Raw genomic sequence first — 54343 nt, 5'->3', positions numbered from 1 at the left:
GCCAGCCGGCGCCGTAGGGGTCATCGTTGATCAAGGCCGGGTCGGCCACGGCGTCACCGTTGACTTCGATGACCTCACCGGTCACCGGGGAGTAGAGGTCCGAAACGGACTTGGTGGACTCGATTTCACCGCAGGTCTCACCGGCCGTCACGACGGTACCGACCTCCGGGAGATCCACGTACACGATGTCGCCCAGCGCCTCGGTTGCCACGGCAGAAACGCCAATTTTGGACGGGCCGGAACCGTCGGCGGCCACCCACTCGTGCTCCGCGGAGTATCGTAGTGCGGCGTTGACTTTGCTCACTGTGATGCCTTTCTTAAACACGCTTTTTGTTGAGGAGATGAGAGAAGGTCGAGGTCGACTCGGTCCCTGCAGTGCACCCGTTCCGTCTGCCTTGGAGCTTCGTGGGCGGAAGCACGTGCGGACGGTGATCGTGGCTTCGGTGAAGCGGTGGATGGCGGCCGGATCCCCGGGCTCCTTGGCTCGAGGCTTAGGGCGCCGGGCACCGGGAACGACGGGCGGGGATCACGGTGGGGCCAGGGCCGGCGACCAAGTCTTTGAGCGATGGCTGCGGAGGACGCGCCGCTGCAGGTCAGAAGTCATGAGGAACTCCAAGATTGGGCCGGCCCGAGGGCTCGGCTGGGATTGGGTTCCTCCCCGCTCTGTATTTGACCTGAGAGATTCCGCGGAGTGTGTTCCGCTTGCACCGTCGGTGAGCCAGGCTGCTGCCGGGCTGCTTTCCAGAGTTGCCTCGCCGCGGCGGTACATGGGCCTGAGAGATTCCTGGGGAGGATTTGCTCCTACGGCGCCTGCCCGGATGGTGTGCGGAGAGGTCTCTCCCGCCACGGTTCGAAAGGCATTCAGTTGTGGGTGATTCGCCTCACACCCTACACACAGTGCCGGTAGGATCCCAAATTCCCGCCGCCAAACATCCGGAGGCGTCGCCAACTGGGGTCACTTTCGGCCGCCACTTCAAGGTCCCGCCCCGCCGGCCGTACTCTCCGGTCCCGCCGGCGCCGGTCCAAGTCCGCGTCCGCCGCTGCGCGTGCGGGCGGACGCCGGCGCCTACACAATAAATGGATTCATCAGTATGCTTTGCGTTGATGTCGTCGAGAGGAAGGCTGATGACCGAGGCACCGGTACCGCCGGGCCGTTGACAAGAATCGACAGGTTTCGACAACGGGTTGGAACGAATGGCGCTTTGCGCCGGAAACGGAGATTTTGATGAGCAACGACATAGGACGCACGCCGCTATCGCCGGAGGAACTCGAATCCCAGTCCGGGACCGCGCTGCCGGACAAGGAAGTCGCGTCCATCCTGGATCTGAATGCCGATCTCGACCTGGCCATCGATGCGGCCGCGCCGATCGACCTGGCCGTCGCGGCTAACGCCAACGTGGCGGCCCCCATCGATGCCGCCGCCTCGGCGAACCTCCTCTCGTCCGGCTCCACGGCGCAGGCCCTGTCCGACCAGGGCGTCATCATCAATCAGGGCATCACGGCCGACGCGACCGCCGAGTCGACCCAGGACAGCACCATCGACCAGGGCAATGACACCGTAGAGGACGCCGGGGCAACGGCCGGTTCCGCTGCCGGGACGGGCGCCGCCGTCGGCGCTTCCGGCCTTGCCCAGGAGGGCGCCGCCGGGCAGGAGGAAACTGCTCCGGCGCTGCTGCCCGACGGTACCCTTCCCGATGGCACCCTGCCCGACGGCACGTTGCCGGACGGGACCCTGCCCGACACCGGATCCGTCACGGACGGCCTCGGGTCGACCCTCGACGGGAACCTGCTCAACGTCAACGTCGATCTGGCCGCGGACGCCGATATTGCCGCCCCGATCAACGGCGCCGTGGCAGCCAACGCCAACGTTGCCGCGCCGATCGACGCCGCGGTGGCGGCGAATATCGGCTCGATCGACAGCAACGCCGTCGCGGTGGCGCAGCAGGACGCCATCATCAACCAGCAGATTGACGGCAGCGCCGAGGCCAGCGCCGGCCAGCAGTCCGATCTCGAACAATAGCCCCTGAATGAGCATCAGTCCGAGCCGGCCGCCGGCCACGAGTGACCCGTTGCCCGGCGGCCGGTCGGCTGCCCCTTTGATTGACGTCCCGGCGCTGGCCGACGGCGTGCAGCTCCTCGGACCGGCACAGGGATCCGGCTACCGGGAGCCGCCCGCGCTGGTCCGGCGCGCGGACGGCCAGACGCTCCAGCTGACCCCGCTCCTGTACGCGGTCCTGGAAGGCATCGACGGCGTCCGGGGCCTCGACCAGATAGCCGAACACGCCGGCGAGACGTCCGGCCGGCTGATCACTGCCGGAAACGTGCAGACCCTGATGGAAAAGCAGCTGCTGCCGCTGGGCCTGCTGCGGCTCGCGAACGGCTCTCAGCCCGACGTCAAAAAGGCCAGCCCGCTGCTGGGCATGCGGTTCCGCTACACGGTCACGGATCCCGCGCTGACCCGGAAGCTGACCGCTCCGTTCGCCGTCCTGTTCCATCCGCTGATCGCCCTGCCCGTGACCTTGGCCTTCCTGGCGGCGTGCTGGTGGGTGCTCATGGTCAAGGGCCTCGGCTCGGCAACGCATCAAGCCTTCGCCAACCCCGGGCTGCTGCTCCTGGTGTTCGCCATCACCATTCTCTCGGCCGGCTTCCACGAGTTCGGCCATGCCGCCGGGGCCCGCCGCGGGGGCGCAACCCCGGGCGCCATGGGCGTGGGCCTGTACCTGATCTGGCCCGCCTTCTACACCGATGTCACCGATTCCTACCGGCTGGGACGCGGCGGCCGGCTCCGCACGGATCTGGGCGGCCTGTACTTCAACGCCATCGTCGTGGTGGGCACCATAGGCGCCTGGTGGCTCACCGGCTTCGACGCGCTGCTGCTGGTGGTGGTGACCCAGATACTGCAGATGGTGCGCCAACTGCTGCCCCTGGTCCGCTTCGACGGTTACCACATCCTCGCCGACGCCACCGGGGTCCCCGACCTGTTCCAACGGATCAAGCCCACCCTGCTGGGGCTGCTGCCCTGGCGGTGGTCCGATCCCGAACCCAAGCTGCTCAAGCCCTGGGCCAGGGCCGTCGTGACCGCCTGGGTCCTGGTCACGGTTCCGCTGCTCCTGTTCTGCCTCTTCATGATGGTGGTCTCGCTTCCCCGGGTCCTGGGGACGGCCTGGGCCAGCATTTTGGACCAACAAAGGCTGCTGGTGGCTGCCGGTTCGGACGGCGACGTCGCCGGCATGGCCGTGCGTGTCCTGGCGATCACCGCCGTCGCGCTTCCCATTCTCGGGATTGCCTACATCCTGCTGCGGATGGCCCGCCAGCTTGGCACGGCGGTCTGGGCGAAAACCCGTGGCCGGCCGCTCCGGCGGGTGACCGCCATGGCCGCCGCCGCGGCCGTTCTCGCCGGCTTGGCCTGGGCCTGGTGGCCCGACGACGGCGCCTATCGCCCGGTGCAGCCCTACGAACGCGGAACCCTGTTCGATGCGGCGGCTTCCGTCGCCCCGATATCACCGGCGGGGCTGGCCGAAGGCCGCTCAGGGCAAACGGTGGCGGCGTGGCCCTCCGGTACTGATCTGCCGACGGCGGAGGATCCGCAACTGGCGATGGTCCTCGTTCCCCGCGACCTGCAGGCCGGGCAGCAGGAGACCGCTACGGCGGCCACCGGCGAGGATTTACTGCACGACGGCGGTTCCGGCGCCACCGGTACTGACGCGGGCGCCGGCACACCCCCGGCCTGGGTCTTCCCGTTCGACCGGCCGCTGGCCCCCGAGGAGGACGGAAACCAGGCCCTTGCCGTCAACGTTGAGGACGGCTCCGTGGTCTACGACGTCGCCTTCGCCCTGGTGTGGGCCGAAGACGGGCCGGTAGACGCCACGAACGAGGCCTACGCCTTCGCGTCCTGCCGGGGCTGCACGGCAGTAGCCGTCGGCTTCCAGGTTGTCCTGATCCTCGGCCAGGCCGACGTCGTGGTCCCCCAAAACCTTTCCGCGGCGGCCAACTACAACTGCGTCGAGTGCCTTACCTACGCGCTCGCCAGCCAGTTGGTCCTCACCCTCGACGGCCCGCTCAGCGACGCCGGCATGGAGAAACTGGCAACCCTGTGGGAAGAGATCGCCGCCTACGGCCGGTCGCTCGAAGACGTCCCCCTGGACGAAATCCAGGTCCGGCTGAACGACTACAAGATGCGCATCCTCGGCATCATCGAACAGGACGCCGCCGTCGGTGACGGCAGCGCCGGCGCAGGCAACGACGCGGCGTCCGAAACAGACGAGACCGCCGACACGGGCTCGTCTCCGGAGGCAACACCTCCGGCGGACACCGGCGGCGACCAGCCGCCGGCCCCGGCAGAGGCGCCCGCCGGAGAACCCGACCCCGGAACGGCAACGACGTCCCCGACACCGATACCCACCGGCACGCCCCAGCCCGAACCCGCGCCCGCCCAGGAGCCTGCCCCCGCACCCACTCCCGCCGACGAACCCGCCCCGGCGCCGAGCGGGTGATGCCCGGCCGCTGCCGGGCATCACGTGGCGAGCGGCTACGGCCGGGGCCCCACAGCGCCTGGGTACCGCCGGCGCCCCGCTGCGCCTGGGTAGCCCTGGGGCAGCAGGGTCACCGGGTGGCGCCGGCGGGTTCGTCCTCGAGGTCCTCGGGCGCCCGGAGGTCCATCTCGAGCAGCGGCACCATCGTGGACTTGGTGATGAGGCGGTGGGCCAGCCACAGGGCGATGAAGACCGGCAGCCCGATGTAGGAGGAAAGCACTTCCATGCCCCGCCCGGCTAGCACGGCCTCGTAGTTCTGTCCGGCGATGACCAGGACCAGCATGGCGAAGGCCAGCAGCGGGCCGATGGGGAACAGGGAGGCCTTGTACGGCAGGTCGCTGACCTTGTTGCCCTGGGCCAGGAAGCCGCGCCTGAAGCGGTAGTGGGAGATGGCGATTCCCGCCCAGACGATGAAGCCGCACAGGCCGGACATGTTCAGCAGCCAGGAGTAGGCCGCGCCCTGACCGACGATCGCGGAGAGGAACCCGAAAAGTCCCACGGCCGCGGTGGCCAGGAGCGCCGGAATCGGCACGCCGCGCGCATTAGTACGTCGGAAGATTTTCGGGGCCTTGCCGTCATGAGCCATGGCGTAAAGCATGCGTGTGGAGGCATACAGTCCGGAGTTGCCCGCTGAGAGGATGGCGGTCAGGATCACCGCGTTCATCAGAGCCGCCGCGAAGGCAATCCCGGCGCGCGAGAAGACGAGCGTGAACGGGGATACTGCGACATCGGCCTCGCCGGAGGCCAGCAGACTCGGATCGGTGAACGGGATCAGGCAGCCGATGATGAAGATGGCGCCAATGTAGAAGAGCATGATGCGCCAGAAGACGGTGCGGATGGCCTTCGGCACTTCGCGGCGCGGGTTCTTGGCTTCGCCCGCGGCCACGCCCACCAGTTCGGTGCCCTGGAAGGAGAACCCGGCAATCATGAAGACCGAGATGATCGAGACCCAACCGCCGTGGAACACATCATCGCGGTTCTCCCAGTTGCTCAGGCCCGGGGAGTTGTCCCCAAGGATGCCGACGATCATCAGCACACCGGCGATCAGGAAGAGCACCACCGCGGCGACCTTGATCAGCGAGAGCCAGAACTCCGACTCCCCGAAGGACTTGGCGGAGAGGGCGTTGAGCCCGGTCAAGACGAGCAGGAAGATCCCGGCCCACACCCAGCCCGGGACTCCCGGGAACCAGAAGTCCATGATGATTCCGGCGGCGACCAGCTCGGCGGCCACCGTGATGGCCCAGTTGAACCAGTAGTTCCAGCCGATCGCGAACCCGAAGGACGGCGAGACAAAGCGGGTCGCAAAGGTCTGGAAGGAACCGGCCACCGGAATCTTGGCCGACATTTCCCCCAGCGACTGCATCAGCAGGAACACCATCAGTCCGACCAACGCATAGGCGGCCAAGGCTCCGCCGGGACCCGCCTGGGAAATCGTGCCGCCCGAGGCCACGAACAGCCCCGTGCCGATCGCACCGCCGATGGCGATCATCTGCAGGTGCCGGCTGCTCAGCCCGCGCTTGAGTTCGTTGCCGGCCTCGCCGGAGGTGCGGCCCGCCCCTGTCCCTGGCAAGGATCCGCGTCGTGTTTCTGCAGCTGGTGTGGGCGCCACAGCACTGTCGTCTGTATGCGTGGGGGAGCTGAGTCCCATTGTGCCTCCGGAAGGTAGCAGCGGTGGTTCAGCTTTCCGGGCGGGCCGCCGGAAAGGACGGTGATCAAGCTAACACGCGCAGAAAATGAGTCGTTAAGCAGGGCGGATGTTGCTGACAAGAACTTCAAAATCTTACGAGTACCGGCGTCCCCGCACGAAAAGCAGCAGAGTTGCTAATCCGGTCGCGCTTTTGGGTAGATGTCTCTTGTTCATCTGGTAGGGGCCGTGCTGGATGCCCGGTGGCTGACATGCAGGTTCAGCGGCGTCCTTGGAAGGCTTGCCATGTCAGCTCGGCCAGTGCGGCCTGGCCGGCGGGGCCGGGGTGGAAATAGTCCAGTGTGCTGATCTCGTGGGCGGAGAACTTGTAGGCGTACACGGCGCCCCGGTCCCAGTGGCAGTTCCCGTACCGTGCACACGTCTCCGCGAGGATCTCATTGAAGGCCCGCTCGCGGGCAACCACTTCCTGCCGCTGGTTCTCGGTGAGCTCGGCGCCAAGCACGGAGGGGCAGGTTCCATTGGCCGCCCAGACCCGTCTGGCCTCCTGATCGGTGCGCAAAACGGACCAGAGGCGATGAAGGTCGGGAATGCTGCTGACGTAGATGCGGGCCCGCGGCAGCCCGCGGTGCAGCGAATCGAGGGCAGCCGCGACGTGCCTGGCGAAATCGGCGGTGGACGTCATCGCTGATGCCGACGAGGCGCACAGGTCGTTGGCTCCGATGAGCAGGGTGATGTAGTCCGCCTTCTGGGCCACGGCCATGGACGCCTGTCCAGGAAGATCTGCCGCCTTGGCGCCGCTTGCCGAGTCGTTGAAGTTGTTGTTGTTGATCTGGGGGTGCAGCGCCGCCAGCCGCTCGTAGTGGCTGCGGATGTCGTCGGACCGCCCGTCGCCGGTTGACCAGGACTTGGCCGGGTAGTTGCCGGGCCGGCAACAGGTGTTTGCGGCTTGGGTAATGGAATCTCCGAGTCCCGCAATGGCACTTGGATACGATCGCGGGGCGACGGATCCAGGCAGAGCAAGCAGCGCCAACAGCATCAGCGGCAGGATCAGGAACCGGACGGTGCTGCCCACGGAACCCCTTCCATGTCGAAGACTCTAACCACCGGCAGCGACTGTCGCCATAGAACCGGGACGGTAGATGAACATCCCGAGCGTGACCGAAGCTGAGCAGGCCGGCACCAAGCGGCAGATGGCGCGTGTCTTGGCACCGGGAGCGGCCTGTCCACGTAGGGTCGAGTCATGGATGGGCACCAAGCGACCGAACTGGAAGGGCAGACGACGATCAACGAGTTGCTTGACGAGCCGGTCGGCGTTGCACCGATCCAAATGACACTGCCGATCTATGTCCAGCTTGCGGCGGGAGATTTCCGCCGCCTTTCCTGAATTCCTCACGCCGTCTGAGTGCTATCGACATCGGTCAGGCCCAGCGCGAAGCCGCCGGCCGGCGCCGCCAAGCACTGATCAAAAGCCAGATACTCCAGACGAGGCTCGCCGCGATGCCAACCAGGGTCGGCAGGGCGTTGTTCGGCGAAAATCCTTCGGCACCAATGACCCAGCCCTGCACCAGGTAAGCCAAACCGGTCAGCCCCAGCAAGGAGCCCACGAACCTTGATACCCGGCCGCTCCAGATAATAGCGACGGCAAACAGCACAAACGAGAGCCCCAGCAACAGACATTGGTAACTGCGGGCGCCCCATTCCAGCCAACGAATCCCTTCCGCGACATCGAAGCGGGCGGCCTTCTCCGCCTCCGGCGCGGCTGCCCAGGCATCCACCGCCTGCTTCAGGGCAACGCCGTCAACGGCTTGAAGGACCGCATAAAGCGGCAGCGCCGCTGCCGCGGCGACGCCGGCAAACCGTGACACCCAGGAAGCCGCGCCGCGGTGGATGTCCAGGGCTGCGAACAGGACCAGCAGCCCGGCAATCAGGATTGTCATTCCCACGAACTGGCCCACATGAATCCCGGTCCAGGCAGCACTGTTCGCGTACTCGGAGAAGGCTGCTGCATGATCATTGGCGTTGGCGGCGCCAGGGTGGAATATTCCGACCAGCAAGGAGACCAGCACCCCGGCAAAGAGCAGAGTTGCGGCCAGCCGCAACCGCGAGCGGGTGGGCACTGGTGAATCCTGCTCATCTGCGCGAGTGGGCCGGACGACGCCGTCTTGATCCATGATCCGCCTCCCGACGGCGGCCCGGCTGCGTCTGCTGTCTTGAGGGGTCAGCCTTGGGCCGCCACTATGCAACGGGGTAAAGCCCTCGTATTGCCAACAGTGTGCTCCGGACTTCGGCACTTGTCGAGACGGCGGGAGCGGCCGCGGTAGGGTGCCCGCAAGGGACGTTCAGAGGGCCACAGGGCAAGCCGGGTCGGCATCCGCTGCTCTCCACTCGGGGCCGCTACACTGGCGCCATCGACGGTTGCCGGCGGGTCTTTGGTGCCGACGGCGGCGCCCGGACGTCGCCGGACGAGCAGGGCACCGCCGTCGCGATGGCATTGACGAAGTGAGGCGGACGGCGCGATGGCGATGGACAAAACGGCACTGGTAACCGGAGCGTCTTCCGGCATTGGGGAACACACCTGCCGGGAACTGGCACGCGGCGGCTTCACCGTCTACGCCGCCGCGCGCCGCGTGGAGCGGATGCGCCCGCTGGAAGCGCACGGGATCCGCGTCCTCGAGATGGACCTGACCGACGACGCGTCGATGGTGCGCGGGGTGGAGCAGATCCTGTCGGAGCAGGGACGGCTGGACGTGCTGGTCAACAATGCCGGGTACGCCTCCTACGGCGCCATCGAGAACGTGCCGCTGGAGGACGCCCGGCAGCAGTTCGAGGTGAACCTGTTCGGGCTGGGGCGGCTTATCCAACTGGCGGCCCCGGCCATGCGGGCCCAGGGCAGCGGGCGGATCATCAACGTCTCCTCGATCGGCGGCGTGTTCTACGAACCCCTCGGCGGCTGGTACCACGCGGCGAAGTTCGCGGTCGAAGGTTTGTCGGACTGCCTTCGCGTGGAGCTCAAGCCCTTCGGCATCGACGTGGTGATCGTCGAGCCCGGGCCGATCCTAACCGAGTGGGACGCCATCGCGGTGGAGAGTCTGCAGCGGAGTTCCGAAGGCACGGCGTATGCGCAGCAGGCGGAGAGCGTGGCGCGGGCGATTGGCGGGGCCTACACGGAACGCACGGGAACGCGGCCGGAGGTCGTTGGCCGCCGCATTGCCCGGGTGGCGGGCGCGCGGCGCACGCGCAGCCGGTACCCGGTCGGGAGGGGCGCGCGGGCGATCGTGGGCGCCCGCCGGCTGCTGCCCGACCGGGTCTTCGACGCCGTGCTCGCCAGAATCTACCAGCGCTGAGCCTGCGCCTCGCAGCCTTGGGTGGGGGATGCGGACCGTTACTGCTCTGCGGGGAGCATGCTGCCCGTCTCCACGAAGCGCTGGTGCCACGACAAGGCCTCCCCGAGCAGGTGCGGGGTGTGCTTGCCGAAGCTGTCCCGGCAGGCGCGGTCGAAGTAGTCCTGCAGCATCGGGCGGTAGTCCGGGTGCGCGCAGGTCTCGATGATCTTGCGCGCCCGCTGCTTCGGCGCGAGGCCGCGCAGGTCGGCCAGCCCTTGCTCGGTGATCACGATCATCGTGTCGTGCTCGGTGTGGTCGACGTGGCTGGCCATCGGCACGATGCTGGAGACCTTCCCGCCCTTGGCCATGCTGGGGGACATGAAGACGGACAGGTAGCTGTTCCGGGCGAAGTCGCCGGAGCCGCCGATGCCGTTCATAACCTTGGTGCCGGCCACGTGCGTGGAGTTGATGTTGCCGTAGATGTCCGCCTCGATCATCCCGTTGAGCGAGATGCAGCCCAGTCGGCGGACCAGCTCGGGGTGGTTGGAAATCTCCTGGGTGCGCAGGATGATGCGCTCGCGGTAGTAGTCGACGTTGGCGTTGAACTCCTCCAGGCCCGTGCGGCTGAGCGAGAAGGACGTGGCGGAGGCCATGCGCAGCACACCCTCCTTGAGCAGCTGCAGCATGCCGTCCTGGATGACCTCAGTGTAGGCGGTCAGGCCGCGGTAGCCGCCGGCCGCCAGGCCCTCCAGCACGGCGTTGGGGATATTGCCGACGCCGGACTGCAGCGGGAGCAGCTGCTCGGTCAGGCGCCCGCGCCGGACCTCGTGGTCCAGGAAGTCCAGCAGGTGGCCCGCGATCTGCTGCGACGCGTCGTCGGGCGGGTTGAAGGGGGAGTTCCGGTCGGGCGCGTCGGTGTGCACGACGGCCACGATCTTGTCCGGATCCACCTGCAGGTAGGGTTCACCGATCCGGTCATCGGGATGCTCGAGCGGGATCGGCCTGCGCTCCGGCGGCAGGGCGGTGCCGTAGTAGACGTCGTGCATGCCCTCGAGACCCACCGGCTGGGCGTTGTTGATCTCCACGATGACCTGGCTGGCCTGCCGGAGCCAGGTCATGTTGTTGCCCACCGAGGTGGACGGGATGAGCCGTCCGTCCTCGAGGATGCCCACCGCCTCGACCACGGCCAGGTCGACGTCGCCGAAAAACCCGAACCAGGTGTGCTGGGCGACGTGGCTGAGGTGCATGTCGATGTAGTCCAGCTCGCCGGCATTGATCCGTTCGCGCAGCGCCGGGTCCGACTGGTAGGGCAGGCGCAGCTGCATCCCGTCGACCCTGGCGAGGGCGCCGTCCAGCTCGGGGGCCGTCGAAGCGCCGGTGAGCACGCGGATTTTGAACTGCTCCCCGGCCGCGTGCGCGGTTTCCATCCGTGCCGCGAGCGCCTGCGGCACCGCCTTCGGGTAACCGGCGCCGGTGAAGCCGCTCATGGCCACGGTCATTCCGGGTTTAATCAGTTCAGCCGCCTGCTCCGCGCTCATCACGCGCTCGAGCAGGCGGGCGTTGCGAATGCGGTCTTGCATCGTGCCCCTTCGTCTGGATCTCCCCCTCCACTGTAGGTGCCGGGCACCGGTGCCGGGGCTCGGGGCCGAGAGAACGGCACCCTTGGCGGCGGGCGAAGGCGCCGCGCGCCGCGGGATTTCCGGGCGGGGCTAGTGCTGCCGCAGCTGTTCCCGGGCGGTCTGCCGAACGCAGGCAGTCAGTTCGTCCAGGACCGGCGAGCTGATTTTCCAGCGCTGCCAGTACAACGGCACGTCCACCGGCAGGTCGGGTGCCAGTTCGTGCAGCGTCCCGTCGTGGACGTCCGCCAGGCACTGTTGCTCCGGCAGCAGGGCCCAGCCAAGGCCCAGCCGGACCGCAGCGGCAAACTCCGCCGACGCGGGCAGATAATGCCGCGGCGCCCCCAGCGTAACGCCGGTCAGTTCCCGGTAGAAGCGCTCCTGCAGGTCGTCCTTGCGGTCAAAATCCAGCACCGGTGCGGCCGCAAGCCACGCCAGGTCGGCGTGCGCGGTCCCGGCGGGCCGCCAGTGCTCCAGGTAGGCCGGGCTGGCCACCGCCCGGTAGCGCAGCGCGCCGAGGGCCTCCACCGAGCAGCCCTGGACCGGTTCCGGCGTCGCCGTCACCGCGGCCGTCACCCGTCCGGCCCGCAGCAACGAGGTCGAATGCTGCTCGTCTTCGCGGTGCACTTCGAAAAACACCCCGCCGTCGCGCGGCATGCGGGCCAGCGCGCCCAGGAACCAGGTGGCCAGCGAATCGGCGTTCACCACCAGCGGCAGGGCCACACCGTCACCGTCACCGCCGAGTTCGCGCTGCGCGTCGGCCTGCAGGACCCGCACCTGCCGCGCCAGCCGCAGGACCACGTCTCCGGCCGCAGTGGTTCGCACCGGGGCGGTGCGCTGCAGCAGGACCTGCCCGGCCGCCTGCTCCATCGCCTTGATCCGTTGGGACACGGCCGAGGGCGTCACGTGGAGGGCGCGGGAGGCGGCATCGAAGCTGCCCTCCTGAACGACGACGGCGAAGGTCGCCAGGTGGTCGAACTGGAACGGCTGCATAAGGCAAGCTTACGTAACGCAAGTTTCTTTAGCTGTACTGATGCACGCGTTGTCAGTAGCGTCGACTGTTGTGACCACCGCTATTGCTCCCACCGTTTTGTTGGGCCTGGGAACCGGGCTGGCCCTGATCGTCGCCATCGGGGCGCAAAACGCCTTCGTGCTGCGCCAGGGCATCCGCGGCGAGCACATCGGCGTCGTCGTTCTCATCTGCGCGGTGTCCGATGCAGTGCTGATCACCGCCGGCATTGCCGGCATCGGTGCCGTGATCCAGGCCGCTCCGGCGGTTGTGGACGTCATCCGCCTGGGCGGCGCGGCGTTCCTGCTGGCCTACGCGGTGTTCGCCGCCAAACGGGCAATCAGGCCGGGAGTGCTGACCGCCTCGGCCAATCGCTCCGGCGGGGGACTGGCCGCAACGGCTGCCACGGCGCTGGCCCTGACCTGGCTGAACCCGCACGTGTATCTGGACACGGTGCTCTTGCTTGGTTCCATCGCCAACACCCAGGGGCCGGAACTGCGCTGGTATTTCGGCGCCGGCGCCGTGGCGGGCAGCCTCATCTGGTTCGGCGCCCTCGGCTTCGGCGCCCGGCTGCTGCGGCCCTTCTTCGCCCGGCCCGGCTCCTGGCGACTGCTCGACGGGCTGATCGCCGTCGTCATGCTGGCGCTCGGGCTGCGGATGGCCTTCGGCCTCTGACCCGATATGCGAGGATGCCGGTATGGCCACCTCATTGCTGCTGCTGGCGGACACCCACGTGCCGAAGCGGGCGCGGCACCTCCCGGACCAGGTGTGGGACGCGGTGGAGGCGGCCGACGTCGTCTTCCACGCCGGCGACTGGGTCACCGCGGGGCTGCTCAACGACCTGGAAGAGCGGAGCCGGCGGCTGGTCGGGGTGTACGGCAACAACGACGGCGATGACCTGCGCGCGCGGCTGCCCGAGATTGCCCGGGCGACGATCGCCGGGGTCCGGTTCGCCATGGTGCACCAAACCGGGGCGGCAAAGGGGCGCGAACAGCGCTGCCAAGCTCGCTTCCCCGATGCCGACGTGCTGGTGTTTGGCCACAGCCACATCCCCTGGGACACCACGACGCCCGGCGGCCTGCGGCTGCTGAACCCGGGTTCGCCCACGGACCGCCGCCGCCAGCCGGTCTGCACGTACATGACCGCGACGGCCGACGGCGGCCGCCTCTTCGACGTCGAGGTGGTGCCGGTGGACAGGGCTGCCGGCCGAGGGCGCTAGTTGCCGGCTACCGCTTTGCTGACCTCGGCCGGGCTTTCGTACTGCTTGTCGGGGAGATTCTTGAGCGCCGAGAGGACGTCGTCCCCGGCTCCGGATTGTTCCGCCTTCTTCACCAGGTCGGCGGCGGATGCCGGGTAGTCCACGCCGCCCAGCGCCTTCTGGATGTCAATGGGACTGGGATTCTCTGCCATGGGAAAACCTTCCGATCGAATAGGAATCCCCACGCTACGTGCTGGGCCGGGCAGTGGGAAGGGCCCATAGGGGCGCGGGCCCGCCTAGCCGTAATTCGAGCCGCCGCGCGCACCGACACGCTGGTGGCAGATCACGGTTTTGCAACGTTGGTTACTTTACGGTAACGTGCAGTTCGTGCGCGGGCGAGATGACCGTGCCAGGGGATGCCGGAACTTCCGGCATGAACTACCCATGGAATGCCCGGACGCTGCCCACGCCTTTCGCCGTCAGAATGGCAGACGTCCACATGACCTCGATTATGCGAGTGGCTGACGGCGGTGCGGAGACGTTCGGGGACGGACTGAGCACGAGGCGGCCTCAACGGAGCATTGTGAATCCAAACAAAAACCTGAACCTCAGCCGTGCCCTGCGTGGCGGCCTCGCCGCCGTCGCCCTGACAGGAGCCAGCGTTGCGCTGGTCGGACCGGCCGCGAACGCCGCCGATGGGGCAACCTGGGACGCACTGGCCCAGTGCGAATCCGGCGGCGACTGGAACATCAACACCGGCAACGGCTACTCCGGCGGCCTGCAGTTCGCCCCGGGGACGTGGGCGGCTAACGGCGGCAGCGGTTCTGCCGCTGATGCAAGCCGCGCCGAGCAAATTGCCGTGGCCGAGAACGTCCTGGACAGCCAGGGCTGGGGCGCCTGGCCCGCCTGCTCGTCCAAGCTGGGCCTGGCCGGCGGCGGCGGAGGGTCGCAGGTGAGCAGCCAGTCGGCCCAGATCCAGCAGGCACCCGTCCAGCAGGCACCGGTCGCCCAGGCGCCGGTCCAGCAGGCACCGGTCGCCCAGGCTCCGGCCCCGGCACCGGCCGCACCCGCGGTCCAGGCACCGGCGGTCAGCGGCGAAACCTACACCGTGCAGCCCGGCGACACCCTGGGCAAGATCGCCCAGTCCCTCGGCCTCCAGGGCGGATGGCAGGAGTTGTTCGCCGCCAACGCGGACACCGTTTCCGATCCGAACCTGATCTTCGTGGACCAGGTTCTGCAGCTGCCCGCGCAGTAATCCGGCATGCATCGCAGCGCCCCGTTCTCCGTGAGGAGGGCGGGGCGCTGCTGGTTGGGCCCAAAAGACGCGCCCTAGACTGGTAGCAACCGAGTGAGAGGACGTGTCGCTGCTGTGTCCACCGTTGAGAATCGCCCGTGGCTGCAGAACTACCAGCCAGGCGTGCCGGCCGAGATCGATGTACCGACCGAATCCCTGTCGCACATGCTGGAAGACTCGGTCCGCCGGTTCCGGAGGAAGACGGCCCTCGACTTTTTCGGCGCCACGACCAGCTATCGCGAGCTGGGCCGCCAGATCGACCGGGCGGCGGAAGGCCTTCGCCGGCTTGGCGTAGGCCCGGGCAGCCGCGTGGCCTTGATCCTGCCGAACTGCCCCCAGCACGTGGTGGCCTTCTACGCCGTGCTGCGCCTGGGCGCCGTCGTCGTCGAACATAATCCGCTGTACACCGAGCGCGAACTCCGCCACCAGTTCGAGGATCACGGGGCGACGGTTGCCATTGTCTGGAACAACGTGGTGGCCAAGGTGCAGGCGTTTCCGCCGGACATCGAGGTCAGTGCGATCGTGTCAGTGGACCTCGCCCGTGCGATGCCCCGGGCCAAGCGCCTGGCCCTGCGGCTGCCCGTCCCGGCGGCCAGGACCGCGCGGAAGGCGCTGACCACCCGGGTTAAGGGAACTGTGACGTGGGAGAGGCTGCTGCAGGCCAGGCCGCTGAAGAAGTCGCACCCCCGGCCGGCGGTGACCGACCTGGCGGCCATCCAGTACACCTCCGGCACCACCGGCAAACCCAAGGGCGCCATGCTCACGCACCGGAACCTGCGGGCCAACGCGGAGCAGGGCCGCGCGTGGATGCACGGCGTGTCCGAGGGCAAGGAGGTCATGTACGCGATCCTGCCGATGTTCCACGCCTTCGGGATGACCCTGCACCTGACGTTCGGGGTGCTCATCGGCTCCCGGGTGGTCCTGTTTCCCAAGTTTGACGTGGACCTGGTGCTGGCAGCGGCGAAGAAGACCCCGCCCACCATCTTCTGCGCGGTGCCGCCCATCTACGAGCGCACCGCCCGGGAGGCCAGGAAGCGCCGGGTGGATTTGGGGTCCGTGCGGTTCGCCATCTCGGGTGCCATGAACCTGCCGCAGGCCACCGTGGACCTGTGGGAGGAGACCGCCGGCGGCCTGCTGGTGGAGGGTTACGGGATGACGGAGACCTCGCCGGTGGCCCTGGGCAACCCGTTCGCGCCGACGCGGCAGAACGGCACGATCGGTGTCCCGTTCCCCAGCACGGAGATGCGGGTGGTTGACCCGGAGGACCCGGCGCGCGACGTCGCGCGGGGACAGCCGGGCGAACTCCTGATCCGCGGCCCGCAGGTCTTCCAGGGGTATTGGGGCAAGCCGGAGGAAACGGCGGAGGTCCTGCTCGACGGCGGCTGGGTGCGCACCGGCGACATCGTCACCGTGGACGCGCAGCACAACGTCCGCATCGTCGACCGGGTGAAGGAACTGATCATCACCGGCGGCTTCAACGTCTCGCCGTCCGAAGTCGAAGACGCCCTCCGCTCACACCCCGACGTCGTGGAGGCCGCGGCGGTCGGCCTTCCGCGCCCGGAGGGCGGCGAGGAGGTGGCGGCCGTCGTCGTGCTTCGCCCCGGAGGCGCCGTCCGGCTGGACGAACAGGGGTTGCGGGACTACTGCCGCGGCCGGTTGGCCGCGTACAAGGTCCCGCGCCAAATCGTCGCGGTTCAGGAACTGCCCAAGTCAATCCTGGGCAAGGTGCTGCGCAAGCAGGTCAAGGAGCAACTCGCCGCCCGGTGAGGGCGAGTGCTGGCGGGCCCGCCCACAAGGGGGCGACGACGAGCAGAGTGGGTGGCGCGAACCAGCGGGGGCGGGGGTGACGCGAACAAGGGGTGACGCCAACAAGTGGGTGACGCGTCACATTTCGTGCGCGCGGCAGGCGTGCGGTGTGAGCCGTGACATAGTGGTCCCCGGTGGCAGCGCAATGACCGCGCTCTCCGGTTGGGGGAGATCCGCGGGCACTGTCACTTGATTTTTTCGAACTGAGGAAGTGACATGAAGCGAACATTCCTGACGCTGCTGGCCGGTGTCTCCGCGCTTGGCCTGGCGGCTTGTGGATCCGGATCGCCCAGCGGCGGCGGAGGCAACGAGGCCGGGGGGAACGAATCCGCCGGCGCCGGCGACCTGACCAAGGTGACCGTTGGCGTGATCCCGATTGTGGACACCGCCCCGCTGTGGCTCGGTGACTCGAAGGGTTTCTTCGAAGAAGAGGGCCTGGACCTGGACATCCAGAACGTCGCCGGCGGCGCGGCGGCCATCCCCGCCGTGGTCAGCGGCGGGTTCGACTTCGCCTTCGGCAACGTCGTCTCGGTCATGGTTGCCAACGACAAGGGCCTGGATATCCAGCTGGTGGCCAACGGCAACTCCACCTCGGGAGACACCTCGCATGACTTCGGCGGGGTGGTGGTGAAGGGCGATTCGGACATCAAGTCGCCCAAGGACCTGGCCGGCAAGACCGTGTCCGTGAATACCCTCTCCAACATCGGCGACACCACGATCCGCAGCGTGATCGAGGCCGACGGCGGCGACCCCGAGAGCGTGAAGTTCGTCGAGATCGGTTTCCCCGACGCCCCGGCCGCGCTGGCCAACGGTCAGGTTGACGCCGCGTGGATCCTGGATCCGTTCCTGTCCCAGTCCGTCGAGGACGGCGGCCGCGTGGTCTCCTACAACTTCGCCGACTTCGACAAGAACCTGGACATTTCCGGCTACTTCGCCACCGGCGAGACGGTCTCCGGCGATCCGGAGCTGGTCAAGAAGTTCCAGGCCGCGATGAACCGCTCGCTGGAGTACGCGCAGGAGAACCCGGACGAGGTCCGCGAGATCGTGGGCACCTACACCAAGATCGACGAAGACGCCCGCGCGGAGATGGCCCTGCCCACGTTCCGCAAGGACTTCAACATGGAGGCGGCGCAGAAACTCGCCGACGCCGCCCTGAAGTACGGCACGCTGCAGAAGCCGGCGGAACTGGACAAGTTCTTCCCGTAAGCTTCAACGCCTCACCCCGGTACGACGGCGGGACCTCCCGGCCGTCTGCTGCCCACGACAGCGCCTCTCCCGGACGGGAGGGGCGCTGTCTGCATTCCGCTGAGGCCGCTAGATGCGGCTGCGCTCGCCGGGGTCCCGCCACTTGCGCACCGGCGGCGTCCAGTCCTCGATGGCGTCCAGCAGTTCGGCGGCGGAGCCTGCCACTATGACCGCATCCCGGTAGTCCTGCTTGAGGAAGCCGCCTGCGACCAGGCCGTCGATGGTCGCCAGCAGCTGGTCCCAGAAACCGTTGATGTTCAGGAAGGCCACCGGCTTCTCGTGGATCCCGAGCTGAAGCCACGTCCAGGCCTCGAAGATTTCCTCCAGCGTTCCGATGCCGCCCGGAAGCGCCACGAAGGCGTCGGCCAGGTCCGCCATCATTTGTTTGCGCTCGTGCATGGAGTCCACCACGTGCAGGGTGCTCAGCCCGACGTGCCCCACTTCGGTCTTGTCCAACGATTCGGGGATCACGCCCACCACGTCGCCGCCGGCTGCCACGGCACTGTCCGCGACGACGCCCATCAGGCCTACCTGCCCGCCGCCGTACACGATACCGATGCCGCGCGAGGCCAGTTCCGTGGCGAACCGCTCCGCCTCCCGCGCGTAGACGTCGTCCCTGCCGCTGGCCGATCCCGTGAAAACTGCAAGTCGCATGCGGCCATTATTCCAGTGCCGCTAGACTCGCTGACCATGAGCGACGTGGACGAGCAAGGCCGCACCGACCCTCCGCTGGCGGCGGGGGAGGCGGAGACCCTGCTGGGTTTCCTGGAGTTCCACCGCGCCACCTTCGAATGGAAGTGCGCCGGCCTGGGTGCCGAGGAGTTGGCGGCGCGGCTGGCTCCGTCGACCATGACGTTGGGCGGGATGCTCAAGCATCTGGCGTTCGTCGAAGACTACTGGTTCTCCGTGCGGTTGTACGGGCAGGAACCGCAGCCACCCTGGGACACTGTGGACTGGGAGGCCAGCCCGGACTGGGACTGGCAGTCCGCGGCCGAAGACACACCGGAACAGCTCCGCCGCATGTGGAAAGCCGCCGTGGCACGCTCCCGCTCCCTGACCGCTGAAGCCCTGGCCGACGGGGGCCTCGACGGGGCCGGCTCGGCGGCCGGGTCCACTGCCGGGGTTCCCGGCCTGCGGTGGATCCTGGTCCACATGATCGAGGAGTACTCGCGGCACAACGGGCATGCCGACCTGCTGCGCGAGGCAGTGGACGGACTGGTCGGGGAGTAGCGGGCGGCGCGCCTTGGCCGCTCAGGGCCGATTCGGGTAACCGCTGCTACTCGGCTTCCCCGCGCGGATACTCGTCGTCCTCGTCGGACTTGACCAGTTCCAGCTGCTCCTGCAGGTCCGCCTCGTTCGCCTCCCAGGTGGAGGTTATCTCCGGGGATGCTTCGTGTTCCAGGTCGTCACTGCGGACTGGAAGGGCCTGTTCCTGCACGTCCGCCTCGTTGGCTTCCGTGATGTCTGCTTCGTGCTGGCTGTTACTGGTCATCGGGTCCCTCCTCCAAGTTGCGGCGGCTATTGGTACACCATTGTCGGCTTAATCGTCGATCCTATCCACCGGCGACGGACTGGATAATCAGCAGTTCCTGGCCAGGTTCCACGAGCGTCGCCGGTCCCTGCAGCGTGCGGATGTCCTCGCCGTCGAGATACAGATTGACGTAGCGGCGGATGGCACCGGTTTCGTTGCGGACCCGGCGGTTGAAGACCGGGTAATCGCCGGCCAAGGCGTCCAGGATCTCCGCCACTGACCGCGGGCCGGATGCCGGCACGGTCAGCTCCCGCTGCTCGCCGGTCACCTTGGCCAGCAGGCTGGGCACGACGACGGTGACCGCTTTTTCTGCCACACCCACCACGGCATTCCTCCTTACAGGGTGGCCGCGCGGACGCACAGGACGTCCGGCAGCCCCGAGGCCACTTCCACGAAGACTTCGCCCTCGTCGGCACTGGCGTACACCGAGCCGCCGCGGGTGCCGAAGTAGACGCCGGCCGGATCGCCGGTGTCCACGGCGGCCGCGTCGCGCAGCACCACGTTGTAATCCTGGTCCGGCAGCCCGGTGGCGAAACGCGCCCAGGTGGCGCCGCCGTCGTCGGTCCGGTGCACGGCGAGATGCCCGTCCGGCGGAATCCGCTCGCCGTCGGCCTTGATCGGGACCACCCATGCGGTCCGGGACCTGCGCGGATGGGTGAGCATGACGAAACCGAAATCGGTGGGCAGCCCGTCGGCAATGGACTGCCAGTTGTCGCCGGAATCGTCCGAGCGGTAGACGCCGTGGTGGTTCTGCGCGAAGAGCGTGGACGGATCAGCGGCATCCCGGGCGATCTTGTGGACGCACTGGCCCACCTCGGGATTCGGATCGGGCATGAAGTAGGCGCTGATGCCGTGGTTGCGTGCCTGCCAGCTGGCGCCGCCGTCGGTGGTCCGGTACACGCCCCCGGTGCTCATCGCCACGTGCACGGTGTCCGGATCCTTGGGGCTCGGCAGGACCGAATGGACCGCCGCTCCGCCGTAACCGGCCCCCCACTGGTCCTTGTCCGGATGGTCCCACAGGCTGCGGTTGAGCTCGAAGTGCTCGCCGCCGTCGGTGGACTTCCAGACCGAAATCGGTTCGCAGCCGGCCCAGACAACGCCCGGCCGGTCCGCGGCGTCCGGCTGGATCTGCCAGATCCGCTCCACCGCGGCGCCGTCGTTGTCGCCGAAGCGGATGGCGCCGTTCTCCGGTTCGGTCCAGGTCTCGCCGAGGTCCTCCGAGCGGAAGATTGTGGGCCCCCAGTGTTCGGAGCGGGCTCCCACCAGCAGGCGGGTCGGGCCGCCGCGCTGGTCGATCCCGATGCTGGGGATCTCGCTCATCAAAAAGTGCGGGCCGGACAGGGACCAATTGGTCCGGTCGCGGCTGGTAGCCAGCCACAGCCCTTTCTTGGTCCCGATCGCCAGGACCGTCTCCCCAGTAGCCATGCCACCCATTCGACCACCGGGGCACCGGCTGCGCAACGGTTTTGCGACGAACGGCCGGGCGCGGGGCAGAATGGGGAGGCCGGCCGTACTTCAGGAACGAGGACATGAGCACGCATCCGCCGAACCAGCCCGGCTCCCGCCTCTGGCTTTGGGTCCTGATGGCGGCCGCCGTGCTGACCCAGACGTCCCTGAACGTGTCGCGGCCGGTGGTTTCGTACAAGCTGCTGGCCCTGGGCGGAGACGCGGCAGTCATCGGCGTGGTGACCGCCGTCTACGCCGTGCTGCCGGTGGTGGCGGCGCTGTGGCTGGGGCGGGTGAGCGACCGGATTCCGTCGCTCAAGGGCATGGTCGCGTTGGGTGCGGCCCTGCTGGCGGTGGCTACGCTGGGGCTGGCCTTGGCACAGGGGTTCGCGGTCATCGCGATCTCGATTGCCCTGCTCGGGGTGGGACACCTCGTGTTCACCATTGCCGGCCAGTCCGCCATCGGGCGCTATGCGCCGCTGAACCAGATGGACAGCGGTTTCGGCTGGTTCACCGCAGCGTTTTCGCTGGGCCAGTTGGTCGGCCCGCTGTTGGCCGGGCTGCTGCTGGGCAGCGAGACAGCGGGAGTGGGGCCGAGCTGGCTTGGCGCCATCGACCTGACCCTGCTGCTGGCGGCCGGCATTGCCGCAGCCGGGGCGCCCGTGATGCTGATCGGCGCGCATCCCGGCGCCGCGGCCCGGCGGCTCCGCCGCGGCAAGAACGACGGCGGCGCCGCGCGGGAGCCGGTGGTGAAGGAGCCGGTGAGCCAGATCCTGCGGCGGCCCGGCGTGGCCTGGAACATGCTCGCGTCCATGGCGCTGCTCTCGGTGATCGACATCCTGGTGGCGTTCCTGCCGCTGGTCGGCGAGGAACTCGGGGTGCCGCCGCTCTGGGTGGGCGTCCTGCTGGCCGTGCGGGCGGGCGCGTCGATCATCTCGCGGATCCTGCTGCCCTGGCTGGTGCACCGGTGGACCCGGATCCAGTTGCTGGTGGTTAGCCTGCTGGGCTCCGGCGCGGCGATCGCGGTGACGCCGTTCGTCCTGGAACCCTTCTGGGTGGCCGCGGCGGCGCTGTTCGTGGGCGGCTTCCTCCTGGGCCTGGGCCAGCCGCTGACCATGACGCTGATCAGCCACGCGGTGCGGCCGGAGTCCCGGGGGTCGGCGCTGGCGCTGCGGCTGCTGGGCAACCGGGTGGGGCAGGTCGTGCTGCCGCTGGCGGCGGGTCTGGTGGCCGCCCCACTAGGCCCGGGCGGCGCCATCTGGTTCTCCTGCGCGGTGCTGGGGGCCGCGGCCGCGGCACGGTTGACGGTGCGCACCGGCGGTGGCGGCGGCCGGAAGCCGGTCGACTGAAGCCGGCCTGACGGCTCCGGTTCGGGCGCACGCTCCGGTTCGGGCGCCTGCTCCGGTTGTTTAGCGGAGCAGGCGCCCGAAACGGAGCGACGACGGCGCCAGCCAAGCACCGCCGTCGTGCTTGGAGTGTTGGGAAGTCCCCGGGACTAGACCCCGAGCGTTTCCCGCAGGCGGGCGACGTGGCCCTTGGCGTCCACGTCGTACTCGGCGTGCTTGATGGTTCCGTCGGGACCGATCACGAAGGTGCTGCGCAGCGTCCCGGTGAAGACCTTGTCGCCGAAGGCCTTGTCGCCGTAGGACCCGTACGCCTTGGCCACGGCGAAGTCGGGGTCGGACAGCAGCGGGAACGTCAGGCCCTCGGCGTCGCTGAACGCTTGGATGGCCTCGGGGCCGTCCGGCGAGATGCCGATGACGTCGTAGTTGGCGGCCTGCAGGGAGTTGAGGCTGTCGCGGAAGTCGCAGGCCTCGGTGGTGCAGCCAGGGGTGGCGGCCTTGGGGTAGAAGTAGACCACCACGTTCCCGCCGGCGTAGTCGGACAGCGAGACCTTCTTGCCGTCGGCGTCGGAGAGGGTGAACTCGGGGGCGGACATGCCGGGCTGGAGCTGGGACAAGAAGATCCTCTTTCGTGGGAGGTAACAGTGGAAACCGTGCTTTCGTCACCGAGTCTAATGGCGAGGCCGGCCGGAGCATGCCGCTGCCCCATCAATGCGTGAGGCATCGAGCGCTCCGGATATGGTCAAGTGTTGGACGCCGGCCAGGGCGGGGCGGAAGCTCGGGGCCGGCTCAGATATCCAATACCAAGCGCCCGCCCTTGCAGCGCGAGACGCAGATCATCATGGTGTCCCCGGCCGCGCGCTCCTCGTCCGAGAGCAGGCTGTCCCGGTGGTCGGGTTCGCCGGATATGACCGGGGTCTCGCAGGTGCCGCAGATGCCCTCGCGGCAGGAGTTCAGCACGGGAATGCCAATGTCCATCAAAGCCTGCAGGATGGTGGTGCCGGCGGGGACGGTGACCTCGGTGCCGTCAGCGGTCTCGACCACAAATTCGCTGTCTGCTTCCGCCGCGGCCGGGACGGGGGCGGGACCGGCAGCAAAGCGCTCAAAGTGGTACCTGGCCGGATCCGCCCAGTCCGCGGTCAGTTGTTCGAGCGCGCCCAGCAGCGGAGCGGGTCCGCACGCATAGACGTGGGCGTCGGCGTCGAGTTCGGCCAGCAGCGGTTCGAGCGGGAAGAGGCCGGACTCGTCGTCGGCGTGGAAGCGGACGCGCTCGCCGTAAGCGGCCAGTTCGTCCTGGAAGGCCATCGAGGTGCGGCTGCGGCCTAGGTAAACCAACGTCCAGTCCGCGCCGGCGGCCTCGGCCTGCCGAACCATCGCCAGGATCGGGGTGATGCCGATGCCGCCGGCGATGAACAGGTAGCTGCCGGCCGGTTCCAGGGCGAAGTTGTTCCGCGGGCCGCGCACCTGCAGCTTGGTGCCGGGCCGCAGCTCATCATGAATCCAGGCCGAGCCTCCGCGTCCGGCCGGTTCCCGCAGCACGCCCAAGCGCCAGAAGTCGTCCTCCGGCCGGGAGCAGAGCGAGTACTGCCGCAGCAGCCCGTTGGGCAGCAGCACATCCACGTGCGCACCGGCCTGCCAGGGAGGCAATGCCTCGCCGCGGGGATGCTGTAGCCGCAGTGCCACCACCGAGTCGGAGGCGGGCTCGATCCGGGTGACCTCGACGTCGAAGAAGCCGTCGTGCGGTGCGGTTTCCATGCAGGTGTCTCCTTGTATTGTGCCCGGCGAACGCCCGTGGCAGGGGGCTAGCGGGCGCTTCCTGTGTTCCGAAAAGGCCGGCTCCGGCGGCCTATTCCCACCGCCGGGCCGAACGGCTTCCCAACTTAGGCCGAGCCGGATAGCACCTCATTGACCGCAGTGACGACGGCGCCGCCGTGGACGAGTTCCCGGGCGGTGCGGACGCGCGGGTACATCACCACGTCCCTGTTGATGTGGTCCACCGCCCGGCCGTCGGCCGACCTGGACGAACGGACCATCTCCAGCACTGCCCGGCTGGCCGGTGCCAGCGTGGCGGACGCGGTCTCCGGCTTGGCCAACCGCAGTTCCAGGGCCTGGCAGGCCATGAGAAGTTCGATCCCCACCACGGTCTCGATGTTCGCCACGACCTGCCGGGCGTGCCTGCCGGCGTTGTTGGCCATGGAGACATGGTCCTCCTGGTTGGCGCAGGTGGGGATCGAATCCACACTGTCCGGATGCGAGAGGGTCTTCGAGTCTGAGACGAGAGCAGCGGCCAGGTACTGCGGAAGCATGTAGCCGCAGTCCATGCCGGTCTGCTCGCTGTCGATCAGCATGTCCGGCAGCCCGCGGTTGAGGGTGCCGTCGTCAAGCCGGAAGAGCCGGCGCTCGGTGATGTTCCCGATCTCGGTGACCACAATGGAGATAAAGTCCGCGGCGAAGGCCACGTATTCGGCGTGGAAGTTGCCGCCGGAGACTGCCTTGAGGGAGCGACTGGCCGGCAGCGCCGGGAAGATCAGCGGATTGTCGGTGGCGGCGTTGATTTCGTTGCCGATGATCCCGGCAGCGAACTCCAAAGTGTCCTTGACCGGGCCGAAGACCTGCGGCACGCAGCGCAGCGAGTACGCGTCCTGGGGCGGCTGGCGCACAGGGTCGGCCTCGGCGCTGCCATCGACCAGGGAACTGCCGGCCAGCAGTTCCCGGATTCGGGCGGCCACCTCGATCTGGCCCTTTTGGCCGCGGGCTTCATGCAGTTCGGCGATGAAGGCGTCGCCGAAGCCCATCAGCGCCTCGATGGTCATGGCGGCCGTAATCTGCGCGGTTTCCAGCAGGTTCTGCGCGTCGAACAGGGCAAGAGCCGCCTGGGCGCAGGAGAAGGAGGTGCCGTTGAGCAGTGCCAGGCCGTCCTTGGCGCCCAGCGGCAGCCGGTCCAGACCGGCGGCGGCCATCGCGTACTTGCCGCTGGTTATGGCGCCGTCCAGGAAAGCCTCGCCGGAGTCCAGTTCCTCGTCTTCGCCGGCGTGCGGGCGGGTCATCACAATGGCCACGTGCGCCAGCGGAATAAGGTCCCCCGACGCGCCCAGCGAGCCGTACTCGGGGATGGCAGGGCAGACACCGCGGTTGAGCATTTCCGCCAAGGTGGTGACGATCTCCGCTCGGATGCCGGAGTGGCCCTGGACCAGGCTCACGATCCGGATGAACATGGTCGCCCGCACCACTTCCTCGTCCACGTAGCGGCCGACGCCGGCGGCGTTTGACAGGACCAGCCGGCGGGACAGCTCCGCAGTGTCGGAAGCCTCGTCGAAGGCCCTGCGTCCGGCGAGGGAACCGAAACCGGTATTGATGCTGTAGATCGGCGCGGTAGGGTGGCCAGCTTCCATCTGCTCCACCACCGATCCGAGCCAAGCCCGGCTCGGTTCCATCCGGGCCAGCGCCTCGTCGGAGATCTCCACCGGCCGGCGGAACCGCGCCACCTGGATCATATCCTCGAGCGTAGTGCGGCTAATCCCCACTACGACGGGGGTTTCAGTGACGGTCTGGGTATTCATCGGCGATCTCCCTGGTTGATTGGAAACTGGTCGTGGACTCGAGCGATTCGGTGAGGTTCCGGGCGGCGCAGCCCAAGGCGTTGAGCGCGGAATTGATCCAGGCTGTGGTGCCGCAACGGCTTTCGGGGCCGGCGACGTTGAGCGAACAAACCACCTCGCCGCGGCAGAAGACCGGCACTGCGACGGATACCGAGCCCGAATCGAGCTCGCCGCGTGAGACGGCGCGGCCCGCGGCGCGGATCTGCGGCAAGGCCGCCTGAACCTGCTCGGCCGTCGGAGTGTGGTCCGTGAACCGCGGCAGCTGGCGGTCCAGCACTTGGCGGACGACGTCCTGCGGTGCCCAGGCCAACAGGATCCGCTGCCCGGCCCCGGCATGCAGCGGCAGCATTTCGTTAATGGCGAAGGTGTATTTGAGCGACTTATCCGGCTCCACCCGTCGCAGGCACATGGCCTGGGTGCCTACCCGGATGATCAAGACGGCCGTCTCGCCAACCGCATCAACCACATCTTTGAGCACTGCCGTGCCCACCTCTGCGAGGTGGGACTGAACGTGGTGCCGGCCGGTGAGTTCCAGCAGGGCCCGACCGGGCCGGTAGCGCCCCCCGTCTTCCTGGACGAAGCCGCGGTCCTTGAGCGTTTTGAAGTACCGGTAGGCGGTGCTTTGCGGGATGCCCAGCTTGCTGGCCACCGCGTCGATGGTGGCATCGCCGTCGGCAGCGACCTCGGCCAAAATGGCCAGTCCGCGCTCGAATGATGTCAACCCAACCTCCTCACAGACCTTCCGGCATCCAGGGCACTCCAGCGATGCTCCACCGAGGCTGGCCCCACCGGCAATTGCCATTCTCACATTATGAGAATGGAATTCCGCTTCAGTCTCAAAACACCGCTACCTTGAGGCCATTCCCTGCCGCAACCTGAGTGAGGCCTCCAATGACAACCGACTTGCCGGTGGCAGCAGCCCCCGCCATTTCCGACGATCCGTATTCCGACGCGAACCTGACCGACCCGTATCCGCTGTTCGAGCGGATGCGCCAAGCCGGACCTGGGGTGTGGCTGGACAAGTACGGTGTGCCGGCGTTCACCCGTTTCGGTGCGTGTAAGGACATCCTGGACGACCACGCCACCTTTATTTCCGGTGCCGGCGCGGGGCCGAAAAACCTGCACCACGAACCGTCATGGCGTCCGCAGGGCATCATGGAGTCCGACCCGCCCCTCCACACCGCCATGCGCCAGGCGATGGCCGGCGTGATCTCCCCCAAGGGGACCCGGGCGCTGCGCGGGCAGTTCCAGGAATTCGCCGACGAGCTGGTGGAGCAGGTGCTGCAGCTACGCGAGTTCGACGCCGTGACCGACTTCGCTCAGGTCTTCCCGCTGCGCGTATTTGGCGACGCGGTGGGAATTCCCCGCGCGGGGCGGGCCGAGAACCTGCTCGCGCTCGGTGCGATGAACTTCAGCACTTTCGGCCCGGACGACGAGCGGTCCAAGGAGTTCTTCCGCCTGGGCGCCGGCACTAATGACTGGGCCATGGCCAATACAGCCCGGGAGCGACTGGCGGAGGGAAGCTTGGGGGCACAGATCTGGGACTACGCCGACCGCGGCGAGATCACCGAAGCCCAGGCCGCGCTGCTCGTGCGGGCCATGCTCTCGGCGGGGCTGGACACCACCATCTTCTCGATCGGCAACACGCTGGCTGCGCTGGCACAGCATCCGGGGGAGTGGGCCAAGGTCCACGAGAATCCCCGGCTGACCAAATTCGCCATCGACGAGGCCTTCCGGTACGAGTCACCCTTCCAGTCCTTCTTCCGCACCACCAGCCGCGATACTGTCTTGCACGGTCTCGAGCTGGCGGCCGATACCAAGGTGGCGGTCTTCGTCGGCGCGGCCAACCGCGATCCGGAGCACTGGGGACCCGACGCCCACGAGTACCGGATTGACCGGCAGGCCGGCGGTCATTTGGGATTCGGCATGGGAATCCACCAATGCGTCGGCCAGCCTATCTCGCGGCTGGAAATGGACGTGCTGCTGACCACCCTGGCCAAACGTGTGAAGACCATCGAGTTCACCGCCGAACCCGTGCCCTTCCTGCACAACACGCTGCGAGGCTGGCAATCCATTCCCGTGCGCATCATTCCGGCCTAAGGGGGCGGACTGCAACCTCGGGAGGGGACCGTACAACTCCTGCCGGCGGTGGCCTCCGGCATAGCATCGAAGGCGTGAGTAGCGCGGAACAGCCCTGGGCAGGCCACCCGAAAGGCAGCCCGGGCTACCGCAACATGCTCCTGGCGCTGCTCTTCGGCGGCTTCGCCACGTTCGCCCAACTGTATTCGGTGCAGGCGGTGCTGCCCGGCATCGCCCGAACCTTCCAGGTCAGCGCGGCCGACGCCGCGCTCAGTCTTTCCGCCGCCACCATCGGCCTGGCCCTGGCCGTCATGCCCTGGTCCGCGGTGGCGGACCGGGCCGGCCGCAAGCGCACCATGACGTGGGCGATCGGCGCCGCCGTGATCCTGGGCCTGGCGCTGCCGATGGCGCCGAATTTTCCCGCCCTGCTGGCGCTGCGCTTCCTGGAGGGCGGCGCGCTGGGCGGCATCCCCGCCGTCGCACTGGTCTACCTGAACGAGGAGGTGCAGCGGCTGCACGCGGCGGTCGCGGCCGGCACCTACGTGGCGGGCACCACCGTGGGCGGCCTGGCCGGCCGCCTCATCGCCGGGCCGATGGGGGAGTGGGCCGATTGGCGCGCCGGCGTGCTGGCGGTCAGCGCCGCCGCCGCGCTCGCCGCCGTGTTGTTCGTGCGGCTGGCACCGGCCCCGCGCGGTTTCCGGCCGATCGTGCGCGGGCAGGGGCCCGGGCTGGGGCAGCGGATCCTGGCGAACCTGCGCTCGGCGCCGCTGCTGGCGCTCTATGCCCAGGGATTCCTGCTGATGGGCGGATTCGTCGCCGTCTACAACTATCTGGGCTTCCGGTTGGAGGCGCCGCCGTTTTCCCTGCCCGCGTCGCTGGCCTCCCTGCTGTTCCTGGCCTATCTGGCCGGCACCGTGAGTTCCCGGGTGGCCGGCGGCCTGACGGCGCGGACCGGCCGGTTGCCCGTGCTGCTGGGCGGGATCGTGGTCAGCATTGCCGGGCTGGCGGTCACCCTCGCCGATTCGCTCGCGCTGATCCTGCTGGGGCTGGTGGTATTCACGGCCGGATTCTTCGCCGCGCATTCGGTCGCGTCGGGCTGGACGCCGCGGCTGGCGACGGTCGGCGCGGCCCAGGCGTCCAGCCTCTACAACCTCTTCTACTACGCCGGGTCCAGCCTGCTCGGCTGGGCCGGCGGCCTCTTCTTCGGTCGGTTCGGCTGGACCGGCGTCGTCGCGTTTACCGCCGCGCTCGCCGTCATCGCCGGTACGACGGCGGTGCTCGCCCTGCGTGCGCGAGGCGCCGGATAACGGGAGCGCCAGGAAGCCTTGTACAAGTGCATGCATAATGCATGCACGGTGGCTAAAAGCTCCAGGGCCGCGCTGCCGGTTCGTCACGCCGGAATTCGGGCTGCAAGGCGCCTAAGCTGGTGGGCGTGAACCCGGAGAAGACCGCCGAGCAGCGGCAGGGACGGAGCCTGAACCGTCAAATCCTTGCACTCGCCATCCCCGCCTTCGGCGCCTTGATCGCCGAGCCGCTGTTCCTGGCGGCCGATTCGGCCATCGTGGGACACCTCGGGGTGGCGGAACTGGCCGGAATGGGGCTGGCCGCCACCGTGGTGCAGACCGTCGTCGGACTGATGATCTTCCTCGCCTACTCCACCACGCCGGCGGTGGCGCGGCTGCTGGGCGCCGGCCGGATGGCGGATGCATACGGCGTCGGGCGGGACGGCATCTGGCTGGCGCTGGTCGTCGGCGTGGTGCTGGCCGCCGCGGGCTGGGCTTTCGCCCCGGACCTGACCGCGGCCATGGGGGCCAGCGGGCAGGTGCAGGGGTTCGCGGTGGACTACCTGCGCTGGTCGATGCCCGGCCTGCCGGGCATGCTGATCGTGCTGGCGGCCACCGGGGTGTTGCGCGGCTTGCAGGACACCAAGACCCCGCTGCTGGTCGCCGGCATCGGCTTCCTGGCCAACATCGGCCTAAACTTCCTGTTGGTCTATGGGATGGGGCTCTCGGTGGCCGGGTCCGCCATGGGCACCAGCCTGGTCCAGTGGGCCATGGCGGCGGTCTACCTCGTCATCGTCTACCGCGGAGCCGTCAGGCACAGCGTGCGGCTGCGGCCCACCTGGGTCGGCCTGAAGGCCACCACGCACGTGGGCTCCTGGCTGATGCTCCGGACCCTGAGCATGCGGATTGCCTTGCTCGCGACGGTCTTTGTGGCCACCTCGCAGGGACCGGTGAGCCTGGCCGGCCACCAGTTGGTGATGACGATGTACAGTTTCCTGGCCTTCGCGCTGGACGCCATCGCCATCGCCGCGCAGGCCCTGATCGGGAAGGAACTCGGGGCCTCGAACAAGGCGCTGGCACACTCGCTGACCCGCCGGATGATCGTTTGGGGAGTGGGATTCGGCGTGGTGACCGGCCTGCTGCTGGCGGCGGTGGCGCCGGTGCTCGGCTGGGTCTTCACCTCCGACCCGGCCGTCCACCAGGCGTTTACGGCCGCGATCTGGCTGCTGGCCCTGAGCCAGCCGATCTGCGGCCTCGTCTTCGTCCTCGACGGCGTGCTGATCGGCGCCGGCGACGCGCGCTACCTGGCCATTGCCGGCGTGGTGAATCTGCTGGCGTACGCGCCGCTGCTGGTGTGGGTGGCCACGGCCGGGCTGACCGGCACGGCGGGACTCGTCTGGCTGTGGGCGGCCTTCGGGCTCGGCTACACCGCGGCCCGCGCGGTCACGCTCGGCTGGCGGGTCCGCAACGATGCGTGGATGGTCACCGGGGCACACTAGGCTTGAACCGTGACGATCCCGAGTACTACCCAAGCGGCCGTATTCTGGCAGCCGGTCCTGATCCGCGCCCTGGTGGCCGCCGCCTTTGGCGCCACCACTATCTTCTGGCAGGAACCCGACCGCACCGTGATGGCACTGGCCGGCGGGCTGTTCCTGCTGCTCAGCGGCGGGGCGGTCTGGCTGCTGGCGCGCAAGCCGGCCGCTGCGGCCCACCGCCAGCTGCTGCTCCTGCAGGCCGCCGTACTCGCGGTGGCCGGCATCCTGGCCTGCGCCCTGCAGACGGTGCCGATGTTCACCGTGCTGGCCACCGCGGCGCTGCTGGTCTCCGGCGGGGCCGAGCTGATGCTCTGGTGGAGCAACCGCCCGACCGGCGGCCGCGAGGTTCCCGGGAACCCGGCGGCTGCCCCGCCCGCGACGGGTGAGGCCGGGTCCGTGCTGGCCCGCGACTGGCTGATCACCGGTGCCGTGTCCGTGGGCTTCGGCGTCGCGCTGCCCTTCTTCGCACACTTGGGCCCGCATGCGCTGCTGGGGGTGCTGGGCGGGGCGGCGATCATCATCGCCGTCGTCCTGCTGATCGCCGCCCTCAGCCTGCGCCACGACGCCAGGCAGCCTACGGCCGGCTGAATACAGCCCGCGGGTGTGGCCGGCGCCACCGGCGCCTGCGCGGCAACTTCTACGGCCGGTAGACTGGATGCAGGCTTTATCCGTCAGCAGGAGGAAATCATCGTGGGCAAGAACGCGTCTGGCCGTCCGGACGAAGGACGGATGTCCGTCAAGGGCCCGCTGATCTTCTCGGCGGTACTGGCCGTGATAGCGGGCGCGCTGACCATGGTCTTCGCCACCGGCGGGTCCGGAAACCTGCTGCGCTGGGACCTCGGCGTGACGGCGGCCGGCATCGCCTTCATCGCCTCGTTGCTGATTGTTGCGGTGCTGACCATGTCCACCAAGGAGAACCCGAGCCACCTCAGCGAGGGCTCCGGGATCCATCGGGTCTCCTCGAAGATCCCCGGCGGCGCCGGCACTGTTCCCGCCCCCGGCACGCCGCAGAGCCGGGCCCAGGTGGAAGAACAGCAGGCGGCGGAGGCCGCCGCGAACCCCGAGGCCACCAACCGCCTCTCGGGGAACGACGACGACGGCGACGCGCGCCGCTGATGCCTGGCGCCGGCCCGGCCGGACCTGACGAGCATGGCAGCATGACTTCCGGCCAGCCTTCCCCGCACCTGCCCGTCCCGGCAGATCCCGGCGACACCGCGGCGACCGGCGGCGGACAACCGCCCGAGGCCAAGACCACGGTGGCCGCGGAGCTGTGGTACCGGTCGGAACCCCTGCTCTTCAGCGAGGAACTCCAGGCGCGGTTGGCGGAGGAATTCCCCGGCGCCTCCTTTTCCGACGGCGTAGCCCTGCTGCCGCACGCCGCGCACTCCTTCGACATCAACGGCGTCTCCGGCGTGAAAACGATCCGGCTGAGCACCGGAGTGGCCGTTCCCCGCGGGCCGCTGTCCGCGGTCGAGGCGCTGGCGGCAACCCCCGCGGACCAAAGCTGGTCCTGGCCCGACGCCGAGCAGCAGGTTCCCGGCTGCACGCACCGCATCCTGGTCACGGAGGTGGTGGCCAGCGGCTTCGAACCCAAGCCGCGGGTCGAGTCTTTCCAGCGGGTGCTGCGCCTGCTGGCCGCCGAGACGCGGCCGGCGGCGGTCCGGTGGCTGCACAACTCGCACTGGCGGGACCCCCTGGAGCTTGAGGCGGCCCACCCGCTGGCGGGCCCGGTGAACATGCGGTTCTTCCTGGTCAGCAACGACGAGGGCGCCATGGTGGTGGACAGCCTGGGCATGTACCAGCTGGGCCTGCCGGACGTGCAGGTGCACTTCCGCGACAAGGATCCGAACCAGATGGTGGAACTGGCCTTCAACGTGGCAGCGTACCTTTACGAACACGGGCCGGTCATCGAATCCAACAGCCGGCTGAACGGCCCGGACGACCTGGTGTTCACCGCCAGCTGGGAAGATTCGCTGCTGCCGCCGCTGCGGACGGTCATCGACCTCGATCCCGGCCCGCCCTACTCCGCCGGCAGCCGCTAGTACCGTCCTCCGGTCAACCGTTGGCGGCCGACTTGCGGGCCCGATAGGCGGCCACGTGTGTGCGGTTGGCGCAGTTGCCGGTATCGCAAAAACGCTTCGACCGGTTCTTCGACAGGTCCACCAGCACCGCGGTGCAGTCGTCCGCGGCGCAGGTCCGCAGGCGGTCCAGCTGCTTCTCGCGGATCACGTCCACCAGCGCCATCGCCGCCTCCACGGCCATACGGACCTCCAGCGGCGCGTCCGGGCTGGTGGCATGCAGGTGGTAGTCCCACTGGTCGTGTTTGACCAGCTGCGGGATGGCGCCGGCGTCGGCCAGGATCGTATTGACAACGACGACGGCGCGGTCCTCCGTCGCGGACCAGACCTCCTTGAGCACGGGGCGCAGGGCGCGGACCGCCTCCAGCTCCGCCGTCGTATGCGTGCGCGAGCCGGTGAAGCCGAAGTCCGCCACGAGGGCATCGAGATCCGCTACGCTGGCGAGGGTGTCCGGGAAGACCTCGGCCGTATTGATCAGCCGGGCCGCATCCACCAGCGAGTGCTCGGTGTCATGAGCAAAGACCATATTGACCCCTGACAGTGGCGGCGATATTGTCAGTAGTATACCGCTCATGACTCCTGACAGACCTGTTCTGCGCCGGGAGCGAACCCGCACTTCCCCAAGGATCCGTCATGGCCTCCACCGCCGCCGAACAGCGTACCCAGACAGCCCCGCCGCGCCCCGGCTCCGCAGTGGCCGGCGTCGGCATCGCCCTGGCCTCTTCGGCGATCTTCGGACTCTCGGGACCCTTCGCCAAGTCGCTTCTTGAGGCCGGCTGGACGCCGGGCTCGGCGGTGGCGGTGCGCATGGTGGCCGCGGCGCTGGTGCTGTCCCTGCCCGCCGCGTTCATGCTGCGCGGCCGGTGGGACCAACTGCGGCAAAACTGGAAGACCATCGGGCTGTTCGGGCTGATCGGCGTGGCCGGCTGCCAGCTTTTCTACTTCAATGCCGTTGCCAGCCTCTCAGTGGGGGTGGCGCTGCTGCTGGAGTTCCTGGCGCCCGTGCTGATTGTGCTGTGGCTCTGGCTGACCAGCCGCCGACTGCCGCGGCCCGCGACCATCGCCGGTACCGTGCTTGCGGTGGCCGGCCTCATGCTCGTCCTCGACGTCTTTGGGCCGGTCAAGCTGGACGTTGCCGGCGTACTGTGGGGGCTGGGCGCCGCCGTCTGCCTGGTGGTCTACTTCTTCATCACCGCCAAGCAAAACGACTCGCTGCCGCCGCTGGTGCTGGCCGCCGGCGGCCTGCTGGTGGGCGGTGTGGCCATCGTCGTCCTGGGCGCGGTGCAGATCCTGCCGATGTCCTTCAGCACGGCCGGCGTCGAGCTGGCCGGTTGGCAGACCCAGTGGTGGGTGCCGCTGGTCGGGCTGGTGCTGCTGTCCACGGTGTTGTCCTATGTCACCGGCATCATGGCCGCCCGGGCGCTCGGTACCAAGGTGGCTTCCTTCGTCTCGCTGACCGAGGTGCTCTTCGCCGTCATCTGGGCCTGGCTGCTGCTGGGCGAGCTGCCCGCGGCCATCCAGTTGGTCGGCGGCGCTCTGATCGTGGCGGGCGTGGTGCTGGTCCGGGCGGATGAGCTGCGCGGCCCTAAACCGGCGGTGAACCGGAAGTATCTCCAGCGGGCTAGCGAACGATCTTGAAGTTGAAGCGGGGCGTGCCGAGCGCGCTCCAGAGGCGGAGCCAGGCCGGCAGGAGCATTTCGGCGCCGCGGGCGGTAGTGATGTCGCCGAGGTCGATCACGTCCTGATGTCCGAAGGCCTTCAGGAGCTCGGTGACCGTATTCTTGGCGTCGGCGTCGTTGCCGGACACGAAGACCGTTCCGGGGTCGGAGATCAGCCCGGGGCGGGCCTGGAGGTCGGCGGTGAGCGTGTTGAGGGACTTCACGACGCGCGCGGCCGGGAAGGCGCGCTGAATCTGTTCGCCGAGGGAGTCAGTGTCCTTGACGAAGAGGGTCGGGGGCATCCCGGTGCTGGGGTCCAAGGGGTTGGCGATGTCGAGCACGACTTTGCCGTCGAGGTTCTCGGCCCCGGCCTGGGTCAGCACGTCCAGGGAGGCGCTGCCGTTGGTGGCGTTGATGATCAGCTCGGCCCCGGCTGCGGCGTCGGCGAAGCGGGTGACTCCGATGCCGGGGTTGTCGGCCGCCCAGACGGTGAAGGGCGGGGTGCCCATGGCATCTGTCTCGGTCCTGGACAGCGTGGCTTCGGGATCGCGGGTTCCGATGGTGACGGCGTGGCCGAGCTCGGCCAGGCGGACCGCGATGGTTTGGCCGACCCTGCCGGTTCCGAGGACTGCTGTTTTCATGATGGTCTCCTGTCCAGCTCGGGTTGCCCCGGTCGAGTCTGACTCCCTACCACTTACTGTGCTCCTTCCGAGGGTGGCGGGCCAGTGGTCGAGGAAGTCGGAGGCGGTGCCCTGCCGGGGTGGTGCGATGCCGCGGCGGGGGAGCAAACTGGAACCAGCCAGCATCCACGATCCGAACCGGAGGCCCGACATGTGCCGGAATATCCGCCAGCTCCACAACTTCGAGCCCGCCGCCACGAACGCCGAAATTGAGGCCGCCGCGTTGCAGTACGTGCGCAAGGTCAGCGGCAGCAACAAGCCGTCGAAGGCGAACGAGGAAGCTTTCAACCGGGCGGTGCACGAGATCGCGCACATCACCGCCCACCTGCTCGACGACCTGGTGACCGCGGCGCCGCCGAAGAACCGTGAGGAAGAAGCCGTGAAGGCCCGTGCCCGCGCCGCCGTCCGCTACGGGGCCGCCGTCTAGGCCCGGCGCCGGGAGGCGGCCCGCGGGGAGGCGGGTCCGCCGGGAGGCTGCTGTGCCGCCCGGCGGGCTGTCGCCCCCCCGCCCGCTACCGTCCGAAGCGGCGCAGGCGCAGGGAGTTGGCTACCACCAGCACCGAGCTGGCGGCCATCGCGGCCCCGGCGATCATCGGGTTGAGCAGCCCGAGCGCGGCCACCGGGATCCCGAGCGTGTTGTAGGCGAAGGCCCAGAACAGGTTCGACTTGATGGTGGAGAGCGTCCGGCGGCTGAGCTCGATGGACTGCACCACCTGGCCGAGGTCGCTGCCCATCACGGTCAGGTCCGCGGCCTCGATCGCCACGTCGGTGCCGGCGCCCATGGCGATGCCCAGGTCGGCCTGGGCCAGCGCGGCGGCGTCGTTCACGCCGTCGCCCACCATTGCCACCGTCTTGCCCTCGTCCTGCAGCCGCTTGATCGCGGCCACCTTCTCCTCGGGGAGTACGTCGGCGAAGACGTCCCCGGGGGCGATGCCGACCTCGGCGGCCACCTCGGCGGCCACCGCTGCGTTGTCGCCGGTGAGCAGGATGGGGTGCAGCCCCAGGTCCTTGAACCGTGCGATGGCGGCCGCCGAGTTCTCCTTCACGGTGTCCTGCAGGCTGACTATTCCGGCGATGGTGCCGTCGACGGCGACCCAGACCGCCGTGGACCCGGCCTGCTGCTGCTCCAGCAGGGTTCGGCGGTGGGTGTCGGTGAGGGCGATGCCGTTCTCGTCCATCCAGTTGTTGCGGCCGACGACGACGGTGCTCGCGCGTCCGTCGCGTTCGGTGATGGTGCCGCGGACGCCGCCGCCCGCCGTGCTGTGGAAGTCGGAGAGGGCGGGCAGCGCATGCTCGCCGGCCGTCGCGCCGGCTGTCGCGCCGGACGGCGTGCCGGTGCGGGCCGCGACCTTGCGGGCCGCTTCAACGATGGCCAGCGCGATCGGGTGTTCGGAGCCGGCCTCTACCGCGCCGGCCAGCAGCAGGACCTCGTCTTCGCCGCGGTCCGCCAGGGCCAGCACGCCCTCCACTGCCTGCCGCCCGGTGGTCACGGTGCCGGTCTTGTCCAGCACGATGGTGTCCACGTGCCGGGTGTCCTCGAGGATCTGCGGCCCCTTGATCAGGATGCCCAGCTGCGACGCCCGGCCGGTGCCGGTGAGCAGGGCGGTAGGCGTGGCGAGCCCGAGCGCACAGGGGCAGGCGATCACCAGCACGGTGACTGCCGCGGTGAACGCCGCCTGCAGGTCGCCGGTGAAAACCATCCAGAGGATGAAAGTGACGACGGCGATGACCAGCACCACCGGGACAAAGACGGAGCTGATCCGGTCGGCCAGCCGGGCAATCGGGGCCTTGCCGGCCTGCGCCTGGCTGACCAGGCGGCCCATTTGCGCCAGCGTGGTGTCCGAGCCGACCCGGGTGGCGCGGACCAGCAGCCGGCCGGAGGTGTTGATGGTGGCACCGGTGACCGTGTCGTCCACATCCACTTCTACCGGCACGGATTCGCCGGTGAGCAGCGACGTGTCGACGGCGGAGTGCCCGTCCACCACGTAGCCGTCGGTGGGGATCTTTTCGCCCGGCCGGACCACCATGATGTCGCCCGGGACCAGGTCGGCGGCCGCCACCTTCACCTCGGCGCCGTCCCGCAGCACGGTAGCGTCCTTCGCGCCCAGGTTGAGCAGCGACTTCAGGGCGTCGCCGGCCCGCTGCTTGGCGTTGGCTTCCAGATAGCGGCCCAGCAGCAGGAAGGTGACCACGACGACGGCCACCTCGAAGTACAGTTCGTGCTCGGACATGTTGCCGCCCACGTGTTCGGTCAGCATTGGATCTATGACCAATTGCCAGGCGGAGAAGAAGAAGGCGGCCAGCACGCCGAGGGACACCAGCGTGTCCATCGTGGAGGCGAAATGCCGGGCGTTGATCGCCGCGGCGCGGTGGAACGGCCAGGCCGCCCAGAACACCACCGGGATGCTGAGCGCGAATGCCACCCAGCCCCAGTGCGGGAACTGCGCGCCGGGGATCATCGACATGATGAAGATCGGCAAGGTCAGGACGGCGGCCGTCCAGAGGCGCGGACGCAGCTGGCCGGCGGTGCCGCCGTGGGCCATGTGGTCCTCACCCTCCACGTGATCGGCGTGAGCGGCGTGCTCGCCGTCGTCACCCCGGCCGGCGTCCCCGGAGTGGTCGTGGTGGTCCTGGTCGCCGGGGCCGGTGCCGTGGTCCGCCTCCGGGTTCCCGTCGCGCCCGTGGCCCCTATCCCCGTGCCGTGGGGCGGGCGCGGAGTGCGGCTGCGGCTTCACCCGGGCCTTGTAGCCGGTGGCCTTCACCGTGTCCACCAACTGCTGGTTCGTGACGCCGTCCGGGACGAGCACGACGGCGGACTCCAGGGGCAGATTGACGCTTGCCTGGACTCCTTCGATCTTGCCGAGCTTGCGTTCCACCCGGTTCACGCAGGAGGCGCACGTCATGCCCTCGATCGCCAGTTCGACGGTTCTGGTCGGGTTCGGTTCTGCTTCAGGATCCATGGTGCCGGGATGGGAGGACATCGGTTGGTTGTCTCAATTCTGCGTGGGACGGTGCGGGGGCAGCGCGTCCGCTGGTTCGCGAAAAAAGGGGGGGCCGACGGCGGCCGGAGGGCACCGTCGTCGCACTGGCCAAAGGCCGTCTGGCCTGAAGCGATCTGGAGCTAGGCGTTCTGCGCGACGACGGTGTACCCGGCCTCGGCGACGGCCTCGCCAATCTGGGCCGGGTCAAGATCCGCCTCGGAACTGACCGTCGCCGTGGAGATTCCGCCCTTGTTGAGTTCGATGCTGACGCCGCGGACGCCGTCGAGGGCCTGCAGTTCTTCCGTGACGGCGTCCACGCAGTGGCCGCAGGTCATGCCGTCGATGCTGATGGTGGTGGTGCTCATGACTGTCTCCTTGGGGTTGGGTTCGCGGGGAAGGTCAGCGCAGCAGTCGGCCGATGGCGTCCGAGGCTTCCTTGACCTTGTCCTCGACGATTTGCGGGTCGCCGCTGAGTTCGGATTCCTTGGCGGCGCCGATGACGCAGTGTCCGATGTGGTCCTCGAGCAGGCCAACGCTCACCGCGTGCAGGGCCTTGTTGACGGCGGCGACCTGGGTCAGGATGTCGATGCAGTACTTGTCGTCCTCCACCATGCGGGCGATGCCGCGGACCTGGCCCTCAACGCGCTTGAGCCGGCGCAGGTACGCCTCCTTGTCCGACGTGTACGCGTGCCCGATGTGCTCGTCGGCAGGGGCGGTGACGGTTTCGGTTTCCGCAGGCCGTGCTGTGTGGCTCATGGCTTCCTCAATCGGTGGGCTATGCCACCAATCTATACCCCCTAGGGGTATCGCGCAAGGGCGCCGGCCGCGCCCCGAGTCACTGGTGCTGCGGGACGCGCAGCGTTCGGAAGGCGAGCCAGGCTGCCGCGACCATGAGAACCGCGGCCAGTCCGGCGGTGACGGTCACGCCGCTGTCGAAAGCATGGACCGCGGAATCTAACAGGGCGGCCCCGGTGCGTTCGGGCAGCTGCCCGGCAACGGTGATGGCGCCGCCGAGGGTCTCGCCGGCGGCTTGCTGCTGTTCGGCGTCCAGCCCGGCGGGCAGGGCGATGTTCCGTCGGTAGGCACCGACCAGGATGCTGCCGAGCACGGCGGTCCCGAAGACAGAGCCCACTTCGTAGGCCGTCTCCGACACGGCGGAGGCGGCGCCGGCCTTGGCCGCGGGGACGCTGGACAAAATGAGGTCGTTCGAGAGCGTCTCGGAGGCGCCGACCCCGGCGCCGAGCAGCGCGAAGGCCGCCATCAGGGTCACCGCTGGGGCGTCCGGGGACGACGCCACCAGGGCGTAGGCCGCCGCGGACAGCAACAGGGCGCAGGCCACCAGCCGGTGCGGGGCAATCCGGCGCACCAGCGGCACCGCGAGCAGGCCGGCCGTTATGGTGACCGCCAGGCCGGGCAGCAGTACCAGGCCGGCCCGCAGCGGGCTGAGGCCGAGGACCAACTGGAGATGCTGGGAGACGAAGTACAGGAAGCCGACCAGGGAGAACACGGCCAACAGGTTGACCAGCACGGCGCCGGTGAAGGGGCGGTGGCGGAACAGGCGGACATCCAGCATCGGGTTCGCGCGGACCAGCTGGCGGCGGACGAACAGCCAGCCGGCCAGGATGCCGAGGGTGAACGTTGCTGCCGCAAGGGCGGGATTTCCGCCGCCGGCCAGCTGCTTGATGGCGTAGACCACGGGGAGCAGGGCGGCGACGGAGAGCAGGATGCTGGCCGCGTCGATAGGGCCGGGCTCGGGATCGCGCGACTCGGGCACGAACGCCGGCGTCAGCACCAGCATGGGCAGCAGCATGGGGACCGCGAGCAGAAAGACCGAACCCCACCAGAAGTGTTCCAGCAGCAGGCCGCCCAGCAGCGGGCCGAGGGCGGCGCCGGCGGAGAAGCCGGCGGCCCAGATGGCGATCGCCAGGCGCCGCTGCGCCCGGTCCGTGAAGATGTTCCGGATCAGGGACAGGGTGGCCGGCATCAGCATGGCCCCGAAGATGCCCAGGCCGGCGCGTGCGGCAACCAGCAGTTCGGCGCTGGGGGAGAAGGCGGCCAGCGCGGACAGTGCGGCGAAACCGGCCGCGCCGATCATCAGCATCCGGCGCCTGCCGAACCGGTCGCCCAGGCTGCCCATGGCCACCAGCAGGCCGGCAAGTACCAGGGGGTAGATGTCGATGATCCACAGGAGGGTGGTGCCGCTGGTGCTGAACGCCAGGGAAATCGCGGGCAGCGCGAAGCTGAGCACCGTGTTGTCGACGGCGACCAGCAGGACCGGAAGCATCAAGACCGCCAGTGCGGTCCATTCTCGGCGCCCGGCGCGCTGGGTGACGGTAAGCATGGTGGGTCTTTCGGAATCGGGGAAGTCGGATCTACTGTACCGTCTGGACGGTTTACCTGCAAAGCGGCAGCTCCGCGGGCGGGGGGAGTCCTAGGATGGGTGAATGGCCAGTGCGAGAGACCGGATCCTCGACAACTTCGAGGACATCCTGATCAAAGAGGGCGAGCGAGCCGCCACGATGGACGCCGTCGCGGCGGCGGCCGGGGTGTCGAAGGGCGGGCTGCTGTACCACTTTCCGTCCAAGGAGGCGATGGTGGACGCCCTGTGCGAGCGGCTCTCCGCGCTGACCGCCGCCGACGCGGAGCAGATCATCAGTGCCCCGGAAGGAGCGGCCCGCTACTACGTGCGCACGTCCAGGTTCGTCGATTCGCCGCTGGACCGGGCCATCGTGGCCGTGGCGCGCCTGGTCCAGCAAGGCCACCCGTCCGCGGCGAGGACCTTTGCCGGGATCCAGGAACTCTGGCTGGATGCCTTGGAGCAGGCGCTTGGCAGCCGGCCGCTGGCGCAGGCCGTGAAGCTGATCGGCGACGGCCTTTACTACAGCGCAACCTTCTTCTCGCCGGATGCGCAGCAATACCAATTGGCCGACGGCGAGATGGACGCCTTGCTGGAACAGGTCGACACGCTGGTGGGCCGGGGCTGATCCGCGGCCGCCGGACATAGGGTGTTCGGTGGGGACGATAAATCGTTTACGCACCGGAGAGGAACCACATGTCTACTCCCACTGGCCACGGGGAGCATCCCGAGCCCGCGGCTTCCCAGCCGCAGTCCACGCAGGGCGCCTACCCCGCCTACCCCGCCCACCCGCAACAGGACGCCTACCCCGCCTACCCGCAACAGGGCGCCGGCCAGGCATACCAGCAACCAAACGAGCCTTACGGGTACCCGGGACAGCCCGGTCCCGGGCAACCCGTTCCCGGCAGGACCATGGGGATCGTCGGCTTTATCCTGTCCCTGCTCGGACCGCTGACGGTGGCCGGGCTGATCGTCAGCATCATCGGCATGGTGCAGTCCAAGCGCGCGGGTGCCAAAAACGGCTTTGCGCTCGCCGGCATCATCATCGGCGCTGTGGGCACGGTGCTGTTGATGCTGTTCATCATCATCGCGCTGGCAGGCGTCGGTTACCTCATGGAAGCCTGTGGCGAGCTGGGACCGGGCACTCACGTCGTGGACGGCGTCACCTACACCTGCAGTTAACGCGCCACCTGGCGGGGCCGGGAGCCGGGATTGACGGGCTGAATTTCGCCGTGTCCGTACCTGGGTCAGGTCAGTACACTGGAACGCATGACCGAGCAGGAACCGGGACCTGCCGGGGCCCCGGCTCACCAGGAGCGTGCGGGTCTTACCGCGGGGGCGGCCGGTACTTCGGTGCCGATCGGGGACGGCGAAGCACCGAACCTGGTCGATCCAGCCGCAGTCGACACGACCGTGCGCAGCCCTGCACAGCGGTACCGCACGTTCATGGGGATCCTGGTGAATACGGCCCTGGCCAACATCACCACCAGCTACCTGTGGTTCGCGTTGACGTTCTGGGTGTACCTGGAGACGCGCAACGTGATCGCCACCGGAGTGATCGGCGGGGCATACATGCTGCTGATTGCGCTTTCCAGCATCAGCTTCGGCACGTTCGTGGATCGCTACCGCAAGCTGGCCGTGATGCGCTTCGCCGCCGTTTTCACCTTGGCGATGTTCCTTCTGTCCGGGGCCATGTTCCTGTTGATCCCCCAGGCCTGGCTGCTGGACCTCACCCGGCCGTGGTTCTGGGTCTTCTCCCTGATCATTCTGATCGGCGCGGTGGTGGAGAACATGCGCAACATTGCCCTCTCCACCACGGTGACCATCCTCGTCGACCCGGAGCGGCGGGCCAATGCCAACGGTCTGGTGGGCATGGTGCAGGGCCTGGCCTTCATCGTTACGTCGGTGCTATCGGGGCTGTCGGTAGGCCTGCTCGGCATGGGCGGGACAATCGCGGTCGCCTTGGTGCTCACGGCGCTCGCCTTCCTGCACCTGCTCACCCTGCGCATGCCGGAGGAGGTGCGCGCGGCCGCCACGGACGCACGCGGCAGCTTCGACCTGCGCGGTTCCATCGCCGCCGTGCTGGCCATCGCCGGACTGTTCGCGCTGATCCTGTTCTCCACCTTTAACAATTTCATCGGCGGGGTTTACATGGCGCTCATGGATCCCTACGGGCTGGAACTGTTCCCCGTGGAGCTGTGGGGCGCGTACCTCGCGCTCGGCTCCACCGGATTCATCGTGGGCGGCGCGGTGATCGGCAAGTTCGGGCTCGGGCGTAATCCGCTGCGCACCATGCTCATCGCGGTGATCGTGATGGGGGCCCTCGGCGCGGTGTTCACGCTGCGCGAGTGGGCCTGGCTGTACATTGCCGGGATCTGGCTCTACCTGGCGCTGGTGCCTTTCGTGGAGGCCGCCGAGCAGACGGTCATCCAGCAGGTGGTTCCGCTGCAGCGGCAGGGCAGGGTGTTCGGATTCGCCATGGCCTTCGAATCCGCGGCTGCGCCGATCACCGCGTTCCTGATCGCACCGATCGCGCAAGTCTGGATCATCCCGTACGCGCGCTCGGTCGACGGCGCCGCCACCCTCGCACCGCTCCTGGGCGAGGGCACGTCCCGCGGCATCGCCCTGGTGTTTCTGGTGGCCGGGATCGTCATGATCGTGGCCGCCCTGCTGGCCTTCCTGACCCCGGTCTATCGTCGGATCTCGGCCTCGTACGCGGAGGCGGCGAGTGAGGCGCCTGCCGAGGCGCCGGGGACGTGAGCCCGGCCGCGGACAGGCTCCGGCATCCAGTCTGGCGTCCCCGTGCGGGCTCTTCTGCCGTGCGGGCCCTACTGCGCGTCCGGGTGCAGGGCCGGCTGCAGTTCTGACAGCAAGTGCTGGACCCGGTGCTTGATGTCGTCACGGATCGCCCGCACGCCGGCAGCGTCCCGGCCTGCGGGGTCGTCCACATCCCAGTCTTCATAGCGCCGGCCGGGGACCACCGGGCATTCGTCGCCGGAACCCAACGTGACCACCATCTGCGCCTTGTTGACCGATTCGTGGGTGACCGCCGTGGGACGCACGGCGGACAGGTCGATGCCCTCTTCGGCCATGGCCTCGACGACGGCGGCGTCCAGCCGTCCCCTTGGCCGGGTTCCGGCCGACCGGGCCTCGATGCCGCCCTCGGCGAGCTGGGAGAGGTAGGCCGCGGCCATCTGTGAGCGGCCGGCATCCCGCACGCCCACGAACAGGACGGTCGGGCGGGTGGTGCCCGTTGTTGAGGCTGTCATGGCGGACCTCCGCGTCGATCGGCTCCCGGCCCGCTGCCGGTGCCGGCTGCTTCTCTTCACTGTGCCAGAACTTCGAGCCGACCCATAGGTTCGCCGGGCAAGAAAGCCGAGCGCCGGCAGCGGGAGCCAGCCGCCATCCCCCGGGCACTCCGCGCCCCGGGGATGGATCCAGGACATCTTCGGGATGCGGCCGGCCGGCAGGGAAACCGGGCCGCGCGGAAGCTACTGCGCCCCGTCGGCGTTGCCCGCCGCGGCGTTCTGCTCCGCGACTGCCTGCATCGCCTCCGGTGACATGTGCATGATCTCCCAGACGTGTCCGTCCGGGTCCGCAATGGCGGCCCCGTACATGCCCGGCATCTCTTCTTCCGCCGGCCGGTAGATGGTGCCGCCGCCCGACGTCGCGTTGGCCACGAACCGGTCCACCTCCTCGGGCGACTCGGCGCTGAGGGCCACCAGCACTTCCTTGGCATCCGAGCCCAGATGCGGAGTGCCGTTTCGGAGGAACTTGCCGAAATGCTCCTGGGTCAGCAGCATCACCACGATTGTGTCGGAAATGACCACCGACGAGGCATCCGGCGAGGAGAAGTCCGGATTCAGCGTATAACCCAGACCGGTGTAGAAGTCCGTGGCCTTCTTCAGGTCGCTGACGGGCAAGTTGATGAAAACCATGCGGTCCATTGGCTGTTCCTTCCAGGCGGGCCCGCGGCCGGCGCGGCGCAAGGGGAGTGCGGACGAGGTCCACTGTGGCACTCCGGCCGGTACGAGCCAACAACTACCGGCAGAGGTAGTTGTCGCCGCTGCCTGCGGCACCCGCCTGCAGGCCTCCCTTGTCCGCGGGAAACCACACACCTACGGTGGAAGTAGTAGCGGCGAGATACAAGGAGGCGCGAGATGGCGGAATTGCGGATTGAACAGTGGTGGCTGAAGCTGCCAACCGGCCACAAGCAGTGGTTCCGGGAAAACCTGAGGGCAGACGTCGTGGACGCGGATGCGGCGGCGGCGGTTTACGAGGCGGGCGGGCCGGACCTGAAGGAAGCAACGCTGCCGGAAGAAGATTGGGAGTTCATCGAGACCCAGTCGGAGTTCGTGGACTGATAACGACGACGGCGACCCGCGGCTCCCGGCGGATCGCCCACGCGGCGGGTAAGTTGGTGTGAAACGGCCCACGTGGCCGCCAGACGACGTGCTCGAAGGGGTGGCCCGATGGCCGGAATCATCATCGTAGGAGTAGACGGCAGCGATACCGCCATGAAGGCGGCGCGCACCGCGGCTAAACTCGCCGCGTCGATGGGCGCCGAGCTCCGGGTGGTTACCGCCCACGAATCCGATGCGACCGAAGTCGTGGAGATCGGCAACGACAAGTGGTTCATCCACGAGTCGGAGCGGGCCGAGAAGGTAGCCAGGGACGTCGCGGCAGAACTGGGCGCGGAGGGCCTGAGGACCAGCTACACGGCGGTGCTCGGCAAGCCCCAGGACGCGCTGGTGGCAGAGGCGGAACGCGTCAACGCCCGCCTGATCGTGGTCGGCAACGTGGGCATGCAGGGGCTGGGCCGGGTGCTCGGCAGCGTGGCCAGTTCCGTGACCCACAAGGCCGCCTGCGACGTCTACATCGCCAAGACCGCCGGTACCGCCGGCTGATTCTGAGGATCGTGAACGAACTGCAGGTGGCCGGCCGTGCCCAGGTGCCGCCGTTCCAAGTGATGAGCATCCTGGACCGGGTCGCGCAGATGCGCGCTGCCGGCCGGGACGTGGTGTCGTTGTGCGCGGGGGAACCTGCGGGCGGCGCCCCGCGGGCAGTGTCCGAGCGGGCCGCCGAGATCCACGCCTCCGGCCGGCCGCTGACCTACACCAGCGCGCTTGGCATCCAGGAGCTGAGGGCAGCGATCGCGGGCCACTACCGGCGCTGGTACGGGTTGGACGTGGCGGCGGAGGAAGTGGCCGTGACCACGGGGTCATCCGGGGCCTTCATGTTGGCGTTCCTGAGCGCGTTCAATGCGGGCGACCGGGTGGCGCTGGCGCGGCCGGGCTATCCGGCCTACCGGAACATTCTGCGAGCGCTCGGCTGCGAGGTGGTGGAGATCGACTGCGGTCCGGAAGCCCGCTACCAGCCGACGCCGGAACTGCTGGCCGCAGCGGCGGCGGCCCATGGGCCGCTGGCCGGCCTCGTGCTGGCGTCGCCGGCCAACCCCACCGGCACCATGGTGTCGCGGAGCGAGCTCGCCGCCCTGACGGCCTGGTGCGCCGAGCATGGGGTTCGCCTGGTCAGCGACGAGATCTACCAGGGCATCACGTATCCGGCCGATCCCGCGGAACCGGATGCCCGCGGAACCTGCGCCTGGGAACTGGACCGCACCGCCGTCGTTATTTCTTCCTTCTCCAAGTACTGGGGGATGACGGGGTGGCGGCTGGGCTGGGCGCTGATGCCGCGCGACCTCGCGCCGGCCTTCGATGCGCTCGCCGGAAACGTGGCGCTGTGCCCGCCGGCCCCGGCCCAGCTGGCGGCACTGGCGGCGTTCGAGGCGGACTCCTACAGGGAGGCGGAGGCCGCGGTGGCCGCGTTCGCCGAGGTGCGTGCCCTGTTGCTGCAGAACCTGAGCCGGCTCGAGTGGGGGAGCGCGGCACCGGCCGACGGGGCCTTTTACCTGTACGCCGACCTCGGGCGGCAGCTGGAGGGCTTCGCCGACTCGGCCGAATACTGCCGGGCGCTCCTGGAGGAAGAGGGCGTCGCACTGGTCCCCGGCGCCGACTTCGATGCCGTCAACGGCACGCGCTCCGTCCGGCTGTCCTTTGCCGCCGGTGCCGAGGCCGTGGCCACGGCCATCGAGCGCATTGTGCGCTTCCAGGAGGGCCGGAGCCGCTAGCTCCCGGCTCGGCCATGCCCAGGGCCGGCCCCTGGCTCTACTGACCGGGCACGTCGATCAAGCGTGGGAAGGGGCGGCTGGCTGCCGCATGCGCCGCGGATGCGGCCGACCCCTTCAGGTTGTACGTGCAGTTCAGTTTGTTTGAGAAGCCGCTGACCGGATGGCCGTGGCGAGGTCGCGGGGACGGCTCCACATAGGCCAGTGCCCCGTCGGGAGGTCAAGGACGTCGAGGTGCTCGATGTTCGCGACTTCGGCAAACATGGCATGGCCTGCGCAGGCCAGTTCCAGCACCTGCGCGCTCGGGATCGAGCAGCACACCAGGGTGGTCCGGACCTTGCGGCGGGCATCGTTCGTGAGCTCGACGGGCTGACGCAGCACGGGTCCGGGCTCAGGGACGGCCCGGGCCTGGAAACGTTCGAGGACCTCCGCGCTCAGGCCTTCGAGGCTCGCCTGCTGTGCGAGGACGTCGAGGGGCGGCAGCGGAAGCTCTTCCAACTCCTCCGGGAGGTCCGGGGCGAAGGCGCTTCCCGTGGCCACGGGGCCGGAGTCGACCCACACCACTCGATGGACAAGCTCAGGGTGCCGGTCGAGGACGAGGCTGACGGGGGCGTTCGCCCCGCTGTGGGCGACGAGAGTTGCGGGCTGATCCTCGAAGACCCCGAGTTGAGCGATGACGTCTAGGACCGCCGCGGCTTGATCGTCGAGAGTCTTCGCCGCTCGCTCGGGATCGTCCCCGTCGAGACCGGGCAGCGTCATCGCGATTGCGCGGGAGCGGTCGGTCCTCAGGTGTTCAAGGACTTCATCCCACGCCCAAGCGCCCAGCCAGTGGCCGGCGATGAGAATGATGGTCGGAGTGCTCGTAGTAGTTGTCATGGCACGACCCTCGCAGGCACTGCGGACAAGGGTATGTCACTATTTATGTCATGATTTTGTCGGCGCCTGAACTGTGAAGCGGGTCGAGCGGCTCCATGCCCTGTCCGAGATGTTGCGCCGCAGCGGCGCACGGGGGGTTTCCGCCGACCGGTTGGCGAGAGAGTTCGCGGTATCCGTGCGCACTATTAAGAGAGACCTCGATGCGTTAGAGAACAGCGGTGCGCCTGTATGGTCTCGCCCGGGTCCCGGCGGTGGCTACGGATTGGCTACAGGCGCGTCGCTGCCGCCCGTCAGCCTGTCCCCGGCGCAGGCCGTGGCGCTCATGGCAGCCGTGTCCGCTGCACCCGATGCCCCCTACGCCGATCTGGCAGCAGCAGGTATCCAGAAGATCCTGGACGTCCTCGATCCCAAAACCCGAGCACGGGCCGACGAGCTGGCCCACCGCGTCTGGGTCAACGCGCTTCCCTCCTCGTCGCGCTCCATCAAGTCGGCACTGGAGGAGGCGATGGCCGAGCAGCGGGTGATCCGCATCCGCTACACCTCGAAAGACGAGACCACGACCACCCGCGACGTTGAGCCGGTGCTGTTCGCCTCCACGAACGGCCAGTGGTACTTGGTGGGGTGGTGCCGGCTGCGCAACGCCATGCGATGGTTCACCGTGTCACGCATCGAGCGAGCCAGCGTAACCAAGACGGCTTGCAGCGGCCATACCATCCACGAGGTCGGAGAACCCCCGGCGAACGCCAGGCCGGTGCACGGTCGGGGCGATTGAGTCACTCAATTAACCACTCCGGTCACAACAGCCGGACTCCGGGTCGGCCACACCCCGGCCGGACCCGTGCACGCCGGAGGGCCGGAAGGCGTCACACCGGCCGTTCCCAATCCTCCACCGGTCCCTCGACCGTGGTGAACAGCGGATGGGGGTCGGGGACCCGGCCGGGGCTTTGCCGCTCCAGCCGCTGGTTCAGGACCACGGCGTGGTCCGGGTCCCGCACCGCGAGTTTGGCGATCAGATGCCGCAGTTCGAAGCTGAGCTGTTCCGAATGGACCGGCAGGCTCGGCTGCCGCTGCCTTGCGGCGGCACCGGCCGCCGAGGTTCCCGGACACCGGATCAGGCTGGTGTTGAAGGCATATCCGCGGGCCGCAGCCTCGGCTGCCAGCCCCTCCAGATAGGCGCCGATGGCTGCCATCGGGTCCTCCGCGGCACGGAACCGCTGCAGCTGCGGGTGGTTGCGGTAGCCCTTGGTTTCGCCTGCGAGAACCTTTTGCGCCAGCAAGGCCTCCCGCCAGCAGGCCACCAGACCCCTCCGGTCGAGCAGCCGGGGGTGCAGGCTCCATATCCGCATTGGACCAGAATAAGCACACCTCGCCCTGCCCAGCGGCGGCCGAGCGGCCGGCAGCAGCCGCGGCCCCGGCCCGCCGGCGGCGAAGGGAGAACTATATCGTGCCTGTGAGACAATAGGTGGCAATGTCTTCGCAGATTTCTTCCCCCCAAAAAACTTCCGACCGGCCCCAGGTGCGTCCCGCCGCCGAGGGCTGGAACCAGGCCGTCACCAGCGAGGGCCGTCCGCTGCTGCAGTTCAAGTCCCCGCGCGTCACGCAGCCGCCGCTCCACCTCGCCGACATGACGCTGGCCGAGCGGCAGGACAAGATGAAGGAGCTGGGACTGCCGGCGTTCCGGGCCAAGCAGCTGTCCACGCATTACTTCCAGCACTACACCACCGACCCCGAGCGCATGAGCGACCTGCCCAAGGAGCGGCGCGCGGAACTGGCCGAGACCTTTTTCCCCACCCTCCTCACCGAGGTCAAGCGCCTGACCACCGACAACGGCGACACGATCAAGTTCCTCTGGCGCCTCTTCGACGGCTCGCTGGTCGAATCGGTCCTGATGCGCTACCCGGGCCGGGTCACGCTCTGCGTTTCCAGCCAGTGCGGCTGCGGCATGAACTGCCCGTTCTGCGCCACCGGCCAGGCCGGCCTGACCCGCAACATGTCCACCGCGGAAATTCTGGACCAGATCGTTCAGGCCAACCGGGTCATCGCCGAGGGCGGCCTCGGCGGCAAGCGCAAGGACGCCGGCCCCGACGCGGGCCGGGTTACCAACATCGTCTTCATGGGCATGGGTGAGCCGCTGGCCAACTACAAGCGCGTGATGAATGCCGTGCACCGCATGGTGGACGAGGCGCCCGAGGGCCTGGGCATGAGCGCCCGCGGCATCACCGTCTCCACCGTGGGCCTGGTGCCGGCGATCAACAAGCTGGCCGATGAGAACCTCCCCTTCACCTTCGCGCTCAGCCTGCACGCCCCGGACGACGAACTGCGCGACGAACTGATCCCGGTGAACTCCCGCTGGAAGGTCGACGAAGCACTGGACGCCGCCTACGGCTACTACCAGCGCACCGGCCGGCGCGTCTCCATCGAGTACGCGCTGATCAAGGACATGAACGACCACGCGTGGCGGGCCGACCTGCTGGCCAAGAAGCTCAACAAGCGCGGCCGCGGCTGGGTGCACGTCAACCCCATCCCGCTGAACCCGACCCCGGGCTCCATCTGGACCTCGTCCGACCCGGACGTCACCCGCGAGTTCGTGGCCCGGCTGAACGACGCCGGCGTCCCCACCACACTGCGCGACACCCGCGGCAAGGAGATCGACGGCGCCTGCGGCCAGCTGGCGGCGACGGAGTAACCCCTCACAAACAACGACGGCGGCGGGCCGGGTCCTCGGACCCGGCCCGCCGGTGGTTTCGGCGCTTCGGGCCTCCTCGTCCACCGGCTGGACCCGGGTGACCCTCTCCGCCGTCCGCGGGACGCCGGCCCGCTAGTCCTGGACCGCCGTGGGATCCAGATGTTGCCGGGGCACCCTGTCGCGGCTGTACGTGATCTCGGTGAAGCCGTGCGGTGCGGGTTTGCCGTCCTCGCCCAGGTTCACGAACACGATCTTCTCGATGGTCAGGATCGATTGGCGCGTGAACATGTTCCGCACCTCGGCCCGCATCGTCAGGGACGTCCGGCCGAAATGCGTGGCCTTCAGGCCCATCTCGATCAGATCGCCCTGGCGGGCCGAGCTGACGAAGTTGATCTCCGACATGTACTTGGTGACTGCCTTGCCGTTGCCCAGCTGGACGATGGCGTAGATGGCCGCCTGTTCGTCGATCCACCGCAGCAAGCTGCCGCCAAAAAGGGTGCCGTTGGCGTTAAGGTCTTCGGGGCGCACCCACTTGCGGGTATGGAAGGAAATGTCGTCGGTGCCCATGCAACGACTGTATCGGAACGGGGCCGGCGGCTCGTCGGGAGTCAATGGGCCGCCGAGACGCAGGCCGGCGCTCCTAGGATTCGTCGAGCTTCTCGACGTCGTCGGCCTTCTTGGGCACGTGCGGAATCGACTCGGTCGTCGGCGGCACCACGGGGGTGAGGACGGAGGCGTAGGCGTGTTCGCTGGAGTACTTGAGGAACGCCAGGTGCGCCTCGTATCGGTCGAGGACGTCGTTGATGACCTGTTGCTGGGTCAAACCCATGAGGTCGTAGCCCTCGCTGCCGGTCTGGGTAAACACCTCGAGCCGGTAGTACGTGTCGATCTCGCGGGGCATGCTGCGGCCGCCGAAGGTCGGAACGGGGGCCTCGACCGCGGCCACTTGGTAGTGGAAGTCGCGGTGGTCGTCCATATTCACCACGAGGATGTGCTCGTCGATGCCGGTCTTCGGGTTCGGCGTCGTCGTCATCTCTGCCTCGTAGCCGAGTTCGGTGAATTCCTTGGCGACGTCCTGCAGCGCCGGCTGCACGACCCGCTCGGCGAACTGTGCCACGGCCTTGTTCGACGGGTAGGACCGCAGCCGCGCCAGGCGCTGCCGCCAGGTCTTCTCCGGTATCTGCCCGCCATGGGCGGCAGCAGTGCGCCGTCGCAGCACCTGCCCCTCGCGCTCGGCCCGTTCCATCCTGAGCACCTTCGAGAAGGAGGCCATCACGAGATACGCGATGACGGTCACCGGCAACGCGAAGATCAGGGTTGCGTATTCCATGGTTGTCACGCCGCCGGCCACCAGCATGGCCACCGTGAGGATCGCGGTGACCAGGGCCCAGAAGATGCGCAGCCACTTGGCGCCGTCCATCGCCGGATCGGGGATCATGGAGGAGAAGTTCGACATCACCATCGCACCGGAATTGGCGCTGGTGAGGTAGAACAGCAGACCCGAGAGGGTGGCCAGACCGATCAGGAACGGCGCGCCCGGGAACATTTCCAGCAGCGCATACCACCCGTGCTCGGGGCTGTTGATGGCCTCCTGGGCGAACTCGGTATTGCCGGCGAGCACCTCGCTCATGGCGCTGTTGCCGAAGATTGAGACGATGAAGAAGTCGCAGAGGACCGGGGCGGTGATGGCCGCGATGACGAATTCCCGCAGGGTCCGGCCGCGCGAAATCCGTGCCAGGAAGAGGCCGACGAACGGGCCCCAGGCCAGCCAGAAGGCCCAGAAGAAGAGGGTCCAGCCGGCCATCCATGCCGAACCGTCCTCCTCGTAGGCCAGGGTCTGCAGGGTGCGCTCCGGCAGCGAGAAGATGAAGCGGCCGATGTTCTCGACCATGGCGTTCAGCAGGAACGAGGTCTTGCCCGTGACCAGGATGTAGAGCATCATCGCTCCGGCCGCCCACAGGTTCAGTTCGGAGATCCACCGGATCCCCTTGTCGACGCCGGAGGTACAGGCCGCTACGGTCATGACGACGGCGACGAGCACCAGGGCAATCTGCAGGGCCAGGCCCTCCGGCAGGCCGAACAACCAGCTGAAGCCGACGTTGAGCAGGACGACGCCGATGCCCATCGACGTGGCTACGCCGAAGACGGTGCCGACCAAGGCGAAAATGTCGATGACGTCGCCGGTCGCCCCGCGCACGCGCTTACCCAGCAGCGGGTAGAGCGCGGCCCTGATGGACAGCGGCATGCCCCAGCGGTAGGCGAAATACCCCATCGCCATGCCGAGAAGGGCATACATCGACCAGCCGGCCACCCCGTAGTGGAACATGGTCCAGACGACGGCGTCCTGCGCGGCTTCCGCCGATTCGGGTGCGGCGGTGGGAGGGTTGATGTACTGCGTGATCGGGCCGGTGACGGAGTAGAAGAGCATGTCGATGCCCACGCCGGCGGCGAAGAGCATGGCGACCCAGGTGAAGAGGTTGTACTGGGGGCGTGAGTGGTCGGGGCCGAGCCTGACGCTGCCTTCCTTGGAGAGGGCCACCCACAGGACGAAAAGAATGACCAGGGTGACGGTCAGGACGTAGAACCAGCCCAGGTTGGTGGCGATCCAGCCGACCATGGTGTGCATCGTGCCGGCCGCGTTGCCCGGGGCCATGATGGCCCAGATGGAGAAGGCCAGGACGATCACGGACGAGATGATGAAAACCCGCCAGTTGACCCGGGGGCCGCGGTTCTCGGTGAGTTCGGCGGGCCCCTTGCTCAGTTCCGTGCTGGATATGGGCGGGCGCTTGGCCTCGGAATCGGCATCGGCGGGCTTGCGCCGTTCCGCCACGCCGAAGCGACTGCGTTCGACGAGTGGTTTCAGCGCCTCATTGTTCGAGATGCTGTCGTCTTCGGCGTTAGCCATCGGATTCTCCTTCTCTCGCGGGCGGCGCCTGCCGCTTATGTCAGCGGCACGTCGCCCAAAAAACCGTGGCGGTGAACAGCGTAGACCTCCCAAGCCTGTCCGTGCCCACCTGCGGGGGGAGCAATTTTTCCGGGCCCCGCCTCCGTCTCCCCGCCCGGACGCCGCTGGGACAAACCCGCGGCGCGGCTCCGCCATGCGGTGCTCCTGGCCGCGCGCTGCTGCCCGCCATTGGTCGGCGGCCGGGCTGCTGCCCGTGGTCGTTCGGGTCCGTCTTCGGGCGCTGCCGGCTGGTTCCGGGCTGCGCTCCGGCAGGGGAGTAGGCCAAAAAAGTGGGACCCCGGCCTGAAACAGGCAAGGGTCCCACTAGTAGTTGCGGGGGTAGGATTTGAACCTACGACCTCCGGGTTGTGAACCCGGCGAGCTGCCGAACTGCTCCACCCTGCGGCGTCTCTGACTGTAGACCCCCCAGTGGCCAAACGGCGAATTTGGTGAGGAGCGTCACCGCACGCGCCGGGGAAACCTGTGATTCAAGTGCGACGGCGGCCGGGCCACGTCGGCCCGGTGGTTCGGGTCTTATCGCATGGCGCCTTCGGTTACCGGAGCACTCCGAGGGTGCCCCGCGGCCGGGGTGTGCGCACTGGGTACCTGCCGAGGTGGTGGGCCCTGCGCCGGGGTCTCGGCGGAGGGGAAATGTCCCTTGTGCCGGACGAGGAACCGCGCGGCCGCCACGATGATCGCCGACGAGGTTCCGGCGATCAGGTCCGTCATGGTGTCGAAGTTGGTGATCTGGGCTTCGGTGCCGAGCACGGCATCGGAGGCGAACTCCGCGATCTCCCACAGCAGGGCGACGAAACCGCTGAACGCGACGATCATCACCGCTGCGAGCCAGGGCGGCATCGAGAACCCGTAGCGGCGGCCGGTGATGCCCAGGGCAAAAACGATCCCGAGCGCGACGACGAATCCGGAGTAGAAGTGCACGACCGTGTCCCACGGTGTCCAGATGGCGTAGAAACCCAGTTGGCTTCCCAGGTACGGGCCGCCGAGCAGCAGCACTGCGTAGAGCCCCTGTAGGCGTGCGGGGATCTCAACGTGCGCCCACCGCTCCACCAGCAGAACCGGGAACGAGGCCAGTAGCAGTGCGACGGGGATGACGGCTGCCGTGGGCTCGCCGCGCATGAGCGCGCTGAGTGCAGAGAATGCGAAGAGGGCTTCGGCCACGATCAGTGGGGCGTGGCGCCTGAGCGCGTCGCTGGACGGCACCGTTTCTTGTATGTCGTTGCTTTGACTCATTCAGTCAACCTTCACAAAGTTCATGGGAGCGATTTGCTTGCAGTGTGGAGAAGCACGCAGCGCCCTCCGGCGAGGACAGCAGTTCGAGAGCGCGGGACACCTCCCCGACGCGAGTGGAAGACGTCGCGGAAATCGCGGCCCGGGGGGTTGCTCTAGGGGTTGGGGGTTCTTTCCGGGTCGTGGGCTGGAGGAATGTCGGTGGGGGCTGACGCGGTGCTTTGG

At 68.4% G+C, this 54343-nt stretch carries 56 protein-coding genes, 1 tRNA gene and 1 riboswitch (2 of these 58 only partly in view); of the genes, 27 read left to right on the top strand and 30 right to left on the bottom strand.

What is annotated here, in order from left to right; translation table 11 throughout:
- A protein-coding gene (gene gcvH, locus AC5RUH_RS01110) for a glycine cleavage system protein GcvH (RefSeq protein WP_494127663.1) crosses the window boundary here: on the bottom strand, positions 1 to 304 show its 5' portion. Its footprint begins 83 nt before the window's first position; only the first 304 of its 387 coding nucleotides appear in the window; the start codon lies at positions 302 to 304; its stop codon lies off the left edge, out of view.
- Between the two features lie 447 nt (positions 305 to 751).
- A riboswitch (glycine riboswitch) is annotated at positions 752 to 853 on the bottom strand.
- A gap of 372 nt (positions 854 to 1225) precedes the next feature.
- Here gcvH and AC5RUH_RS01105 point away from each other — a divergent pair.
- Together AC5RUH_RS01105 and AC5RUH_RS01100 are read left to right on the top strand one after the other, a co-directional pair.
- Positions 1226 to 2020, top strand: coding sequence for a peptidoglycan-binding protein (locus AC5RUH_RS01105; RefSeq protein ID WP_494001116.1), 795 nt, complete (start codon positions 1226 to 1228; stop codon positions 2018 to 2020).
- Positions 2021 to 2096: 76 nt separating this feature from the next.
- Positions 2097 to 4493 (top strand): hypothetical protein, encoded by a 2397-nt coding sequence (locus AC5RUH_RS01100; protein WP_494127662.1) that lies wholly within the window; start codon positions 2097 to 2099, stop codon positions 4491 to 4493.
- A gap of 109 nt (positions 4494 to 4602) precedes the next feature.
- Here the strand turns inward: AC5RUH_RS01100 and AC5RUH_RS01095 are convergent, their stop codons facing one another.
- Positions 4603 to 6180: an amino acid permease gene (locus AC5RUH_RS01095; RefSeq protein ID WP_494127661.1), complete on the bottom strand. Its 1578-nt coding sequence runs from the start codon at positions 6178 to 6180 to the stop codon at positions 4603 to 4605.
- Positions 6181 to 6436: 256 nt separating this feature from the next.
- On the bottom strand, positions 6437 to 7249 hold the full coding sequence (locus AC5RUH_RS01090; protein ID WP_494127660.1) for an SGNH/GDSL hydrolase family protein: 813 nt from the start codon (positions 7247 to 7249) through the stop codon (positions 6437 to 6439).
- 168 nt (positions 7250 to 7417) lie between these two features.
- Here AC5RUH_RS01090 and AC5RUH_RS01085 point away from each other — a divergent pair, with 168 nt between their 5' ends.
- Positions 7418 to 7561 (top strand): hypothetical protein, encoded by a 144-nt coding sequence (locus AC5RUH_RS01085; protein ID WP_494127659.1) that lies wholly within the window; start codon positions 7418 to 7420, stop codon positions 7559 to 7561.
- Between the two features lie 34 nt (positions 7562 to 7595).
- Here the strand turns inward: AC5RUH_RS01085 and AC5RUH_RS01080 are convergent, their stop codons facing one another.
- On the bottom strand, positions 7596 to 8348 hold the full coding sequence (locus AC5RUH_RS01080; protein WP_494127658.1) for a hypothetical protein: 753 nt from the start codon (positions 8346 to 8348) through the stop codon (positions 7596 to 7598).
- A 351-nt stretch (positions 8349 to 8699) separates the two neighbouring features.
- Here AC5RUH_RS01080 and AC5RUH_RS01075 point away from each other — a divergent pair, with 351 nt between their 5' ends.
- Entirely contained in the window at positions 8700 to 9521 is an 822-nt protein-coding gene (locus tag AC5RUH_RS01075; protein WP_494127711.1) for an oxidoreductase, read from the top strand.
- A 38-nt stretch (positions 9522 to 9559) separates the two neighbouring features.
- On the opposite strand, the gene scpC is transcribed toward AC5RUH_RS01075, so the two are convergent.
- A complete protein-coding gene (scpC, locus tag AC5RUH_RS01070; RefSeq protein ID WP_494025066.1) occupies positions 9560 to 11080 on the bottom strand; it encodes a succinyl-CoA:acetate CoA-transferase ScpC in 1521 nt (506 codons plus the stop codon).
- 129 nt (positions 11081 to 11209) lie between these two features.
- On the bottom strand, positions 11210 to 12109 hold the full coding sequence (locus AC5RUH_RS01065; RefSeq protein WP_494127657.1) for a LysR family transcriptional regulator ArgP: 900 nt from the start codon (positions 12107 to 12109) through the stop codon (positions 11210 to 11212).
- Between the two features lie 70 nt (positions 12110 to 12179).
- Between AC5RUH_RS01065 and AC5RUH_RS01060 the strand changes: the two genes are divergently transcribed.
- Both AC5RUH_RS01060 and AC5RUH_RS01055 read left to right on the top strand, forming a co-directional pair.
- Complete coding sequence (locus AC5RUH_RS01060) at positions 12180 to 12800, top strand: LysE/ArgO family amino acid transporter (RefSeq protein WP_494127656.1); 621 nt, start codon at positions 12180 to 12182, stop codon at positions 12798 to 12800.
- Between the two features lie 22 nt (positions 12801 to 12822).
- Positions 12823 to 13344 carry a metallophosphoesterase family protein gene (locus AC5RUH_RS01055; protein WP_494127655.1) on the top strand — a complete coding sequence of 174 codons (522 nt, stop codon included), beginning with the start codon at positions 12823 to 12825 and terminating at the stop codon, positions 13342 to 13344.
- Here the strand turns inward: AC5RUH_RS01055 and AC5RUH_RS01050 are convergent.
- On the bottom strand, positions 13341 to 13535 hold the full coding sequence (locus tag AC5RUH_RS01050) for a DUF2795 domain-containing protein (protein WP_493979809.1): 195 nt from the start codon (positions 13533 to 13535) through the stop codon (positions 13341 to 13343). The genes AC5RUH_RS01055 and AC5RUH_RS01050 overlap by 4 nt on opposite strands.
- 371 nt (positions 13536 to 13906) lie before the next feature.
- Between AC5RUH_RS01050 and AC5RUH_RS01045 the strand changes: the two genes are divergently transcribed.
- The 3 genes from AC5RUH_RS01045 (at position 13907) to AC5RUH_RS01035 (ending at position 17629) form a co-directional block, all read left to right on the top strand.
- Positions 13907 to 14578, top strand: coding sequence for a transglycosylase family protein (locus tag AC5RUH_RS01045; RefSeq protein ID WP_494076588.1), 672 nt, complete (start codon positions 13907 to 13909; stop codon positions 14576 to 14578).
- Positions 14579 to 14692: 114 nt separating this feature from the next.
- On the top strand, positions 14693 to 16384 hold the full coding sequence (locus AC5RUH_RS01040; protein ID WP_494127654.1) for a long-chain-fatty-acid--CoA ligase: 1692 nt from the start codon (positions 14693 to 14695) through the stop codon (positions 16382 to 16384).
- A 255-nt stretch (positions 16385 to 16639) separates the two neighbouring features.
- The gene (locus tag AC5RUH_RS01035) at positions 16640 to 17629 is read left to right on the top strand and encodes an ABC transporter substrate-binding protein (RefSeq protein WP_494025072.1); all 990 of its coding nucleotides are present in this window, start codon (positions 16640 to 16642) and stop codon (positions 17627 to 17629) included.
- A gap of 108 nt (positions 17630 to 17737) precedes the next feature.
- On the opposite strand, the gene AC5RUH_RS01030 is transcribed toward AC5RUH_RS01035, so the two are convergent.
- Positions 17738 to 18322 (bottom strand): LOG family protein, encoded by a 585-nt coding sequence (locus AC5RUH_RS01030; protein ID WP_494025073.1) that lies wholly within the window; start codon positions 18320 to 18322, stop codon positions 17738 to 17740.
- A gap of 36 nt (positions 18323 to 18358) precedes the next feature.
- On the opposite strand from AC5RUH_RS01030, the gene AC5RUH_RS01025 reads away from it, so the two are divergent.
- On the top strand, positions 18359 to 18898 hold the full coding sequence (locus AC5RUH_RS01025; RefSeq protein ID WP_494127653.1) for a DinB family protein: 540 nt from the start codon (positions 18359 to 18361) through the stop codon (positions 18896 to 18898).
- A gap of 46 nt (positions 18899 to 18944) precedes the next feature.
- On the opposite strand, the gene AC5RUH_RS01020 is transcribed toward AC5RUH_RS01025, so the two are convergent.
- The 3 genes from AC5RUH_RS01020 to AC5RUH_RS01010 all read right to left on the bottom strand — a co-directional run bounded on the left by AC5RUH_RS01020 (position 18945) and on the right by AC5RUH_RS01010 (position 20633).
- A complete protein-coding gene (locus AC5RUH_RS01020) occupies positions 18945 to 19160 on the bottom strand; it encodes an Rv3202a family protein (RefSeq protein WP_494127652.1) in 216 nt (71 codons plus the stop codon).
- A 61-nt stretch (positions 19161 to 19221) separates the two neighbouring features.
- Positions 19222 to 19524, bottom strand: coding sequence for a MoaD/ThiS family protein (locus AC5RUH_RS01015; protein ID WP_494001101.1), 303 nt, complete (start codon positions 19522 to 19524; stop codon positions 19222 to 19224).
- Between the two features lie 11 nt (positions 19525 to 19535).
- The gene (locus AC5RUH_RS01010) at positions 19536 to 20633 is read right to left on the bottom strand and encodes a WD40/YVTN/BNR-like repeat-containing protein (protein ID WP_494127651.1); all 1098 of its coding nucleotides are present in this window, start codon (positions 20631 to 20633) and stop codon (positions 19536 to 19538) included.
- A 95-nt stretch (positions 20634 to 20728) separates the two neighbouring features.
- On the opposite strand from AC5RUH_RS01010, the gene AC5RUH_RS01005 reads away from it, so the two are divergent.
- Positions 20729 to 21994, top strand: a complete 1266-nt coding sequence (locus AC5RUH_RS01005; protein ID WP_494127650.1) for an MFS transporter — start codon at positions 20729 to 20731, stop codon at positions 21992 to 21994.
- A 146-nt stretch (positions 21995 to 22140) separates the two neighbouring features.
- Here the strand turns inward: AC5RUH_RS01005 and bcp are convergent, their stop codons facing one another.
- From bcp to AC5RUH_RS00985, 4 genes are all read right to left on the bottom strand, one after another.
- Complete coding sequence (bcp, locus tag AC5RUH_RS01000) at positions 22141 to 22605, bottom strand: thioredoxin-dependent thiol peroxidase (RefSeq protein ID WP_494127649.1); 465 nt, start codon at positions 22603 to 22605, stop codon at positions 22141 to 22143.
- Between the two features lie 172 nt (positions 22606 to 22777).
- Positions 22778 to 23743: a PDR/VanB family oxidoreductase gene (locus tag AC5RUH_RS00995; RefSeq protein WP_494127648.1), complete on the bottom strand. Its 966-nt coding sequence runs from the start codon at positions 23741 to 23743 to the stop codon at positions 22778 to 22780.
- A gap of 125 nt (positions 23744 to 23868) precedes the next feature.
- A complete protein-coding gene (locus AC5RUH_RS00990; RefSeq protein WP_494127647.1) occupies positions 23869 to 25548 on the bottom strand; it encodes an HAL/PAL/TAL family ammonia-lyase in 1680 nt (559 codons plus the stop codon).
- Positions 25526 to 26308 carry an IclR family transcriptional regulator gene (locus AC5RUH_RS00985; RefSeq protein WP_494127646.1) on the bottom strand — a complete coding sequence of 261 codons (783 nt, stop codon included), beginning with the start codon at positions 26306 to 26308 and terminating at the stop codon, positions 25526 to 25528. Before AC5RUH_RS00985 ends, AC5RUH_RS00990 begins: the two co-directional genes overlap by 23 nt.
- Before the next feature lie 170 nt (positions 26309 to 26478).
- On the opposite strand from AC5RUH_RS00985, the gene AC5RUH_RS00980 reads away from it, so the two are divergent.
- The 6 genes from AC5RUH_RS00980 to AC5RUH_RS00955 all read left to right on the top strand — a co-directional run bounded on the left by AC5RUH_RS00980 (position 26479) and on the right by AC5RUH_RS00955 (position 32526).
- Entirely contained in the window at positions 26479 to 27687 is a 1209-nt protein-coding gene (locus AC5RUH_RS00980) for a cytochrome P450 (protein WP_494127645.1), read from the top strand.
- Positions 27688 to 27821: 134 nt separating this feature from the next.
- Positions 27822 to 28973: an MFS transporter gene (locus AC5RUH_RS00975; protein ID WP_494127710.1), complete on the top strand. Its 1152-nt coding sequence runs from the start codon at positions 27822 to 27824 to the stop codon at positions 28971 to 28973.
- Positions 28974 to 29092: 119 nt separating this feature from the next.
- Positions 29093 to 30448, top strand: coding sequence for an MATE family efflux transporter (locus tag AC5RUH_RS00970; protein WP_494127644.1), 1356 nt, complete (start codon positions 29093 to 29095; stop codon positions 30446 to 30448).
- A 9-nt stretch (positions 30449 to 30457) separates the two neighbouring features.
- Complete coding sequence (locus tag AC5RUH_RS00965) at positions 30458 to 31072, top strand: hypothetical protein (protein WP_494127643.1); 615 nt, start codon at positions 30458 to 30460, stop codon at positions 31070 to 31072.
- 102 nt (positions 31073 to 31174) lie between these two features.
- Entirely contained in the window at positions 31175 to 31600 is a 426-nt protein-coding gene (locus AC5RUH_RS00960; protein WP_494013566.1) for a hypothetical protein, read from the top strand.
- A gap of 41 nt (positions 31601 to 31641) precedes the next feature.
- On the top strand, positions 31642 to 32526 hold the full coding sequence (locus tag AC5RUH_RS00955; RefSeq protein ID WP_494127642.1) for a DUF4261 domain-containing protein: 885 nt from the start codon (positions 31642 to 31644) through the stop codon (positions 32524 to 32526).
- 13 nt (positions 32527 to 32539) lie between these two features.
- Here the strand turns inward: AC5RUH_RS00955 and AC5RUH_RS00950 are convergent, their stop codons facing one another.
- Positions 32540 to 33088: a CGNR zinc finger domain-containing protein gene (locus tag AC5RUH_RS00950; RefSeq protein WP_494024100.1), complete on the bottom strand. Its 549-nt coding sequence runs from the start codon at positions 33086 to 33088 to the stop codon at positions 32540 to 32542.
- 107 nt (positions 33089 to 33195) lie between these two features.
- Here AC5RUH_RS00950 and AC5RUH_RS00945 point away from each other — a divergent pair, with 107 nt between their 5' ends.
- The gene (locus AC5RUH_RS00945; RefSeq protein WP_494001087.1) at positions 33196 to 34200 is read left to right on the top strand and encodes an EamA family transporter; all 1005 of its coding nucleotides are present in this window, start codon (positions 33196 to 33198) and stop codon (positions 34198 to 34200) included.
- On the opposite strand, the gene AC5RUH_RS00940 is transcribed toward AC5RUH_RS00945, so the two are convergent.
- On the bottom strand, positions 34184 to 34861 hold the full coding sequence (locus AC5RUH_RS00940; RefSeq protein WP_494074576.1) for an NADPH-dependent F420 reductase: 678 nt from the start codon (positions 34859 to 34861) through the stop codon (positions 34184 to 34186). The two genes, AC5RUH_RS00945 and AC5RUH_RS00940, sit on opposite strands and share 17 nt — an antisense overlap.
- A gap of 190 nt (positions 34862 to 35051) precedes the next feature.
- Here AC5RUH_RS00940 and AC5RUH_RS00935 point away from each other — a divergent pair, with 190 nt between their 5' ends.
- Positions 35052 to 35327, top strand: a complete 276-nt coding sequence (locus tag AC5RUH_RS00935) for a DUF2277 domain-containing protein (protein ID WP_494013570.1) — start codon at positions 35052 to 35054, stop codon at positions 35325 to 35327.
- An 85-nt stretch (positions 35328 to 35412) separates the two neighbouring features.
- Here the strand turns inward: AC5RUH_RS00935 and AC5RUH_RS00930 are convergent, their stop codons facing one another.
- From AC5RUH_RS00930 to AC5RUH_RS00915, 4 genes are all read right to left on the bottom strand, one after another.
- Entirely contained in the window at positions 35413 to 37881 is a 2469-nt protein-coding gene (locus tag AC5RUH_RS00930) for a heavy metal translocating P-type ATPase (protein ID WP_494127641.1), read from the bottom strand.
- Positions 37882 to 38021: 140 nt separating this feature from the next.
- Entirely contained in the window at positions 38022 to 38246 is a 225-nt protein-coding gene (locus AC5RUH_RS00925; protein WP_494001083.1) for a heavy-metal-associated domain-containing protein, read from the bottom strand.
- A 34-nt stretch (positions 38247 to 38280) separates the two neighbouring features.
- Entirely contained in the window at positions 38281 to 38637 is a 357-nt protein-coding gene (locus AC5RUH_RS00920; protein ID WP_494101805.1) for a metal-sensitive transcriptional regulator, read from the bottom strand.
- Between the two features lie 79 nt (positions 38638 to 38716).
- The gene (locus tag AC5RUH_RS00915; protein WP_494074579.1) at positions 38717 to 40222 is read right to left on the bottom strand and encodes an MFS transporter; all 1506 of its coding nucleotides are present in this window, start codon (positions 40220 to 40222) and stop codon (positions 38717 to 38719) included.
- Between the two features lie 103 nt (positions 40223 to 40325).
- Here AC5RUH_RS00915 and AC5RUH_RS00910 point away from each other — a divergent pair, with 103 nt between their 5' ends.
- The 3 genes from AC5RUH_RS00910 to AC5RUH_RS00900 all read left to right on the top strand — a co-directional run bounded on the left by AC5RUH_RS00910 (position 40326) and on the right by AC5RUH_RS00900 (position 42997).
- A complete protein-coding gene (locus tag AC5RUH_RS00910) occupies positions 40326 to 40865 on the top strand; it encodes a TetR/AcrR family transcriptional regulator (protein ID WP_494001080.1) in 540 nt (179 codons plus the stop codon).
- Between the two features lie 68 nt (positions 40866 to 40933).
- A complete protein-coding gene (locus tag AC5RUH_RS00905) occupies positions 40934 to 41419 on the top strand; it encodes a DUF4190 domain-containing protein (RefSeq protein ID WP_494127640.1) in 486 nt (161 codons plus the stop codon).
- Positions 41420 to 41683: 264 nt separating this feature from the next.
- Positions 41684 to 42997: an MFS transporter gene (locus tag AC5RUH_RS00900; protein WP_494127709.1), complete on the top strand. Its 1314-nt coding sequence runs from the start codon at positions 41684 to 41686 to the stop codon at positions 42995 to 42997.
- A 68-nt stretch (positions 42998 to 43065) separates the two neighbouring features.
- On the opposite strand, the gene AC5RUH_RS00895 is transcribed toward AC5RUH_RS00900, so the two are convergent.
- Together AC5RUH_RS00895 and AC5RUH_RS00890 are read right to left on the bottom strand one after the other, a co-directional pair.
- The gene (locus AC5RUH_RS00895) at positions 43066 to 43506 is read right to left on the bottom strand and encodes an arsenate-mycothiol transferase ArsC (protein WP_494001077.1); all 441 of its coding nucleotides are present in this window, start codon (positions 43504 to 43506) and stop codon (positions 43066 to 43068) included.
- Between the two features lie 222 nt (positions 43507 to 43728).
- Positions 43729 to 44184: a VOC family protein gene (locus AC5RUH_RS00890; protein ID WP_494101807.1), complete on the bottom strand. Its 456-nt coding sequence runs from the start codon at positions 44182 to 44184 to the stop codon at positions 43729 to 43731.
- Between the two features lie 213 nt (positions 44185 to 44397).
- Between AC5RUH_RS00890 and AC5RUH_RS00885 the strand changes: the two genes are divergently transcribed.
- The 3 genes from AC5RUH_RS00885 to AC5RUH_RS00875 all read left to right on the top strand — a co-directional run bounded on the left by AC5RUH_RS00885 (position 44398) and on the right by AC5RUH_RS00875 (position 46367).
- The gene (locus AC5RUH_RS00885) at positions 44398 to 44601 is read left to right on the top strand and encodes a hypothetical protein (RefSeq protein WP_494001075.1); all 204 of its coding nucleotides are present in this window, start codon (positions 44398 to 44400) and stop codon (positions 44599 to 44601) included.
- A gap of 108 nt (positions 44602 to 44709) precedes the next feature.
- Positions 44710 to 45144 carry a universal stress protein gene (locus AC5RUH_RS00880; protein WP_494001074.1) on the top strand — a complete coding sequence of 145 codons (435 nt, stop codon included), beginning with the start codon at positions 44710 to 44712 and terminating at the stop codon, positions 45142 to 45144.
- A 62-nt stretch (positions 45145 to 45206) separates the two neighbouring features.
- On the top strand, positions 45207 to 46367 hold the full coding sequence (locus AC5RUH_RS00875) for an aminotransferase class I/II-fold pyridoxal phosphate-dependent enzyme (RefSeq protein WP_494127708.1): 1161 nt from the start codon (positions 45207 to 45209) through the stop codon (positions 46365 to 46367).
- Between the two features lie 132 nt (positions 46368 to 46499).
- Here AC5RUH_RS00875 and AC5RUH_RS00870 read toward each other — a convergent pair whose 3' ends face one another.
- Positions 46500 to 47240 carry an alpha/beta fold hydrolase gene (locus AC5RUH_RS00870; protein ID WP_494127639.1) on the bottom strand — a complete coding sequence of 247 codons (741 nt, stop codon included), beginning with the start codon at positions 47238 to 47240 and terminating at the stop codon, positions 46500 to 46502.
- A 73-nt stretch (positions 47241 to 47313) separates the two neighbouring features.
- Between AC5RUH_RS00870 and AC5RUH_RS00865 the strand changes: the two genes are divergently transcribed.
- Complete coding sequence (locus tag AC5RUH_RS00865; protein WP_494024107.1) at positions 47314 to 48012, top strand: helix-turn-helix transcriptional regulator; 699 nt, start codon at positions 47314 to 47316, stop codon at positions 48010 to 48012.
- A gap of 91 nt (positions 48013 to 48103) precedes the next feature.
- Here the strand turns inward: AC5RUH_RS00865 and AC5RUH_RS00860 are convergent, their stop codons facing one another.
- On the bottom strand, positions 48104 to 48586 hold the full coding sequence (locus tag AC5RUH_RS00860; RefSeq protein WP_494025097.1) for a pyrimidine dimer DNA glycosylase/endonuclease V: 483 nt from the start codon (positions 48584 to 48586) through the stop codon (positions 48104 to 48106).
- 122 nt (positions 48587 to 48708) lie between these two features.
- On the opposite strand from AC5RUH_RS00860, the gene rlmN reads away from it, so the two are divergent.
- The gene (gene rlmN / locus AC5RUH_RS00855) at positions 48709 to 49926 is read left to right on the top strand and encodes a dual-specificity RNA methyltransferase RlmN (protein ID WP_494102286.1); all 1218 of its coding nucleotides are present in this window, start codon (positions 48709 to 48711) and stop codon (positions 49924 to 49926) included.
- A 132-nt stretch (positions 49927 to 50058) separates the two neighbouring features.
- Here rlmN and AC5RUH_RS00850 read toward each other — a convergent pair whose 3' ends face one another.
- From AC5RUH_RS00850 to AC5RUH_RS00830, 5 genes are all read right to left on the bottom strand, one after another.
- Positions 50059 to 50493, bottom strand: coding sequence for an acyl-CoA thioesterase (locus AC5RUH_RS00850; protein ID WP_494025098.1), 435 nt, complete (start codon positions 50491 to 50493; stop codon positions 50059 to 50061).
- A 73-nt stretch (positions 50494 to 50566) separates the two neighbouring features.
- On the bottom strand, positions 50567 to 52831 hold the full coding sequence (gene betT / locus AC5RUH_RS00845; protein WP_494013580.1) for a choline BCCT transporter BetT: 2265 nt from the start codon (positions 52829 to 52831) through the stop codon (positions 50567 to 50569).
- 370 nt (positions 52832 to 53201) lie between these two features.
- A tRNA-Val gene (locus tag AC5RUH_RS00840) sits at positions 53202 to 53275 on the bottom strand.
- Positions 53276 to 53404: 129 nt separating this feature from the next.
- Positions 53405 to 54121: a DUF2238 domain-containing protein gene (locus tag AC5RUH_RS00835; protein ID WP_494127638.1), complete on the bottom strand. Its 717-nt coding sequence runs from the start codon at positions 54119 to 54121 to the stop codon at positions 53405 to 53407.
- Positions 54122 to 54273: 152 nt separating this feature from the next.
- A protein-coding gene (locus AC5RUH_RS00830) for a MarR family winged helix-turn-helix transcriptional regulator (protein WP_494127637.1) crosses the window boundary here: on the bottom strand, positions 54274 to 54343 show its 3' end. The gene runs 491 nt beyond the window's last position; 70 of the gene's 561 nt are visible here — the last part of the coding sequence; its start codon lies off the right edge, out of view — the gene reads right to left on this strand; it ends in the stop codon at positions 54274 to 54276.

It is taken from the genome of Arthrobacter sp. Y3223166 (assembly GCF_059090935.1).
This window is presented reverse-complemented; position numbering and strand designations above follow the sequence as displayed.

Excerpts from the sequence above, each read along its gene's own strand:
- AC5RUH_RS01105 (WP_494001116.1), top strand. The coding sequence starts at position 1,226 with ATGAGCAACGACATAGGACGCACGCCGCTATCGCCGGAGGAACTCGAA.
- AC5RUH_RS01095 (WP_494127661.1), bottom strand. The coding sequence starts at position 6,180 with ATGGGACTCAGCTCCCCCACGCATACAGACGACAGTGCTGTGGCGCCC.
- AC5RUH_RS01085 (WP_494127659.1), top strand. The coding sequence starts at position 7,418 with ATGGATGGGCACCAAGCGACCGAACTGGAAGGGCAGACGACGATCAAC.
- AC5RUH_RS01080 (WP_494127658.1), bottom strand. The coding sequence starts at position 8,348 with ATGGATCAAGACGGCGTCGTCCGGCCCACTCGCGCAGATGAGCAGGAT.
- AC5RUH_RS01075 (WP_494127711.1), top strand. The coding sequence starts at position 8,700 with ATGGACAAAACGGCACTGGTAACCGGAGCGTCTTCCGGCATTGGGGAA.
- scpC (WP_494025066.1), bottom strand. The coding sequence starts at position 11,080 with ATGCAAGACCGCATTCGCAACGCCCGCCTGCTCGAGCGCGTGATGAGC.
- AC5RUH_RS01065 (WP_494127657.1), bottom strand. The coding sequence starts at position 12,109 with ATGCAGCCGTTCCAGTTCGACCACCTGGCGACCTTCGCCGTCGTCGTT.
- AC5RUH_RS01055 (WP_494127655.1), top strand. The coding sequence starts at position 12,823 with ATGGCCACCTCATTGCTGCTGCTGGCGGACACCCACGTGCCGAAGCGG.
- AC5RUH_RS01050 (WP_493979809.1), bottom strand. The coding sequence starts at position 13,535 with ATGGCAGAGAATCCCAGTCCCATTGACATCCAGAAGGCGCTGGGCGGC.
- AC5RUH_RS01035 (WP_494025072.1), top strand. The coding sequence starts at position 16,640 with ATGAAGCGAACATTCCTGACGCTGCTGGCCGGTGTCTCCGCGCTTGGC.
- AC5RUH_RS01030 (WP_494025073.1), bottom strand. The coding sequence starts at position 18,322 with ATGCGACTTGCAGTTTTCACGGGATCGGCCAGCGGCAGGGACGACGTC.
- AC5RUH_RS01025 (WP_494127653.1), top strand. The coding sequence starts at position 18,359 with ATGAGCGACGTGGACGAGCAAGGCCGCACCGACCCTCCGCTGGCGGCG.
- AC5RUH_RS01020 (WP_494127652.1), bottom strand. The coding sequence starts at position 19,160 with ATGACCAGTAACAGCCAGCACGAAGCAGACATCACGGAAGCCAACGAG.
- AC5RUH_RS01010 (WP_494127651.1), bottom strand. The coding sequence starts at position 20,633 with ATGGGTGGCATGGCTACTGGGGAGACGGTCCTGGCGATCGGGACCAAG.
- AC5RUH_RS01005 (WP_494127650.1), top strand. The coding sequence starts at position 20,729 with ATGAGCACGCATCCGCCGAACCAGCCCGGCTCCCGCCTCTGGCTTTGG.
- AC5RUH_RS00995 (WP_494127648.1), bottom strand. The coding sequence starts at position 23,743 with ATGGAAACCGCACCGCACGACGGCTTCTTCGACGTCGAGGTCACCCGG.
- AC5RUH_RS00990 (WP_494127647.1), bottom strand. The coding sequence starts at position 25,548 with ATGAATACCCAGACCGTCACTGAAACCCCCGTCGTAGTGGGGATTAGC.
- AC5RUH_RS00980 (WP_494127645.1), top strand. The coding sequence starts at position 26,479 with ATGACAACCGACTTGCCGGTGGCAGCAGCCCCCGCCATTTCCGACGAT.
- AC5RUH_RS00975 (WP_494127710.1), top strand. The coding sequence starts at position 27,822 with ATGCTCCTGGCGCTGCTCTTCGGCGGCTTCGCCACGTTCGCCCAACTG.
- AC5RUH_RS00955 (WP_494127642.1), top strand. The coding sequence starts at position 31,642 with ATGACTTCCGGCCAGCCTTCCCCGCACCTGCCCGTCCCGGCAGATCCC.
- AC5RUH_RS00950 (WP_494024100.1), bottom strand. The coding sequence starts at position 33,088 with ATGGTCTTTGCTCATGACACCGAGCACTCGCTGGTGGATGCGGCCCGG.
- AC5RUH_RS00945 (WP_494001087.1), top strand. The coding sequence starts at position 33,196 with ATGGCCTCCACCGCCGCCGAACAGCGTACCCAGACAGCCCCGCCGCGC.
- AC5RUH_RS00940 (WP_494074576.1), bottom strand. The coding sequence starts at position 34,861 with ATGAAAACAGCAGTCCTCGGAACCGGCAGGGTCGGCCAAACCATCGCG.
- AC5RUH_RS00935 (WP_494013570.1), top strand. The coding sequence starts at position 35,052 with ATGTGCCGGAATATCCGCCAGCTCCACAACTTCGAGCCCGCCGCCACG.
- AC5RUH_RS00930 (WP_494127641.1), bottom strand. The coding sequence starts at position 37,881 with ATGTCCTCCCATCCCGGCACCATGGATCCTGAAGCAGAACCGAACCCG.
- AC5RUH_RS00925 (WP_494001083.1), bottom strand. The coding sequence starts at position 38,246 with ATGAGCACCACCACCATCAGCATCGACGGCATGACCTGCGGCCACTGC.
- AC5RUH_RS00920 (WP_494101805.1), bottom strand. The coding sequence starts at position 38,637 with ATGAGCCACACAGCACGGCCTGCGGAAACCGAAACCGTCACCGCCCCT.
- AC5RUH_RS00915 (WP_494074579.1), bottom strand. The coding sequence starts at position 40,222 with ATGCTTACCGTCACCCAGCGCGCCGGGCGCCGAGAATGGACCGCACTG.
- AC5RUH_RS00910 (WP_494001080.1), top strand. The coding sequence starts at position 40,326 with ATGGCCAGTGCGAGAGACCGGATCCTCGACAACTTCGAGGACATCCTG.
- AC5RUH_RS00905 (WP_494127640.1), top strand. The coding sequence starts at position 40,934 with ATGTCTACTCCCACTGGCCACGGGGAGCATCCCGAGCCCGCGGCTTCC.
- AC5RUH_RS00900 (WP_494127709.1), top strand. The coding sequence starts at position 41,684 with ATGGGGATCCTGGTGAATACGGCCCTGGCCAACATCACCACCAGCTAC.
- AC5RUH_RS00895 (WP_494001077.1), bottom strand. The coding sequence starts at position 43,506 with ATGACAGCCTCAACAACGGGCACCACCCGCCCGACCGTCCTGTTCGTG.
- AC5RUH_RS00890 (WP_494101807.1), bottom strand. The coding sequence starts at position 44,184 with ATGGACCGCATGGTTTTCATCAACTTGCCCGTCAGCGACCTGAAGAAG.
- AC5RUH_RS00885 (WP_494001075.1), top strand. The coding sequence starts at position 44,398 with ATGGCGGAATTGCGGATTGAACAGTGGTGGCTGAAGCTGCCAACCGGC.
- AC5RUH_RS00880 (WP_494001074.1), top strand. The coding sequence starts at position 44,710 with ATGGCCGGAATCATCATCGTAGGAGTAGACGGCAGCGATACCGCCATG.
- AC5RUH_RS00875 (WP_494127708.1), top strand. The coding sequence starts at position 45,207 with ATGAGCATCCTGGACCGGGTCGCGCAGATGCGCGCTGCCGGCCGGGAC.
- AC5RUH_RS00870 (WP_494127639.1), bottom strand. The coding sequence starts at position 47,240 with ATGACAACTACTACGAGCACTCCGACCATCATTCTCATCGCCGGCCAC.
- AC5RUH_RS00860 (WP_494025097.1), bottom strand. The coding sequence starts at position 48,586 with ATGCGGATATGGAGCCTGCACCCCCGGCTGCTCGACCGGAGGGGTCTG.
- rlmN (WP_494102286.1), top strand. The coding sequence starts at position 48,709 with ATGTCTTCGCAGATTTCTTCCCCCCAAAAAACTTCCGACCGGCCCCAG.
- AC5RUH_RS00850 (WP_494025098.1), bottom strand. The coding sequence starts at position 50,493 with ATGGGCACCGACGACATTTCCTTCCATACCCGCAAGTGGGTGCGCCCC.
- betT (WP_494013580.1), bottom strand. The coding sequence starts at position 52,831 with ATGGCTAACGCCGAAGACGACAGCATCTCGAACAATGAGGCGCTGAAA.
- AC5RUH_RS00835 (WP_494127638.1), bottom strand. The coding sequence starts at position 54,121 with ATGAGTCAAAGCAACGACATACAAGAAACGGTGCCGTCCAGCGACGCG.